Annotated in this window: 21 protein-coding genes; 20 read left to right on the top strand and 1 reads right to left on the bottom strand. The window is 76.7% G+C overall.

Annotated elements, in window-relative coordinates:
• Positions 1-466 precede the first annotated feature (466 nt).
• On the bottom strand, positions 467-1,453 hold the full coding sequence (locus ACZ6Y7_RS36730; RefSeq protein WP_465762316.1) for a helix-turn-helix transcriptional regulator: 987 nt from the start codon (positions 1,451-1,453) through the stop codon (positions 467-469).
• 343 nt (positions 1,454-1,796) lie between these two features.
• Between ACZ6Y7_RS36730 and ACZ6Y7_RS36725 the strand changes: the two genes are divergently transcribed.
• The 20 genes from ACZ6Y7_RS36725 to ACZ6Y7_RS36630 form a co-directional block, all read left to right on the top strand.
• Positions 1,797-2,060 (top strand): hypothetical protein, encoded by a 264-nt coding sequence (locus ACZ6Y7_RS36725; RefSeq protein ID WP_465762315.1) that lies wholly within the window; start codon positions 1,797-1,799, stop codon positions 2,058-2,060.
• Between the two features lie 270 nt (positions 2,061-2,330).
• Positions 2,331-2,576 (top strand): hypothetical protein, encoded by a 246-nt coding sequence (locus tag ACZ6Y7_RS36720; protein ID WP_465762314.1) that lies wholly within the window; start codon positions 2,331-2,333, stop codon positions 2,574-2,576.
• 172 nt (positions 2,577-2,748) lie between these two features.
• The gene (locus ACZ6Y7_RS36715) at positions 2,749-3,804 is read left to right on the top strand and encodes an AfsR/SARP family transcriptional regulator (protein WP_465762313.1); all 1,056 of its coding nucleotides are present in this window, start codon (positions 2,749-2,751) and stop codon (positions 3,802-3,804) included.
• A 359-nt stretch (positions 3,805-4,163) separates the two neighbouring features.
• Entirely contained in the window at positions 4,164-6,959 is a 2,796-nt protein-coding gene (locus ACZ6Y7_RS36710) for a penicillin acylase family protein (protein WP_465762312.1), read from the top strand.
• 427 nt (positions 6,960-7,386) lie between these two features.
• The gene (locus tag ACZ6Y7_RS36705; protein ID WP_465762311.1) at positions 7,387-8,445 is read left to right on the top strand and encodes a ketoacyl-ACP synthase III family protein; all 1,059 of its coding nucleotides are present in this window, start codon (positions 7,387-7,389) and stop codon (positions 8,443-8,445) included.
• Between the two features lie 11 nt (positions 8,446-8,456).
• On the top strand, positions 8,457-10,016 hold the full coding sequence (locus ACZ6Y7_RS36700) for a class I adenylate-forming enzyme family protein (RefSeq protein WP_465762317.1): 1,560 nt from the start codon (positions 8,457-8,459) through the stop codon (positions 10,014-10,016).
• Positions 10,006-11,574, top strand: a complete 1,569-nt coding sequence (locus tag ACZ6Y7_RS36695) for a type III PLP-dependent enzyme domain-containing protein (protein WP_465762310.1) — start codon at positions 10,006-10,008, stop codon at positions 11,572-11,574. Before ACZ6Y7_RS36700 ends, ACZ6Y7_RS36695 begins: the two co-directional genes overlap by 11 nt.
• A complete protein-coding gene (locus ACZ6Y7_RS36690) occupies positions 11,571-11,867 on the top strand; it encodes a phosphopantetheine-binding protein (protein ID WP_465762309.1) in 297 nt (98 codons plus the stop codon). The genes ACZ6Y7_RS36695 and ACZ6Y7_RS36690 overlap by 4 nt, the downstream gene beginning before the upstream one ends.
• A gap of 55 nt (positions 11,868-11,922) precedes the next feature.
• On the top strand, positions 11,923-12,927 hold the full coding sequence (locus ACZ6Y7_RS36685) for a TauD/TfdA family dioxygenase (RefSeq protein ID WP_465762308.1): 1,005 nt from the start codon (positions 11,923-11,925) through the stop codon (positions 12,925-12,927).
• Positions 12,928-13,112: 185 nt separating this feature from the next.
• Positions 13,113-14,411, top strand: a complete 1,299-nt coding sequence (locus tag ACZ6Y7_RS36680) for a hypothetical protein (protein ID WP_465762307.1) — start codon at positions 13,113-13,115, stop codon at positions 14,409-14,411.
• A gap of 337 nt (positions 14,412-14,748) precedes the next feature.
• Entirely contained in the window at positions 14,749-14,976 is a 228-nt protein-coding gene (locus ACZ6Y7_RS36675; protein ID WP_465762306.1) for an MbtH family protein, read from the top strand.
• A gap of 79 nt (positions 14,977-15,055) precedes the next feature.
• Positions 15,056-20,710: an amino acid adenylation domain-containing protein gene (locus ACZ6Y7_RS36670; RefSeq protein WP_465762305.1), complete on the top strand. Its 5,655-nt coding sequence runs from the start codon at positions 15,056-15,058 to the stop codon at positions 20,708-20,710.
• Positions 20,707-22,062, top strand: a complete 1,356-nt coding sequence (locus tag ACZ6Y7_RS36665) for a cysteate synthase (protein ID WP_465762304.1) — start codon at positions 20,707-20,709, stop codon at positions 22,060-22,062. Before ACZ6Y7_RS36670 ends, ACZ6Y7_RS36665 begins: the two co-directional genes overlap by 4 nt.
• Complete coding sequence (locus tag ACZ6Y7_RS36660) at positions 22,059-25,574, top strand: non-ribosomal peptide synthetase (RefSeq protein WP_465762303.1); 3,516 nt, start codon at positions 22,059-22,061, stop codon at positions 25,572-25,574. Before ACZ6Y7_RS36665 ends, ACZ6Y7_RS36660 begins: the two co-directional genes overlap by 4 nt.
• A complete protein-coding gene (locus ACZ6Y7_RS36655) occupies positions 25,571-26,926 on the top strand; it encodes a serine hydroxymethyltransferase (RefSeq protein WP_465762302.1) in 1,356 nt (451 codons plus the stop codon). The genes ACZ6Y7_RS36660 and ACZ6Y7_RS36655 overlap by 4 nt, the downstream gene beginning before the upstream one ends.
• A gap of 28 nt (positions 26,927-26,954) precedes the next feature.
• Entirely contained in the window at positions 26,955-31,565 is a 4,611-nt protein-coding gene (locus ACZ6Y7_RS36650; RefSeq protein WP_465762301.1) for a non-ribosomal peptide synthetase, read from the top strand.
• Between the two features lie 68 nt (positions 31,566-31,633).
• The gene (locus ACZ6Y7_RS36645; RefSeq protein WP_465762300.1) at positions 31,634-38,110 is read left to right on the top strand and encodes an amino acid adenylation domain-containing protein; all 6,477 of its coding nucleotides are present in this window, start codon (positions 31,634-31,636) and stop codon (positions 38,108-38,110) included.
• A gap of 166 nt (positions 38,111-38,276) precedes the next feature.
• Positions 38,277-39,386 (top strand): capreomycidine synthase, encoded by a 1,110-nt coding sequence (gene vioD / locus ACZ6Y7_RS36640; RefSeq protein ID WP_465762299.1) that lies wholly within the window; start codon positions 38,277-38,279, stop codon positions 39,384-39,386.
• Between the two features lie 63 nt (positions 39,387-39,449).
• Entirely contained in the window at positions 39,450-40,481 is a 1,032-nt protein-coding gene (gene gntD, locus ACZ6Y7_RS36635) for a guanitoxin biosynthesis L-enduracididine beta-hydroxylase GntD (protein ID WP_465762298.1), read from the top strand.
• Between the two features lie 202 nt (positions 40,482-40,683).
• Positions 40,684-44,453, top strand: a 3,770-nt coding sequence (locus tag ACZ6Y7_RS36630; protein ID WP_465762297.1) for an amino acid adenylation domain-containing protein, incomplete at its 3' end; no start/stop codon positions are given.

Raw genomic sequence — 44,453 nt, 5'->3', positions numbered from 1 at the left:
CACGCTGTTGAGTTCTCAAGGAACGGACGCTTCCTTCAGGCCGCCTTCCAGCAGGCCCTCCGGGCTTCGTTCTTTCGTGTTTCCAGCTTATCAGATGTTTTCCGCTCCGTTTCCGGGGCTTCCTTCATCCAACTCACTGGCGCCTTCCAGGGTTTGACGCCCCGTCCGGCGTTTCAAACTCTAGCCGACCCTCGCTCCGAAAAGCGAATCCAGCCGCAATCCGATAAAACGAACACGCCAATTCAGCACCGAGCGCGACGCGCACAACGCGGACGCGACCGAGCACGGACCTGGGAAGTGGTGTTTCAAGGGATTGGCCGCCCCGGGACCGTCCGCGCCGATGCGTGTCCGGTGCTCCCTGCCGAGCGACTGGAGCACAGTACTCCTACTCGCCGTCGAAGAACAAACGGGCCTGCCACGGGCCTCGCGATCGGTCACGGGGGCAGGAGAACACGACGTCGGATCGTCAGAGCAGGCCGCGCTCCGTGACGCGCTGGCCGAGCTGGAAGCGGCTCTGGGCGTCGAACTGGTCCATCAGATCGGTGATCATCCGGCGCTCGGTGCGGAGCGAGACGCCGAGGCGGCGGGCGGCGGCCTCGTCGGTGAGCCCGGCGGAGAGCAGGCGGAGCAGTTCGCGCTGCTGCGGGGTGATCTCGCCGGCCGGGGTGACGGGCGCGGCGCCGAGCACCTCGGACTGCTCCCAGATCTGGTCGAACAGCGCGCACAGGCCGGTGACCGCGCCGGGTTCGCGGATCACGGCGACGCCCCGGGACGCGTCGTCCGGGTCGAGGGGGACCATCGCGACCTCGCGGTCCACGATCTGCATCCGCATCGGCAGCACGCTGGCGGTGCGGGTCTCGCCGCCCTGCGCGGCCAGCCAGTTGGCGTGCTCGACGCTGCCCGGGTCGTTGCGGATGCTGCTCAGGTAGACGGTCTTCACCTTGACCCCGCGGTCCAACAGCGCCTGCGTGATCGGGCGACTGGCCTCGCGGTTCTCCGGGGTCTGCTTGCCGCCGGGGGCGAAGGCCATGGTCTCGCGGCAGGCCTGGGCGCCCAATTCCTCCAGCCGGACCCGGATCTCGTCCAGTCCGGTGAGGTGTTCGACGCCGCCGCCGGCACCCTCGTCCGGGCGCAGCATGGAGTACTCGGCGACCAGCCCGGCGATCGCGGCGCGGCTCGACTCGACCTCGTGCTGCTTGCGCGCGATCTCGGCCTGCCGACGGGCGAGCAGCGCCTCGAAGGCGACCTTGGGGCTGACGGTGCGCATCGCGCCGCCGCCCTCCCAGGACGGGCGGATCAGCTCCTGGTCGGCCAGTTCGTCCATCGCGGCACGCACGGCCTTCTCGTCCCACCCGAGTTCCTCGGCGATGCGGACCACGCCCCAGTTCGGCTGGCCCAGCATCAGGCGGTAGACGGCTTCGGCCTGACGCGTGAGTCCCAGCGCGGTCAGCATTCGGTCGACTCCCTGGCAATGAGACAAACAGCGCAACTCCGACATTCGGTTCGCGCACGCACGGCACTGGACGCGAAGCCCTCTGATCACGTATGGGCAGGTCCGGGTCAGAAAATACCACCGCGCCGGAGGGCCTCCACACCCCCCGATCAGCGGAAATCCGCGCCGGAGGGGGAAACGGAAGCGGGCGGGAAAAGGTTCAACGGAAAGGACCGTGACCGACCGCCACACAACGGGAACCGCGGCAGGAATCCGGACTTTCGGACTGGCACAGGCAAGCCATGGCAAGAACGTGCCGACGCGAGCCCGCCCACCGGCGCTCCGCGTCCCCCATCGTGGCTGGGTGCATGTCGTCCACTTCACCATGACCCGCCCCCGCGGCACCCCGGTTCCGGCCGAGGGTGCGGTGAGCGGCGCGCTGCGCGCCGTCGCCCGGCTCCACCAGGGCCCGGAACACATCCGGGTGCACGGTTCGCGCGCCGGGGCGCGGGGCGTGATGTTCGTGATCGCACCGAACCAGGAGGCCGCCCGCGCCGTGTGCCTGATCGTCTGCATCCAGGCGATCGCCAGGACACCCGAGCTGGCCGGATGGTTCGTCCACGTCTGACCCCGGCGGCGGACCCGCGCGGTGCGGGCCCGAACGACCGGCGCAGCTCATCGCGCGGAGGCCGCCGACGCCACCCGCGAGGGCCCTGCCGAAGCCGCTGACACAGATATGCCAGCGACAAATTGTGTCACCGGAGAGCCGGGACAACCGGCTTGCGGGCGCGGCAGAATCGATCTCGTCGAAGCGCGGCGAGCAGCAGGACGGACCGCCGCCCGACCGTCATCCCATCCACACACCACCGGGCATCCCCATGCCCGGAGAGGAGTCACCATGGCCACCGAGTCCACCAAGAAGTTCCGTCTCGTCTCCGCGCTCGCCGCCGCCACGCTGGCCCTGGGCGGTGCCGCCGGGCTCGCCCCCGCCGGCGCGACCGCGTCGTCCGACCACGGCACCGTCACGGCCGCCGGCGAGCACCCGGCCACGCAGCGCACCGCCACCACCCCGACCCACTCCGCCACCGGCGGCGGCAACGGCCACGGCAACAACGACATCGACGACATGGGCTGGCAGTGGTGAACCGGAGCCGGCCCGCCCGGCACCGCCGTCCGGCCCGCCCGGACCCGCGCCACTCCTGACCCTCCCGGTCCGACCGGACGCGACCCCGGCTCCCCCCGAACCCGACCCCGCACCAGCTCCCACAACTGCGTCCGAGCCGCCACACCCCGGCACCGGCTCGGCGGAGGCAGCCATGACCACTCCTCTCCTTCCGACCACCCACCCGGACGGCCTCAGCTTCGAACTGCTGGGTGAAGTCCGGGGCTGGCGGGACGGCATCGAACTCCCGCTCGGAGCTCCCCGCCAGCGCGCCCTGCTCGCCGCCCTGCTGCTGCGCGCCGGATCGCCCGTCGGCCGCGACCACCTGATCGACGGGATCTGGGGCGACGCGACCGTGGCGGACGGCCCCAACCTGGTTCAGGCGTACGTCTCCAAGCTGCGCAGGCTCTTCGAGCCCGACCGCGCACCGCGCACCGCCGGCGGCGTGCTCACCCGGGTCGGCGCCTCCTACCGGCTCTCCATCGGCTCCCAGCAGTACGACCTCGGCCGGTTCGAGCAGTCGGTGGCCGAAGCCCGGGCCCTGCGCTCGGCCGGGCGGACCGACGCGGCCGAGCGGACCCTGGCCGCCGCCCTGGACTCCTGGACCGGACCGGCGCTCACCGGCGTCAGCGGCCCACTGCTCGACGTCGAACGCGCCCGGCTCGCCGAACTGCGGCTGGCGGTGGTCGAGGAGCACGCCGAGCTGGCGCTCCGACTCGGCGGCCACGCCTGGCTGGTGCCCCACCTGTTCGTCCTCACCACCGAGCACCCGTACCGCGAGCGGCTCTGGGCGCTGCTGATGGTCGCGCTCTACCGGGGCAGCCGGCAGGCCGACGCCCTGGCCGCGTACCAGAGGGCCCGGCACACCCTCATGGAGAACCTCGGCCTGGTGCCCGGGCCGGAACTGCGCGGGATCGAGGAGGCGATCCTCGCCGGACGCCCCGACCCGCTCGCAGTGGCGGCCCTCCCCTCGCCGACCCGGCCCGCGCCCGCGCCCGCGCCCGCGCCCGTCGACGCGGCCGATGTGCTCCCGGTCGAGCAGCCGGACGGGGCCGGCTCCGGCCGCGACGGCGTCCCGGCGTACCGCGCGGAACCGCGCCTCGGGCGCGCGCACCTGGCCCTGGTCGGCACGACGCCCGCCGCCGTGCCCGCCCCGCGTGCGGCCGCACGCGGCCCGTGGGCCGACGGCCCCACCCGACTGGCCCGCTGACCCGCTGACCCGCTGACCCGCTGACCCGGCCGACACAACCAGCACAGCCACACAGCCACTCAGCCGGCAGAGCTGACGCGGCCGAGGCAGCGGCCGATCCCACGCCGGTCGGCCGCCTCGGGCCGTCGAGCGCTCCGCGCCCGGTCCCCGGTCTGCCGTGCCGCCCTCACTCCCCGCGCGGCACCGCCCGGCCGCACCGCGTCCGCCGCCGTGCCCCCTTCCCCGGCGCTCGCCGCGCCGTCCCGCACCCGCCGCGTCCCCACCGCCGTCCCCCCGCCGCCGTGCGCCCGCGCCCACCCGCGCGCGCACGGCGGCACTGGCCATGGCCGGATCCCGTCGAGACAAGGAAGCACCGCACCGTGACAGTCCAGACCGACACCGCACCGCCGGACGATCCGCATCCGGCGGCCACCGGACCCACGCCGGAGGCCGAGCACCCACCCGCCCCGGTGACGCCCACCGAGACAGCCGTCGAGACGGCCACGAAGCCGTCCAGGGCGACGCCCACCGAGCCGTCCACCGAGACGGCCGCCGCCCCGGACACCTCCGGGGCCGCTCCACGCACCCGGCGCCGGCGCGTGCTGCGGATCCTCAAGCGCACCGCGATCGTCCTGACCGCCCTGGTCCTGCTGGCCGCCGGCAGCCTGGCCGGCTACGCGTACTGGACGGTCGGGCGCTCGCTGCCGCAGCTGTCCGGCAGCACCACCGTGCCGGGGCTGCACGGCGAGGCCCGGATCGTCCGGGACGCCTCGGGAATCCCGCAGATCTACGCCGACAACGCGCACGACCTGTTCCTCGCCGAGGGCTACGCACAGGCGCAGGACCGCTTCTGGCAGATGGACGTCCAGCGGCACGTCACCGCCGGCCGGCTCGCCGAGATGTTCGGCCCGGGTGAGGTCCAGACGGACAAGGTGGCCCGCACCTTCGGCTGGTACCGGGTGGCCGAGCAGGAGGTGACGATGCTGTCGCCGCAGACCCAGGAGTACCTGCGGGCCTTCTCCGAGGGCGTCAACGCCTACCTCGGCAAGCACCAGGGCGCCGAGCTCTCGGTGGAGTACCCGGTGCTCGGCTTCGTCGCGGGCGACTACCGCCCCGCGCCGTGGACCCCGGCCGACTCGGTCTCGTGGCTGAAGACCATGGCCTGGAACCTCAATACGGGCATGATCGACCAGTTCGACCACGCCATGCTGCCCGCCGACCTGCCGGACGGGGCGTCCGACGCGCTCTTCCCCGCGTACGACTACCAGCGCTGGACGCCGATCGTCCCCGACCGGACGGCCGCGGCGCAGCCGTCGGCCCCCGCCCAGCCCGTACCGTCGCCGGCCGCCGCGCCCGCCGCCGCGCCGGCCGTCCCCGCGCCCGCCGTCCCCGCGGCGGCCTCGGCCGCACTGGCCGACAGCGCGGGCGTCCGGACCGTCCTGGCCGCCGTCCTCGGCCCGCAGGGCACCGGCATCGGCTCCAACTCCTGGGTGGTGGCCGGCAGTCGCACCACCACCGGCAAGCCGCTGCTGGAGAACGACCCGCACCTGACCCCCTCGCTGCCGGGCATCTGGTACCAGGTCGGCCTGCACTGCACCCGGATCGGCCCGGACTGCGCCTACGACGTCAGCGGGTTCACCTTCGCCGGCATGCCGGGCGTGGTGATCGGCCACAACGCCGCCATCGCCTGGGGCTTCACCGACCTCGGCGCCGCCGACTCCGACCTGTTCGTGGAGCGGGTCAGCGGCTCCACGTACGAGCACGAGGGCAGCCGGCTGCCGCTGACCGTCCGCCAGGAGAGGATCGAGGTCGCCGGCGGACGCCCCGTCGACCTGACCGTCCGCTCGACCCTGCACGGCCCGCTGATCTCGGACGTGCTCAAGTCCGCCGACGAGGTGGCCGACCACGGCCGGGTCCCGGACGTGCCGGCGCACGGCGAGCAGGACGGCTACGCGGTGGCCATGCAGTGGACGGCCCTCGACCCGGCCCCCACCGTGGACGCCCTGTTCGCCCTGGACCGGGCCGAGGACTGGAACGACTTCCGCGCCGCCGCCGCGGTCTTCGCCTCGCCCGTGCAGAACATGATCTACGCGGACACCGCGGGCAACATCGGCTACCAGACGCCGGGCCGCATCCCCGTCCGCAAGGCGGGCGACGGCCGCCGCCCCGTCCCGGGCTGGACCGGGGCCTACGACTGGACCGGCTACCTGCCCTTCGACCGGCTGCCGACCAGCTTCAACCCGCCGGAGGGCTACATCGTCACCGCCAACAACGCGGTCGTCGGCCCGGACTACCCGTACCTGATCGGGAGTGACTGGGGTACCGGCCACCGCAGCCGGCGCATCGCCGAACTGATCGAGCAGGGCGGCAAGCTGGACGTCGCCGCGATGGAGCGGATCACCCAGGACACCTGGAACGGCAACGCCGCCGCCCTGGTGCCCAGCCTGCTGAAGGTGCCGGTCGACGCCCGGACCGGACCCGCCCAGGAGCTGCTGCGCGGCTGGGACTTCACCCAGGGCGCCGACTCCGCCCCGGCCGCCTACTTCAACGCCGTCTGGCGCGAACTGCTGAAGGAGGCGTTCACCGACCGGCTGAGCCGGGCCGGGGTCAAGAGCTACGCCTACCCGGACGGCGGCGGCCACTGGTTCGAGGTGGTGCGCGGTCTGCTCGACACGCCGGACAGCCTCTGGTGGACGAGCACCGCCGATCCCTCCGTCCAAGGCCGGGACGCGATGCTGCGGCACGCGATGGAACGGGCCGCCGACGAGCTGCGCGGGCGGCTCGGCGACGACCCGAAGACGTGGCGCTGGGGCGCCCTGCACACCCTGACCCTGCAGAACCCCACCCTGGGCACCGCCGGCCCCGCCCCGCTGCAGTGGCTGCTGAACGCCGACCCGATCGGCGTCGGCGGCGGCACCGACACGGTGCTGGCCAACGGCTGGGACCCGCAGAAGGGCTTCGAGGTGATCTGGGTCCCGTCGATGCGGATGGTGGTGGACCTGGCGGACTTCGAGCGCTCCCGCTGGATCAACCTGACCGGGGCCTCCGGCCACGCCACCGCCGACACCTACACCGACCAGACCGCGCTCTGGGCCAAGGGCGCCAGCCTCGGCTGGCCGTACGGCACGGCGGCGGTGGACGCGGCCGCCCGCGACCGCCTGCGCCTCACCCCCTGAGGCCCGGCCCTCCCCCCACCCGTCACTCCCCGGTGCCCGGTCCCGCCCACGCGGGGCCGGGCACCGGCGCGCGAACGGCCCTGCGGCGCGCCTCGGGCGGCCGCAGGCGGGCGGGCCGTCAGCCGGCGTTCAGTGAGCCGTCAGCCGGTCACCGGCGGGCCGTCGGCGCCGTCACCCCCGGCCGGTCAGTGCCCCGCCCGCGCGGTGTCAGGCGTCCTCCCGCACCGTGTCAGCCGCCCGCCCGCGCGGTGTCAGGCGCCCGCCCGCGCGGCGTCAGGCGCCCGCCCGCGCGGCGTCAGGCGGCCGCCAGCGGCGCACCGACCGGGCGCCAGTGGAGGGCAACCCGGCGGCAGGCGGCGGGCGGAAGCATCGTCACCGACAGTCGCCCCCGGCAGACCGCTGCCTCGGGGCCGGAGATCGGAGGGACATGCGCTGGGAGCAGGTGTACCTGGCCGGCACGGGTGTCTGGCTGGCCGACCGCGCGGACGCCGCGGCGGCGGTCGCGGCCGGTGCGTACGACGCCGGTGAACACGCCGTCAACCGGATCGACGCGGTCAGCGCGGCCACCGCCGGCGGGCCGGACGACCTGGCCGCGCCGGAGATGGCCGTCCGCGCCGCCCGTACCGCACTGCGCCGGGCGGGCCGCTCGGCGGAGCTGGTCGGCACCGTCTTCCACAGCTACCTGTGGTTCCAGGGCGCCGAGTTGTGGCCGGCCGCCGCCTACGTGGCGCAGCACACCGTCGGCCCGGCGGTGCCCGCCTTCGACCTGCTGCAGCAGTGCAACGCCGGGCTCGCCGGGATGGAACTGGCGGCCCGGCAGCTGCGGGCGCGCGAGCCCGGTCGGGACGAGGCGGTACTGCTGACCACGGCCGACCGCTTCGCGCCACCGGCCTTCGACCGCTGGCGGGCCGAGCGGGGCCTGGTCTACGGCGACGGCGGCACCGCGGTGGTGCTGAGCTCCTCCCCCGAGCACGCGGTCGCCCGGCTGCTGGCCACCGCGACCAGGGTGGACAACGCGCTGGAGGGCCTGCCCCGGGGCACCGGGTTCCGCCCCGGCCCGGAGGCGGCGGACCGGCCGGTGGACCTGGGGGCGCGCACCGAGGAGTACTTCCGCGCCCACCGCAACCTGCGGGCCGTGACGCAGCGGACGGCCGAGGTCGCGGCGGAGTCGATCCGGGCCGCGCTGGCCGAGGCCGACACCCCGATCGAGCGGATCGCCCGGGTGGTGCTGAACGCCACCGGGCAGCAGCGGATGCGGTGGCAGCTGGAGCAGCAGCTGGGCGTCGAGGAGAAGCGCTCCACCTGGGAGTTCTGCCGCGAGGTGGGCCACCTGGGCGCGGGGGACCACATCGCCGGGCTGAACGAGCTGCTGGAGACGGGCGAGCTGGGCGGCGGTGACCGGGTGCTGCTGGTCGGCGGCGGCACCGGCTACAGCTGCACCAGCGCGGTCGTCGAGATCACCGACCCGTCGGGCTGGTGCTCGTGAGCACCGCAGGGATGTCCGGGGCGCCGGCCGTGCCGCCGGCCGAGACCCCGTCGGGGGTGCCGGCCGTGGTGCCGGCCGGGGACGGTGCCGTCGTCGTCGACCTGCTGGACGCGGCCGCCGCCGCCCGCCCCGAGGCGCCGGCCGTCCGGGACGCCGGGGGTTGCCTCGGCTACGCCGAACTGGCCCGCGCCAGCCGGGCAGTGGCCGCCTGGCTGCGCGGGCCCGGCGGTGTCGCGCCGGGGGACCGGGTGGTCCTGCGGCTGGGCAACCGGCGGGAGTTCGCCCCCCTGTACTACGGGGTGCTGCGGGCGGGCGCCGTCGCCGTGCCGCTGAACCCGGAGCTGAAACCCTTCGTGCTGCGCGGGGTGCTGGCGGACGCCGAGCCCGCCGTGGTGGTGCTCGACCCGGCCGAGGCGGAGCCGGTCCGCGCTGCGGTCGCCGCCTGCGGCGCCCGGGCGGCCGCCCCCGCCGAACTGCTCGCCGGCGACGGCGCCGCGGACGAGGACACCGCAACCGGACGGCCCCGCGCCGACGACCTCGCCCAACTGATCTACACCTCGGGCAGCACCTCCGCGCCCAAGGGCGTGGCCTGTACCCACCGCCAGGTGGTCTTCGCCGCCCGGGCGATCGCCCGGCGGCTCGCCTACCGGCCCGAGGACGTGGTGCTCGCCGCGCTGCCGCTCTCCTTCGACTACGGCCTCTACCAGCTCCTGCTGGCCGCGATCGGCGGCTCCGAGCTGGTGCTGGCGGACGCCGCCGCGCCGGTACGGGTGCTGACCGCGCTGCGCGAGCACCGGGCCACCGTGGTGCCGGTGGTGCCCTCCCTGGCCGAGATGCTGTGCCGGCTCGCCGCCCGGGGCACCCCGCCGGATCACGTCCGGCTGTTCACCAACACCGGTGCGGCGCTCGCCGGTCCGACCATCGAGGCACTGCGGGCCGGCTTCCCGGGCTCGGCCGTGGTGGCGATGTACGGGATCACCGAGTGCAAGCGGGTGACGGTCGCGGAACCGGACATCGACCGGGAGCGCCCCGGCTCGGTGGGCCGCGCACTGGACGGCACCACCGTCGAGGTACTGGACGAGTCCGGGCGTCCGCTGCCGCCGGGCGAGGTGGGCGAGATCGTCGTCACCGGCCCGCACGTGATGGCCGGCTACTGGAACGCGCCCGAGTTGACCGCCCGCCGCTACCGGCCCGACCCGCGCACCGGACGGATCAGGCTGCACACCGGCGACCACGGACGGCTGGACGCGGACGGCCACCTCTACTTCGCCGGGCGCCTCGACGACCAGTTCAAACGGCGCGGCGTGCGGATGGGCACCCCGGAGATCGAGGCCGCCGCGCTGGACGTGCCCGGCGTCCGGGCCGCCGCCGCGCTGCCACCCCGGGACGGGCTCGACCTGCGCCTGGTGGTCACCGGCGAGGAGGGGCTGACCGGGCGCCGGGTGATCGAGGGCCTGGAGCAGCGGCTGGAGCCGGCCAAGGTGCCCGCCGACTGCCGGGTCCTCGACCGGATGCCACTCACCCCCAACGGCAAGATCGATCGGAAGGCGCTGGAGACCGATGCGCACTGACCACTCCCCCGCCGCCGAAGGCCCGTCGCCCGTCGGGGACGCGCCGGCCCTCGGGGACGCTCCGGCCCTCGGGGACGCTCCGGCCCTCGGGGACGCGCCGGCCCTCGGGGACGCTCCGGCCGTCGAGGACGCGCCGGTCGCCGAGGACGCGCTGGCCGCCGAGCTGGTGCGCCGCTACGGCAGCCCGCTCTACGTCTACGACCTGGACCGGGTCGCCCGGGCCGCCGCCGACCTGCGCGCGGCCCTGCCCGAACACTCCCGTCTCTACTACTCGCTCAAGGCCAACCCGCACCCCGCGCTGGTCCGCACCCTGCGGCTGGCCGGCTGCAGCCCGGAGATCTGCTCGACCGGCGAACTCGCCGCCGCGCTGGCCGCCGGCTTCGACGGCGCCGACTGCCTCTACGGCGGCCCGGGCAAGACCGCCGAGGAACTGCGCGCGGCGCTGACCGCAGGGGTCCGCACCTTCTCCGTGGAGTCGCCGGCCGACCTGCGCCGGGTCGGCGCCGAGGCCCGCGCCCTGGGCGTCACCGCCCGCTGCCTCCTGCGGATCAACGGCACCGGCGCGGGCGCGGGCGTGGGCCTGCGGATGACCGGCAGCGCCTCCCAGTTCGGCCACGACATCACCGACGGCCTTCCCGACCTCGCCGACCTCACCGTCGAGGGAACGGAGTTGTGCGGCCTGCACTTCTTCCCGCTGACCAACGCCGCCGACCCTCAGGGGCTGCTCGACGAGGCGGTCGCCTCGATCCGCACGGCCGCCGCACTGGAGGCCCACTGGGGCCTGCCGCTGCGGATGCTCGACCTCGGCGGCGGCTTCGCCTGCCCGTACGCGGCCCCGGGCGAGCGACCGCGCTACGACGGGTTGCGCGCGCCGCTGACCGCCGCGCTGGACGAGCACCTGCCCGACTGGCGCGAGCGGTTGGAACCGGCCTTCGAGTCCGGCCGCTACCTCGTCGGCGACAGCGGTCGGCTGATCTGCACCGTCACCGAGGTGAAGGAGAGCCGGGGCACCACGTACGGCGTGCTGGACAGCGGGATCAACCACCTCGGCGGGCTCTCCGGCGTCGGCCGGCTGCCCTCGCTGCGCGCCGAGCCGCTGCGCCTCGGCGGCACCGGGACCGGCACCACGAACGGCACCGGCAGCGGGCCCGCGAACGGCACCGGGCGCGGGCCCGGGCACGAGAGCGCCCCGACCCGCCGGGTGGCCCTGGTCGGGCCGCTCTGCACACCCGCCGACGTGATCAGCCGGGCCGCCGAGAGCGCCCCGCCGCAGGCCGGCGCGCTGCTCGCGGTGCCCAACGTCGGCGCGTACGGCGCCACCGCCAGCCTGCTCGGCTTCCTGAGCCGCCCTGCCCCCGCCGAGATCACCGTCCGGGACGGCCGGGTGGTCGGCGCCGACCGCCTCGCCCTCCGGCGCGAACCGCTGCCCGGCCACCACCCGGGCGGTCACGACCCCGACGACCACCGCCCCCTCGATGACCTCCCCCTCGACCACCACCCCGACAGCCACCACCCCGACGCCCACCACCCCATCGACACGAGGAGCACGACCCCATGACCACCGACAGCACCGACAGCACCGACAGCACCCCCGGCCCGTGGGACGAGCGCTACGAGGCCGTGCTGGCCGAGCTGCTGCCCCGGCTCGCCGAGGACGGGCCGCTGCCCGCCGACCGCGCCCTGCGCACCGCCGGACTGGACTCGATGGCCACCGTCGAGCTGCTGGTGCGGCTCGAAGAGGCCTACCGGGTGGCCATCCCCGACGAGGAGTTGGGCCCCGAGGCGTTCGAGACCGTCGGCAGCCTGTGGGCCGTCGTCGCGGCGCAGCTGGACGCGGTCGCCCGCCCCTGACCGACCGCGCGGGCCGACCGCCCGCCCGCGACGACTTCGAGAGAGGCTGATAGCTGTGCCGGTTTCACCGGACATCGAGATCTCGGCACCCGACCTGGTGCTGACCGGGGCCGAGACCGCCGCGACCGAACGGGTCGCCGCCCTCCTGTGCGGCCCGCCCGACGCCCTGGTCGACGAGCCCGCCTGGGTGGCCGCGGCCCGCGACCGCTGGGAGGAGCTGCCCGTCCGGCTGCGCCGCGCCCTGCGCGCCTTCCGCCGGGAGCCCGGTCCGGCCGGCGCGCTGCTGGTGCGCGGGCTGCCCGTCACCGCGCCCGCGCTCGGCCGCACCCCGCTGACCGGCGGATCGGTGCAGCGCACCGCCACCGTGCCGGCCGCGCTGCTGGTGCTCGCCGCGTGCGGCCTCGGCGACCCGGCCGCCTTCCGCCCGGAGAAGACCGGCGCGCTGGTGCAGGACGTCGTCCCGGTGCCCGGGCAGGAGGAGTTCCAGGGCAACGCCGGCTCGGTGCTGCTGACCTTCCACAACGAGAACGCCTTCCACCCGCACCGCCCTGACTTCGTCATGCTGCTCTGCCTGCGTGCCGACCCGGAGGGACTGGCCGGCCTGCGCACCGCCTGCGTGCGCGAGGTGCTGCCGCTGCTGGACGAGGGGACCCGGGCGGCCCTGCGGCAGCCCGAGTTCCGCACCGCGCCGCCGCCCTCCTTCGGCGCCGCCGACGGCCCCGCCGAGCCGCACCCGGTGCTCGGCGGCGCGCCCGAGGACCCGGACCTGCGGGTGGACATGGCCGCCACCGAGCCGCTGACCGAGCGGGCGGCGGCCGCCCTGGACGAGCTCCAGCGGCTCTTCGAGCGCACCGCCCGGACCGTCCGACTGGAACCGGGCGACCTGGCGATCGTCGACAACCGGATCGCCGTGCACGGGCGCACCGCGTTCAGCCCGCGCTTCGACGGCACCGACCGGTGGCTCCAGCGCACCTTCGTCCTCGCCGACCTGCGCCGCTCGCGCGCCCACCGGGCCGGCGACGGCTATGTGCTCGCCGACCCGGCCGGCCCGCAGGACTGAGCCCGGCCCGCCCCCCACCGCACCGCGTCCCTCACACCCCTCCTCCACGGCCTGGCCGGACACGGACCTCCCCGGTCCGCGACCGGCCGGGCTGTGCCGTCCTGCCCGCCGGCCGCCGGCCGCCGCCCGCGGCACCGCCCCGCCGGGCCGTCCCGGCCCGGCCGCCCACCGAACGGAGCGCCACCGTGACCACCGCCCTCTCGCCGGCCCCGACCACCGGCCCCGCCCCCGTGCCCGAGGTCGATCCCGCCGCCGCCCCCGGCGTCGGCGGCCCCAGCCTGGCCGCCGCCCGGCCCGACCCGGCCGACACCGAACCGCGCCGCGCGCTGCGCGAGCTGGCGCGCTGGCAGCTCGACGGCCGGTCCGCCGAGCGCTTCCCGTACGCGGCGGTGCTCGGCCACTACCGGGCCGTCGGCAAGAACGCGGTCGGCGAGGAGCTGCTGACCGCGCTGCGCGCCGTCGAACCGGTCGGCGGGGGGACCGCCGGTCCGGCGGCCCGGCTGCTCGCGGACTGGCTGCCGCAGGTGGTGGACGGTCGGCAGGGCGACTACGACAGCTACCTGGGCAGCCCGGTCTACGCCTCGCTGACCGCGGCCGGGGTGAGCGCGGAGCAGCTGATCACCGCCCTGCTCGCCGACATCGTGGCGACGGAGGCCGCCACCCTCGCCGACAGCCCGGCGGGCCTGCCCCGGACCAGGGCGGCGCTGCGCGCCCTGGCCGCCTCGGCCGGGCCGCTGACCGGGCGGCCGGCCGGATGGGCAGCCCTGGCGGAGCGGGCCGCCGGGGAGCCGGCGGACCTCGCGCGTGCCTGTGCCGAGGCGGTCGGCGCGGCCCGGGACGCCCTGCCGGCCGGGGTGCTGCGGGCGGTGGAGCTGACGCTGACGCCGACCACCCGCAGCCACGACGAGCAGATGTTCATCCGGGTCATCCAGATCTTCGAGGCGGTCTTCGGCGCGGTCGCCCGCGCGGTCGCCGGGGCCGCCGGCGAGGTCGCGGCCGGCCGGACGGAGGCGGCCCGGGAGCTGCTGGCGGACGCGGCCCGGCGGGTGGCCGGGACGTCCGGGGTGTTCCGCGTCCTGACCACCATGCCCAAGGACGCCTTCGCAGTGATCCGGGCCAACACCGACGGGCGCAGCGCCGTCCAGTCCCGGGCGTACCGGGCCGTCGAGCGGTCCGGCCCGACGCTGCACCTCGCGCTGGTGGAGAGCGGTCTGCCGCAGGACGGACTGCGGCCCGTCATGGCCGAGTTGGACGATGCCTGGGGAGCGATGAAGCGCACCCACTGGGGCATCACGATGAAGATCATCGGGATGGTCCGCGGCACCGGCGGCACCTCCGGCGCCTCCTACCTCCGCGAGGCCGCCGAGGCCCGCCTCTTCCCCGCCCTCGACCGGGCCCCGCAGCCCGACGCGCAGCCGGACGCGCCGGCGGGCGAGGCGGCCGACGCGCAGGCCGCCCGGCGGGCCGGCCTCGGGCTTCAGTGACCGTTCAGTGAGCCGTCAGTGAGCCGTCGGCCAGCCGCCGGTACGGCGTCGGGACGAGGTCAGGACGCCGCCGGTGCCCGGCCGGTGGCGCACCGGCGCGGCGCCGGAGCCCCGTCCGGCTCCGCCCAGGACGGACCCAGGGGCGGTCAGGACGCCGGTCAGGCCCTGGACAGGCCGAGCCCAGGCCGCGCTCAGGCCGCGCGCAGGCCGCAACCAGGGCGCGATCAGGGCGGAACGACAGCATCGATCACAGGTCGACCGGCCCGTGCGATCCCGCCCCCGGGCGGCGGCCGGGACCGCCATCACCAGAACCCATCCACCGGATCGGAGCGCAGTCATGAGCAACGAGGACACCACCGTCTACCAGGTCGTCGTCAACCACGAGGAGCAGTACTCGATCTGGCCCGCCGACCGGGAGCTGCCGGCCGGCTGGCGCGCCGAGGGCACCAGCGGTGAGAAGGCGCACTGCCTGGCCCACATCGACCAGGTGTGGACGGACATGCGGCCGCTGAGCCTGCGCCTGGCCATGGAGCAGCAGGCCGACGCCGTCCCGGCCGCGGGCTGAGCCCGGGGCGGCCGCACGGACCGGCCGACGACGACGGCAGACACAGGGCATCGGACACCGAACGGTGAGGAAAGAACGCGTGGACCCGCGACTTGAGCACGAGGACTGGATCTCGGTGATCGCCGCCACCGCGGCGGCGGATCCGGACCGCACGGCCTTCGAGTTCTCCGGCAAGGAGGACGCCCCGGCCGAGCGCCTGAGCTACGGACAGCTCGACCGGCGGGCCCGGGCCGTGGCCGCCCGGCTGCAGCGGCTCGGTCTGACCGACCGTCCGGTGCTGCTGCTCCAGCCGCCGGGCCTGGAGTACGTGGTCTCCTTCGTCGGCTGCCTGTACGCGCGGGCCGTCGCGGTGCCGGTGTACCCGCCCAACCGTCGGCCGCGCTCGCTGGAGCGGCTGGTCGACATCGTCGCGGACTGCGGGGCGACGGTGGCGCTGACCACCGCCGCCGTCCGGGACCGGCTGCTGCCCGACGACCCGGACGGCGCGGTGATGGACGTGCTGCGGCTGCTGGCGAGCGACCGGGTGCCCGAGGAGGAGTCGGCGCGGTGGGTGCGTCCGCGGGTCGGTGCCGACACCGTGGCGTTCCTGCAGTACACCTCCGGCTCCACCTCGGCCCCGCGCGGCGTGGTGCTGACCCACGGCAACCTGCTGCACAACTCGGCGCTGATCCAGCGGGCCTTCCGCACCACCGGCGGCACCCGCGGCATGTCCTGGCTGCCGCTCTTCCACGACATGGGACTGATCGGCGGCATGCTCCAGCCGCTGTACTACGCCGGCTCCTGCGCGCTGATGGCGCCCACCGCCTTCGCGCAGGACCCGCTGCGCTGGCTGCGCGAGATCAGCCGCACCCGGGCGACGGTCAGCGGCGGCCCCAATTTCGCCTACGACCTGTGCGCCGACCTGGCCACGCCGGAGGTGCTGGCCGGACTCGACCTGAGCAGCTGGGAGGTGGCCTTCAACGGCGCCGAGCCGGTGCGCGCCGAGACGTTCCGGCGGTTCGCCGCCGCCTACGCCCCGGCGGGCTTCCGGGCCGAGGCGTTCACCCCGTGCTACGGGCTGGCGGAGGCCACGCTGATCGTCTCCTGCAAGCCGCACGGCACCGCCCCGGCCCGCTACGCGGCCCCGAACGCCCTGCTCGCCGGTGCCTCCGACCGCGGCTCCGCCGCCGGCTCCGACGGCGCGGCCGGCGGTGTCACGGGGACCACCGAGCTGGTCAGCAGCGGGCGCCCGGACGCCTCCCAGCGGCTGGAGATCGTCGACCCGGTCACCCGCCTGCCGGTGCCGGCCGGCGCGATCGGCGAGATCTGGCTCTCCGGCCCGAGCGTGGCCCAGGGCTACTGGAACCGGCCGGAGCACAGCGCGGCCACCTTCGGCGCCCGCCTCGCGGACACCGACGCCGTCGAGGACGACGCCTTCCTGCGCACCGGGGACCTCGGCCTGCTGCACGACGGCGAGCTGTACGTCACCGGGCGGCTCAAGGACCTGGTCATCGTCCGCGGCCGCAACCACTACCCACAGGACATCGAGCAGACCGTCGCCGCCGTGCACCCCGCGCTGCGCGCCAACGGCGGCGCCGCCGTCCAGGTCGACCTGGACGGCGCGGCCGAGCTGGTGATCGTCCAGGAGGTCGCCCGCGACCACCAGGACGGCGACCTGCCGGCGCTGGCCCGCGCGGTGCGCGAGGCGGTCGCCGAGGCGCACGGGGTCCGGCCGGCGTCGGTGGTGCTGATCCGCGCCTCGACGCTGCCGCGCACCTCCAGCGGCAAGGTGCAGCGCCACGTGTGCGCCGCCTCCTACCGGGAGGGCGGCCTCACCGCGCTCGCCCACAGCGGCCGTCCGCAGGGCACCGCGGACGAGCGGCCCACGGCCCTGGACGCCGGCGCGCTGCGCACGGCCGACCGGGCCGAGCGCCCGGCGCTGCTGCTGGCCGCACTGCGCGAACTGCTCGCCGCCCGGCTCGGGTTGACCACCGAGGAGCTCACCCCGCGGCACCGGCTCGCCGAGCTGGGCCTGGACTCGCTCGGCGCCGTCCGGCTGCGCCACGACCTGCGTGCCGCCCTCGGCGTCGACCTGGCGCTGACCGAGGCGCTCGCCCTGGACCTCGCCGGCCTGGCCGGGCTGCTCACCGAGCGGCTCGACGAGGCCGCCGGGACGGCCGGGGCGGCCGGGGCGGCCGCCCCGGAGGCGATCGGCCCCGCCACCGAGCCCGGCGACCACCCCCTCTCGCCCAACCAGGCCGCGCTGCGCCTGCTGCACGACGTCGCCCCGGAGAGCCCGGCCTACCTGGTCTCCGCCGCCTTCCGGGTGCACGGCGCGCTCGACCCGGCCGCCCTGCGCACCGCCCTGGAGGGCCTCGCCCGGCGGCACGCCGTCCTGCGCAGCACCTTCCCCCGGACGGCCTCCGGCCCGGTGCAGCGGGTGCACGCCGAGCTCCCGCCCCTGGTCGAGCAGGTCGACGCCACCGGCTGGAGCGCCGCCGAGCTGACCGCGCGCTTGACCGAGGCCGCCGAGCAGCCCTTCGACCTGGCGGCCGGACCGCTGCTGCGGGCCCGGCTGTTCACCGGCGCCGAGGACGGCCACCGGCTGGTGCTGACGGCCCACCACCTGGTGGCCGACCTGTGGTCGCTGTCCCTGCTGCTGGACGAGCTGGCCGCCGACTACCCGGCGGCGCTGCGCGGCGAACCGGTCGGCGCCGCCGCCTCCGCGGCCTCCACCGACGGCGCAGCCTCCATCGACGCCGTAGCCTCCATCGGCTCCACCGCGCCGTTCGCCACCTTCGCCCGTCGGCAGGCCGAACTGCCCGGCACCCCCGCCGGCCGGCGGCAGCTGGAACGCTGGCGCACCGCGCTGGCCGGAGTGCGGAGCGGCAGCACGCTGCCCGCCGACCTGCCGCTGCCCGGGCGCCAGCGGCTGCGCGGCGCGAGCGTGCCGCTGACCGTGGACGCCGCCACCACCGAGGCCCTGACGGCGCTGGCCCGACGCGAGGGCAGCACCCTGTACACGGTGCTGCTGGCCGCCTTCCAGCTGCTGCTGGCCCGGCACACCGGCGCGACGGACGTGGTGGTCGGCACCCCGACCCACGGCCGCGCCGACGCCGCCTTCGCCGGTACGGTCGGCTGCCTGGTGAACACCGTGCCGCTGCGCGCCCGGATCGAGCCCGCCGAGCCGTTCACCGCGCTGCTGGCCCGGGTCCGGGACGACGCGGGCCGGGCCCTGGACGACGCCGAGGTGCCGTTCCCGGCCCTGGTCGAACTGGTCCGCCCGGACCGCGACCAGGGCGGCCGGCCGCTGGTGCGCAGCCTGTTCAGCCTCCAGCAGGCCCCGGGCGGCCACGCCGAGGCGCTGGTGGCGATGGCCACCGGGCGCGAGGGCGTCCCGTTCACCCTCGGCGCCCTGGAGTGCTCGACCCTGGCCCTGCCCGTCGGCGGCAGCCAGTTCGACCTCCAGCTGACCCTGGGCGCGGCCGACGGCGGCCTGGCCGGCTCCGTCCGCTACGACACCGACCGCTACCTGCCGGTGACCGCCGAGAGGTTCGCCGCCCGGTTCGCCACCCTGCTGGCCGGGATCGCGGCCGACGCCGCCCGGCCGGTCGGCGAACTGCCGCTGCTCACCGAGGCCGAGCAGCGGGACGTCCGCGCCGAGGGCGAGGCCGCCGTGCTCGGCTACGACCCCGCCGACGGCGTGGTGCGCCGCTTCGAGGCCCAGGCCGCCCGGACCCCGCTGGCGGTCGCGGTCCGCAGCGCCGGCCCCGGCGGCGAGGAGCTGGACTACCGCACCCTGGACCGGCTGGCCGACGGCGTCGCCGAACGGCTGCGCGCCCTGGGCATCGGCCCCGGCGGCACCGTCGCCGTGCTGCTGCCGCGCACCCCGCGGCTGCTCGCCGCGCTGCTCGGCGTGCTCAAGTCCGGCGCCGCCTACCTGCCGCTGGACCAGGGCCACCCGGCCGAGCGGCTGGCCCTGGTGCTGGCCGACGGCGCCGCCGCCGCGGTGCTGACCGACCTGCCCGCCGAGCGGGTGCCGGCCGGCGCCTGGACGGTGCTGCCGATCGACGGCATCGGCGAGGCGCACCGGACGGCCGACACCGTGATCGACCCGCGGGCGGCGGCCTACGTCCTGCACACCTCCGGATCGACCGGCCGCCCCAAGGGCGTCGTGGTGCCGCACCGGGCACTGGCCAACCTGCTGGCCTCCTTCGAGCGCGACCTCGCGCTCTCCCCCGCCTCCGGCTGGCTCTCGGTCACCACCCCGGCCTTCGACATCGCCGCGCTGGAGTACTTCCTGCCGCTGGCCGGCGGCGCGACCGTCCACCTGGCGGACCCGGCCACCGCCGGTGACGGCTCCCGGCTGCGGGCCTGCCTGGAGGCCGGCGGGATCAGCCACCTCCAGGCCACCCCGGTGACCTGGCAGCTGCTGCTGGACGCGGGCTGGTCGGGCACGCCCGGGCTGACGGCGCTGTGCGGCGGGGAGCGGCTGCCCGCCGAGCTGGCCGCCGACCTGCTGGCCCGCGGCGTACGGCTGTGGCAGGTCTACGGTCCGACCGAGACCACCGTCTGGTCCACCCGCGGCGAGCTGACCGCCGCCGACGGGGAGCTGCCGCTCGGCACGCCCGTCGCCAACACCCGCCTGCACCTGGTCGATCCGGCGCTGCGGCCGGTCCCGGCCGGGGTCACCGGCGAACTGCTGATCGGCGGCGACGGCCTGGCCCACGGCTACCTCGGCCGACCCGGCCTGACCGCCGAGCGCTTCGTGCCCGACCCCTTCGGCACCGAGCCGGGGGCCCGCCTCTACCGCACCGGCGACCTGGTGCGGCGCGGGCCGGACGGCGCCCTGCTCTTCGTCGGCCGCGCCGACGGCCAGGTCAAGCTGCACGGGCACCGGATCGAGCTGGGCGAGATCGAGACCGCGTTGGAACGGCTGCCGGCCGTCCGCCGGGCGGCGGTCGTGGTGGACGGCGAGGGCGCCCGCGCACGGCTGGTCGCCTTCCTCGAACAGCACGGCTCGGCGCGGGACGGTTCAGCGCAGGACGGTTCAGCGCAGGACGGTTCAGCGTGGGACGGTTCCGGCACGCACCGGCCTGAGCAGCCCGGCCCGGAGCGGCCCGGCGCTGCCACCCCACCCGGTGAGCTGCGCGAGCAGCTGCGGCGCACCCTGCCCGGCTACGCCGTCCCCTCGGTGCTGGTGACGCTGGACCGGCTGCCGCTGACCGCCAACGGCAAGGTCGACCGCCGGGCGCTGCCCGCGCCGGAGGACACGGACGCCCGCCCGGACGCCGCCGAGGCGCCCGTCGGGCCGACCGAGCGGCGGATCGCCGCGCTGCTGGCCGAGTTGCTCGGGACCGGGCCGATCGGCCGGCACGAGGACCTGTTCGACCGGGGGGCGCACTCGCTGCTGCTGGCCCGCTTCACCGAGCGCGCCCGGGCCGAGTTCGGCGCCGAGCTGCCGCTGCACCGGCTGTTCGAGCGGCCCACGGTGGCGGCCGTGGCCGCCCTGGTGGACACCGCGCCGGCCCGACCGGAGCGGGCGGCCGCCGCCGGGCGGCCGGGGCTGACCCGGGTGGACCGCTCCCGGTACGCCGTGAGCCGCGGCACCGACGGTGCGCTGCGCCGCCCGGTGCCCGCCCCCGCCGCCGCCACCGCCACGGCAGGCACAACCGCAGCCGCAGCCGCTGCCATTGCCGCCACCGCCACCGCCACCGCTGTGAACGGCCCGTCCCACACCGGGGAGTGTCGATGACCGCCGCCCCGTACGTCCCGTCCGCCCGGCCGGCCACCGCACCGGCGGCCCCCGCGGACCGCCCGTACCTGCTGCGCTGCCCGGTCTGCCACGAGGGCTACCAGGACGACGGGCTCCGGCTGGACTGCGCCGCGGCGCACCGGCCGGGCCTGCTGAGCACCGAGTACGCGACCGCCTTCGCCCCCGGCGCCGGCAGCGGCCCGTTCCGCTACGGCTGCTGGCTGCCGACCGCCGGCCGGCCGCTGCCCGAGGGCAGCGGCGGCGCCACCTACCGGGCCGAACGGCTGGGGCGCGAGCTGGGCCTGGACGAGCTGTGGGTCGCGTTCAGCGGCCACTGGCCCGAGCGCGGTGCCACCCTCGCCACCGGCAGCTTCAAGGAGCTGGAGGCGCAGGCGGTGCTGGCCCGGCTGCCCGAGCGCCCGCCGGTGCTGGTGGTCGCCTCCGCCGGGAACACCGCCGCCGCCTTCCTGCGGGCCTGCTCGCAGCAGCGGGTGGCGTGCGTGCTGGTCGTGCCGGACACGGCGCTGCCGGTGCTCGCCTCCGCCGGGGAACGGGCCGACTGCGTCCGGCTGGTGACGGTGGCCGGCGACTACACCGACGCGATCGAGCTGGCCGACGCGATCGCCGCCCGGCCCGGCCACCAGGCCGAGGGCGGCACCCGCAACGTGGCCCGGCGCGACGGTCTGGGCACCGCGCTGCTGGCGGCCGCCGAGACGATCGGCCGGCTGCCCGACCACTACGTCCAGGCGGTGGGCAGCGGAGCCGGGGCGATCGCCGCGCACCAGGCGGCCCGGCGGCTGCGGGCGGCCGGCTTCCCGGCCGCGCACGGCCGGGCCGGTGCCGGCCGCGGCGACCGCGGCCTGCCGCGGCTGACGCTCTGCCAGAACACCCCGTTCGCGCCGATGGTCCGTGCCTGGCAGGACGGGCTGGCCGAGCCGGTCATCGGCTCCGGCCCGGCCGTGCGGGAGGCGATCGCCTCCGCCCACGCCCAGGAGCTGACCACCCGCAAGCCGCCGTACGCGGTGGCCGGCGGGGTGCGCGAGATCCTCACCGAGAGCGGCGGGGAGCTGCTGGCGGCGGACAACGCCGAGGCGGTCGCCGCCGGGCGGCTGTTCGCCGAGGTCGAGGGCATCGACATCGCGCCCGCCGCGGCGGTGGCGCTGGCCGGTCTGCGGAAGGCCGCTGCCGCCGGGCGGATCCGGCCCCGGGAGACCGTGCTGCTGCACGTCACCGGTGGCGGCCGGGCCCGGCACGCGGCCGGTCGCCGGCCCGCCGCCCCGGTCCGGCCGGACCTGCGGATCCCGGCCGGGCTGAGCGCCGAGGCCGCCGCCTACCTGGTGACCGGCGCATGACGGCCCCCGCCTCCGGCCCCGCGCCCGTCCCCGCGCCCGCGCCCACCCCTGAACCCGAGTTCGCCCCCGAACCCGAACCCGAGCCCGTGCCGTCCGACCGGCAGAGAGCAGAGCAGACCATGCAGCAGTTCGCCTTCCCCGCCACCTCGGCGCAGCGCCGGATCTGGCTGGTGGAGCGGCTGACCCCGGGCACCAGCGCCTACCACCTGCCGTTCGCCCTGCAGCTGGAGGGCCCGCTCGACACCGCCGCGCTGACCGCCGCGCTGACCGGGCTGGTCGCCCGGCACGAGTCGCTGCGCACCTGCTTCGACCAGGTGGACGGCGAGCTGGTGCAACTGGTGGGCGAGGCGACGCCGTTCGCCCTGGAGACCCGGCAGACCGACCCCGCCGAGCTGGACGCCGTGCTGGCCGCCGACGCCGCCCGGCCCTTCGACCTCGCGAAGGGACCGCTGCTGCGCGCGGCTCTGCACCGGCTGGCGCCGCAGCGGCACGTGCTGGCCGTCACCGTCCACCACCTGGTCGCCGACATGTGGTCGATCGGCGTGCTGCTCGCCGAGCTGGCCCAGTACTACGCCGGCCGCGCCGCCGAGCTGCCCGAACTGCCCGTCCAGTACGGCGACTTCGCGGTCTGGGAGGCCGAGGCCCGGGCGGCCGGGGACAACGGGAACGGCGACGGCGACAGCGACGGGAGCGACGGCGACCGGGCGTACTGGCACCGGACGCTGGCCGGCGCACCCGAGCTGCTGGAGCTGCCCTGCGACCGCCCGCGCCCCGCCGTGCAGTCGCTGCGCGGCGCCGCGCTGCCGGTGGCGCTCCCGGCGGAGCTGTCCGCCGGTGTCCGGGCCGCCTGCCGCCGCGCCGGGGTGACGCCGTTCATGGCGCTGCTGGCCGCCTTCCAGGCGGTGCTGGCCCGGCACAGCGGGGGCGAGGACATCGTGGTCGGCACCGGCACCGGGGTGCGCCCGGCCGAGGCCGAGGGGCTGATCGGCTGCTTCGTCAACATCCTGCCGATCCGCACCTCGCTGGCCGGCGACCCGACCTTCACCGACCTGCTGGCCCGGGTCCGCACGGCCGCGCTGGGGGCCTTCGAGCACCAGGGGCTGCCGTTCGAGCAGATGCTCCCCGAGCGGTCGACCGGCCCGGCGCTCAGCCACAACCCGCTGGTCCAGTCGCTGCTGCTGGTGCAGAACGCGCCGCTGGCCGCCCCCGAGCTGCCCGGCCTCGCGGTGACCGTCCGGGAGGTGCCGCGCGGCGGCGCCCAGGTCGACCTCAACCTCCAACTGCGCGAGGTGGACGGCGCGTTCACCGGCACCGTCGAGTACGCGAGCGACCTCTTCGACCCGGCCACGGTGGAACGGCTGCTCGGGCACTGGCGCACCCTGCTGGCCGCCGCCGTCGCCGCCCCCGACACCCCGCTGTCCGCCCTGCCGATGCTGACGGCGGCCGAGCGGCACCGCGCCCTCGTGGAGTGGAACGACACCGCCCACGCCTATCCGCAGGCCGAGGCCTGCCTGCACGAGCTGTTCGCGACGCGGCTGGCCCGCCGCCCGGAGGCGCCGGCCGTCCTGCACGCCGGCGGCGAGCTGAGCTACGCCGCGCTGGACGAGCTCGCCGAGCGGATCGCCGGCCGGCTGGCCGAGCAGGGCGTCGGCCCGGACACCACCGTCGGCGTCTGCCTGGCCAAGGGACCCGCCCTGGTGGCCGCCGTCCTCGGGGTGCTCAAGGCCGGCGGCGCCTACCTGCCGCTGGACCCGGCCTACCCCGAACAGCGGCTGGCCTTCATGCTCCGGGACGCGGCCCCGCCGGTGGTGCTCACCGAGCGCGCCCTGGCCGGGCGGCTGCCCGCGGGCGGGGCCGCACTGCTGGAGGTGGAGGACGCCGGGCAGTGGCCCGCCGAGCGGCCCCGCACGGCCCGGCCGGCCCCGGACCACCTGGCGTACGTCATCTACACCTCCGGCTCCACCGGCGCGCCCAAGGGCATCGCCGTCCCGCACCGCGGCGCCGTCAACAACCTGCTGGACCTCAACGCCACCTACGGCGTCGGGCCGGACGACCGGGTGCTCGGCCTCTCCTCCCCCAGCTTCGACATGTTCGTCTACGAGACCCTCGGCATCCTGGCGGCCGGCGGCGCCGTGGTCATGCCACACCCGGACCGCGCCCGGGACCCGCAGCACTGGCTCGACCTGGTGCGCCGCCACCGGGTGACGGTGTGGAACTCGGCGCCCGCGCTGGCCGACGCCTTCGTCCGGGCCGGGGAGGAGCGCAACGTCCGGCTGCCGAGGCTGCGGGTCGCGTTCTTCGGCGGCGACTGGATCCCCGTCCCGCTGGTCGGGCGGTTCCGCCGACTGGCGCCGGAGCTGGCGTTCATCGCCCTCGGCGGCGCCACCGAGGCGTCCGTGCACTCGATCACCTACCCGGTGGGCGAGGTCGACCCGGCCTGGACCAGCATCCCGTACGGCCGCCCGATGGTGAACCAGCAGGCGGTGGTGCTCACCCCGGCGCTGGAGCCGGCCCCGGTCGGGGTGCCGGGCGAACTCTGCCTGGCCGGCACCGGGCTGACCCGCGGCTACCTCGGCCGCCCCGCCCTGACCGCGGACCGCTACCGCCCGCACCCGGGCGCCGGCACCGGGCCGGTGCCGCCCGGCGCGCGGCTGTACCGCACCGGCGACCTGGCCCGCAGCCGCGCGGACGGCGTGATCGAGCTGATCGGCCGGCTGGACCACCAGGTCAAGCTGCGCGGTCTGCGGATCGAGCTGGGCGAGATCGAGTCGGTGCTGCGCCGCCACCCCGGGATCGAGCGGGCCGTGGTCGCGGCCCGCGGCGAGGGCGAGGAGCGGCAGCTGGTCGGCTACCTGGTGCCCGCCGGGGGCCAGGCCGCGCCCCCGTCCGCCGCCGAGCTGCGCGCCCTGCTGCGGGCCGAACTGCCCGAGTACATGGTCCCGGCGGTCTTCGTGACGCTGGACGCGCTGCCGCTGTCGCCCAACGGCAAGGTGGACCGCACCGCCCTCCCGGAGCCGGACGCCGAGGCCGACCGGGCCACCGCCGCCTACGTGGCCCCGCGCGACGACACCGAGCTGGTGCTGTCCGTGCTCTGGGCCGAGCTGCTGGAGGTCGACCGGATCGGCGCCGAGGACGACTTCTTCGCCCTCGGCGGGCACTCGCTGCTCGCCACCCGGCTCGCCTCCGCGGTGCTGGAGACCTTCGGCGTCGAGCTGCCGCTGCGCGAGCTGTTCGAGGCGCCCACCCTCGCCGAGCAGGCGCGGCGGCTGACCGCCCGGGGCCGCGAGACGGGCACCGACGTCGCGGCGGTGGCCCGGATCGCCGCCGGACTGCTGGAGCTGACCGACGACGAGGCCCACGGGCTGCTCGCCCGGTACGACGCCCCGGACGACGCCCGGCAGGAGACCCGGCAGGCCGCCGAGCCCGACGCCTCCGGCCGGCCCCGCACCCCCCAGGGCCACGCCCACCACGCCCACCAGGACCACCAGGACCACCAGGAGAGCCACGCATGAGCACCGCCACCACGAGCCCCGGCGTCCTGGCCGCCTACGCCGGCCTCGGCGCCCACCGCCTGGCCGCCGCCGACCCGCTGCTGGCCGACCTGCTGGAGCGCGAGCACGCCCGGCAGAACGAGACGCTGGCCATGGTCGCCGCCTCCAGCAGCGCCGACCCCTCGGTGCTGGCCTGCGCCGGCGCCTCCATCTCCAACGTCACCACCGAGGGCTACCCCGGCGCCCGCTACCACGCGGGCTGCGAACTGGTCGACGAGGTCGAGCGGTTGGCGGTCGAACGGGCCCGCGCGCTGTTCGGCGCCCGGTACGCCAACGTGCAGCCGCACTCCGGCAGCACCGCCAACCAGATCGTGCTGTGCACCCTGATGAAGCCGGGCGACACCCTGCTCGGCATGGAGCTGAGCGCGGGCGGCCACCTCACCCACGGCTCGCCCGCCTCGGTGTCCGGGCAGTTCTTCCACGCCGTCGGCTACGGCACCGACGCCGACGGCCTGCTGGACTACGAGCAGGTCGCCGAACTGGCCCGGACGCACCGCCCCAAGGTGATCGTCTGCGGCGCCAGCGCCTACCCCCGCACCGTCGACTTCGCCCGGTTCCGGCGGATCGCCGACGAGGTCGGCGCCTTCCTGCTCGCCGACATCTCGCACATCGCCGGCCTGGTCGCGGCCGGGCTGCACCCCAGCCCGGTCGACCACGCGCACGCCACCACCACCAGCACCTACAAGCAGCTGTACGGCCCGCGCGGCGGGCTGATCCTGCTGGGCCGGGACGCCGACCAGCCGCTCCCCGGCACCCGCCGGACCCTCGCCCAGGCGATCTCGCACGGCACCTTCCCGTTCCTCCAGGGCACCCCCGACCTGGGCGCGGTGGCCGCCAAGGCGCGTGCCCTGGACATCGCCGCCCAGCCGGAGTTCCGCGCCCTGGCGCAGCGGGTGGTGAGCGGCGCCCGGGAGCTGGCGGAGGCCTTCGCCGGGCTCGGCCACACCCTGGTCACCGGCGGCACCGACAACCACATGGTGCTGCTGGACGTCGGCCGGCGCGGGCTGACCGGCGCGATCGCCGAGACCGCGCTGGCGAGCTGCGGGATCGTGGTCAACCGCAACCGGATCCCGGGCGACCCGCGCGGCCCGCGGATCACCAGCGGCGTCCGCTTCGGCACCAACACCCTCGCGCTGCGCGGCATGGGCCCGTCCGAACTGCGCCGCTGCGCCGCCCTGGTCGACCGGGTGCTCACCGCCGTGGTGCCGCACGGCGACGCCGGCTTCGCCCTCGACCCGGCCGTCCACGCCGAGGTGCGCGGTGAAGTCGCCCGGCTGTGCCGGGAGTTCCCGCTGCCGCACCACACCCCCTGACCGCTCCCTCGACCGCCCGGGACCATCCATGAGCCAGTCACCCCAGCGCGCCGCGCTCTCCTCCGACAAGCGCCGGCTGCTCGCCGAGCTGCTGCGCCGCCAGGGCCTCGCCCGCCCCGACGCCGCCGGCCTGATCGCCCCCCGCCCCGAGGGGGCCCGGCTGCCGCTGTCCTTCGCCCAGCAACGGCTGTGGTTCGTCGAGCAGTTCGCCGGTCCGAGCCCGCTCTACAGCATCGCCTGCACCGTCCGGCTGACCGGCCGGCTGGACGCCCCCGCGCTGGAGCGGGCCCTGGACCGGGTGGTCGAGCGGCACGAGGCGCTGCGCACCACCTTCCGCGCCGAGGACGGCCGGCCCGAGCAGGTCGTGCACCCCCGGCTGGAGGTCGCGCTGCCGCTGACCGACCTGTCCGCCCTGGCCGCCGACGCCCGGGAGGCCGCGCTCGCCGAGCTGACCGAGCAGGAGAGCCGCCGCCCGTTCGACCTGGTCGCCGGTCCGCTGCTGCGCGGCCGGCTGGTCCGGCTCGCCGACGAGGAGCACCTGCTGGTGCTCGCCGTGCACCACATCGTGGCGGACGGCTGGTCGCTGGACATCCTGGTCCGCGAGCTGGCCCACCACTACCGGCCCGCGGGCGCCGCGCTGCCCGAGGCCGCCGAGCTTCCCGAACTCCCGGTGCAGTACGCCGACTTCGCGCTCTGGCAGCACGAGCGGGTGTCCGGCGAGGCGCTGGACGCCCAACTCGCCCACTGGCGCGAGCGGCTGGCCGGCGCGCCCAGCACCGTCGACCTGCCGACCGACCGGCCGCGCACCGCCCGGCAGGGCTTCGCCGGCGCCTGCTTCCCCTGGCGGCTGGAGGGCGACCTCGCCACCCGGCTCACCGCCCTGGCCCGGGAGCACGACGCCACCCTGTACATGGCACTGCTGGCCGGCTTCACCGCCGTCGCCCAGCGCTGGAGCGGGCAGAGCGACCTGGTGGTCGGCTCGCCGGTGGCCAACCGCAACCACCCGCAGACCGAGGGCCTGATCGGCTTCTTCGTCAACATGCTGCCGCTGCGCACCGACCTGTCCGGCAACCCGACGTTCCGCGAACTGCTCGGCCGCGTCCGGGAGTCCGCGCTCGCCGCGTACGCCCACCAGGACGTGCCGTTCGAGCGGATCGTCGAGGAGGTCCGCCCGGACCGCGACGCGGGCGGGCGCACCCCCTTCGCCAACCTGCTGCTCGTCCTGCAGAACACCCCGGAGTCCAGGATCGAGCTGCCCGGGCTGCGGATGGACGTGGCGGCGGTGGACACCGGCACCGCCAAGTTCGACCTGCACCTGCAGGTCACCGAGACGCCGCAGGGCCTGACCGGCCTGGCCGACTACAGCACCGAGCTGTACGAGGAGGCCACCGTGCGCCGGTTCGTCGACCAGTGGCTGCACCTGCTGGCGGCGGCCGTCGCCGCCCCGGACACCCGGCTGGACGCGCTGCCGCTGCTCGGCGCGGCCGAGCGCGCGGCCGAGCTGGCGGCCGGCGCGGCCCGGGGCACCACCGCCCCGCGGGCGACCGGCCTGCCCGCCGCGTTCGCCGAGCAGGCCCGGCTGCGGCCCACCGCGATTGCGGTGAACTGCGGCGAGGAGGAGCTGAGTTACGCCGAGCTGGACCGCCGCTCGGACGCGCTGGCGCGCCGACTGCGAGAGCTGGGGGTCGGCCCGGAGAGCCGGGTGGCGATCTGCGTCGAGCCCTCGGTGCGGCTGGTCACCGGCATCCTCGGCATCCTGAAGAGCGGCGGCGCCTACGTCCCGCTCGACCCCCGCCACCCGGCCGACCGGCGGGCCTACACCCTGGCCGACTCCGGCGCGATCGCCCTGGTCGCCGATCCGGAGCATGCCGAAGCGGCCGGTGGGCTGCCCGTCCTGACGGTCGACCAGCCGGTGACGGAGGAGCCGCTGGAGCCGGCCCCGCTGGGCCCGGACCACCTGGCGTACGTCATCTACACCTCCGGCACCACCGGACGGCCCAAGGGAGCGCTGCTCACCCACGCCAATGTGCTGCGGCTGTTCGAGGCCTCCGCCCAGGAGGTGGCGTTCGGTCCGGACGACGTCTGGTCGCTCTCCCACTCGGCGGCCTTCGACTTCTCGGTCTGGGAGATCTGGGGCGCGCTGCTGCACGGCGGCCGGATCGCCGTGGTGCCGGAGGAGGCCCGGCGCAGCCCGGCCGCCCGCCACGCGCTGGTGCGCGCCGAGGGCGTCACGGTGCTCAGCCAGACGCCCACCGCCTTCCGCCAGTTCGCCGACGCCGACGCCGAGGCGGCGCGGGCCGGGGAGGCGGGCCCGCCGCTCGCGCTGCGGCACGTGGTCTTCGGCGGCGAGGCCCTGGAGCCGGGCACGCTGCGCGACTGGGCCGCCCGGCACCCCGACGGCCCGCGCCTGGTCAACATGTACGGGATCACCGAGACCACCGTGCACGTCACGGCGCACCCGCTCACCGCGGCCGACCTCGCCGCGCCCGGCAGCGTGATCGGCCGCCCGCTGGCCGACCTGGCGGTGCACCTGCTGGACGACCGCGGCGAGCCGGTACCGCCCGGGGTGCCCGGCGAACTGTGCGTCGGCGGACCGGGCCTGGCCCGCGGCTACCTGGGCCGCCCCGGCCTGACCGCCGAGCGCTTCGTCCCCTCCCCGCTGGGCGACGGCGAGCGGCTGTACCGCAGCGGCGACCTCGCCCGCCGGCTGCCGGACGGGAACCTGGAGTACCTGGGCCGGATCGACCAGCAGGTCAAGGTCCGCGGGCACCGCGTCGAACTCGGCGAGATCGAGACCGAGTTGGGTGCCCACCCGGGCGTGCGGCACGCGGCCGTGCTGCCCCGCGAGGCGCCGGGCGGCGGCCCCGGGCTGGTCGCCTACCTCGTCCCGGGCGAGCCGGCCGAGGACGCCCACGGAGCCGACGCCGACGCCGACGCGGAGCAGGTCGCGCAGTGGCGGACCGTCTTCGACACCGCCTACGAGCAGTACGAGCAGGTCGGCGGCGCCGACCCGACCTTCAACATCCGCGGGTGGACCAGCAGTTACACCGGCGAGCCGATCCCCGCCGAGGAGATGCGGCGCTGGGTCGAGGACACCGTCGCGCTGATCCGGCGCACCGGGCCGCGGAAGGTGCTGGAGATCGGCAGCGGCACCGGTCTGCTGCTGTTCCGGCTGGCCGGCGACTGCGAGCAGTACACCGCCCTCGACCTGTCGGACAGCGCGGTCGCGCACGTCCGCCGCCACCTCCCGGCGCGCTGGGGGCACGTCCGGGTGCTGCGCCGGGCCGGGCACGAGCTGGACGGCCTGCCGGCCGGCGAGTTCGACACCGTGGTCCTCAACTCGGTGGCCCAGTACCTGCCGAGCGCCGGCTACCTGGTCGAGGTCCTCACCGGGGCCGCGGCGCTGCTGGCCCCCGGCGGCCGGATCGTGGTCGGCGACGTCCGGCACCTGGCGCTGCTGGACGCCTTCCAGGTGTCGGTGCTGCGGCCGGGCTTGCCCGCCGGGTCGGACGACGCCGAGCTGGCCCGGCAGGTCCGCCAGGCCGTCCGGCAGGAGGACGAGCTGCTGCTCGACCCCCGCTTCTTCGCCGCGCTGCGCCGGGAGATCCCGCGGATCGGCCGGGTGGAGGTGCTGCCCAAGCCCGGGCGCGACCGCAACGAGATGACCCGCTACCGCTACGACGTGGTGCTGCACCTGGACGCCGAGCCGGCGCCCGCCCCGGCGCGCACGCTGCCGTGGACCGGCGGCGAACTGCGGGCGCTGCTGGACGGCTCCCCGCTGGTGGTCACCGGCATCCCCAACGCCCGGGTGCACGCCGACGCCAGGACCGCCGAGCGCCTCGCCGCCGGGGCTCCCGAGGGCGCGCCCACCGCTGGCACCGACAGCACCGGGCCCAGCACCGGCGAGCCCGCCGCGCTCGACCCGCAGGAGCTGCGCGAGCTGGCCGAAGACCTGGGCCACACCGTGGAACTCAGCTGGGCGACCGGCGACCCGACGGGCCGCTTCGACGCCGCGTTCCGCCCGGCCGGCAGCGAGCCGGAGACGGCCCTGCCGCCCGTCGGGGACGACGCCGGGCTGCCGTGGCCGCACTGGGCCAACGACCCGCACCGCGGCCGCGCCGCCCGCCGCCTGGTGCCGCAGCTCCGCTCCCACCTGCGGGAGCGGCTGCCGGAGTACATGGTCCCGGAGGCCTTCGTCGTCCTGGACGCGCTGCCGCTGACCGCCAACGGCAAGCTCGACCGGGCCGCGCTGCCGGCCCCCGACTGGTCGACCGGCTCGACCGCGCTGCTCGCCCCGCGCGACGACACCGAGCGGGCGCTCGCCGAGATCTGGAGCGCCGCCCTGGGCGTCGCCCGGATCGGCCTGGCCGACGACTTCTTCGACCTCGGCGGCCACTCCCTGCTGGCCGTCCAGGTGACCGCAGCCGTCCGCGAGACGCTCGGCCGCGCGCTGCCCGTCCGGGCGCTGTTCGAGGCGCCGGTGCTGGGCGAGTACGCCGAGGCGGTGCGCCGTGCCCCGGCCGCCGAGGCACCGGAGCAGGTGGCCGTCCCCGTGCGCGAGGCCGTGCCCGCGGAGGACGCCGGCTTCGACGACCTGTCCGCCGAGGAGCTGGCGGAGCTGATGGGCGGGGACCGGTGACCGCTCCCCGCACCCCGCGCCGCACTCCCGAGACCGACCCCGCCCCCGCCCCCGTGAAGGAGCACCCCGTGGCCCCCGCCCCCCGCACCGCCGAGGTGCTGCCGGCCTCCGCCGCCCAGCGCCGGTTCTGGCTGATCGACCGGCTGGAGGGCCCCAGCGGCGTCTACAACACCGCCGCCGCCCTGCGACTGCGCGGACCGCTGGCCGCCGACCACCTCCGGCAGGCCTTCCAGCTGCTGGTCGACCGGCACGAGGCGCTGCGCACCGTCTTCCCCGCTCGGGACGGCGTCCCGGTCCAGCTGGTGCTGCCGCGCCGCACCTTCGAGCTGGGCGTGACCGAGGCCGCCGGCGCCGGCGAGGCCGAGGTCCGTGAGCTGGCCGGCCGGCTCGCCGAGCAGCCGTTCGACCTCGCCAAGGGCCCGCTGCTGCGGGCCGAGCTGATCGCCCTCGGGCCGCAGGAGCACCTGCTGGTCGTGGTGCTCCACCACATCGTGGTGGACCGCTGGTCCTTCGGCCTGCTGATGTCCGAACTCTCCGAGTGCTACGCCGCCCTGGCGGAGCGGCGGCCCGTCCGGCTGCCCGCGCTGCCGCTGCGCTACGCCGACCACGTGGCCGCCCGGCAGGCCGCGCTGGACGGCGGCCTCGGCGACCGGCTGCTCGACCACTGGCGCGAGCGGCTGGCCGGTGCGCCGCAGGCCCTGGAGCTGCCCGGCGACCGGCCGCGCCCGGCGGTGCGCAGCTTCCGCGGCGCGACCGTGCCGGTGCGGTTGGACGCGGCCACCTCGCAGGCCGTGCGCGACCTCGCCCGGGCCGCCGGGGCGACCCCGTACATCGTCCTGCTCGCCGCCTTCCAGGCGGTGCTGGCCCGGCACGCGGGCACCGAGGAGGTCGTGGTGGCGACCGGGCCCGCCACCCGCGCCCCGGGGACGGAACTGCTGGTCGGCGCGCTGGTCAACACGGTGCTGCTGCGCACCTCGCTGGCCGGCGACCCGAGCTTCGCCGAACTGCTGGAGCGGGTGCGCGGCACCGCGCTGGACGCCTTCGAGCACCAGGAGCTGCCCTTCGACCGGTTGGTCGAGGCGCTGGCGCCCAGCCGGGACCTGTCCCGCAACCCGCTGGCCCAGGTCGGCTTCGTGCTGCAGAACGCGCCGGCCACCACGCCCGCGCTGACCGGCCTGGCGGTCGAGCCGGTGAGCGTCGCCCGGGACAGCGCGCACCTCGACCTCGACCTCCAACTCACCGAGGAGGCGGGCTGCTTCACCGGCTTCGCCGAGTTCGCCCGGGACCTCTTCGAGGAGCCGACGGTGGCCCGGCTGCTCGGCCACTGGACCACCCTGCTGGGCGCCGCCGTCCGCGCGCCGGGCACCCGCCTGTCGGCGCTGCCGCTGCTCACCCCCGAGGAGCTGGAGCAGGAGCTGCACGGCTGGAACGACACCGACGGTGAGCTCCCGGCCGGGCTGCGGGTGGACGAGCTGTTCGCCCGTCAGGCGGCCCGCACCCCGGAGGCGGTCGCGGTGGTCGACGCGTCCGGCTCCCTCGACTACCGGACGCTGGACGCCTGGGCGGCCCGGATCGCCCACCGGCTGCGCGAGCGCGGCGTCGGGCCCGAGGTGCCGGTGGCGCTCTGCCTGGAGCGCGGCGCGGGGCTCAGCGCGGCCATGCTGGGCACCCTGCGGGCGGGCGGCGCCTTCCTCGGGCTGGACCCGTCGTACCCGGCCGACCGCCTGGCCTTCATGATCGACGACGCCCGGCCGGCCGTGGTGCTGGCCCACCGCTCCACCGCGGGCGCGCTGCCGGCGGGCACCGAGGTGCTGCTGCTGGAGGAGATCGGCGAGGACGGCCCGGAGTTCGGCCGCGGCGGGGCCGGTGCCGGCTGCGGGGCCGGTGCCGGGGCCGAGGCGACCGGTCGCGCGTCCGGGGAGGCCAACCTGGCCTACCTGGTGTACACCTCGGGCTCCACCGGGCGCCCCAAGGGCGTGGCCGTCACCCACCGCGCCATCGTCAACACCTTCGCCGGGCTGGCCCGTTCGCACGGCTTCGGGCCGGGCGACCGGATGATCGCGCTGCACTCGCCGAGCTTCGACCCGGCCGTGCACGACTGCCTCGCCCCGCTGGTGGTCGGCGCCGCCGCCGTCTTCCCCGCGCCCGAGGCGGCCCGCGACCCCCGGCACTGGGCCGAGCTGGTCGCCCGCCACCGGGTCACCGTCTGGTCGATGGGGCCGGCCGGGACGGAGGCCATGCTGGCCGCCGCCGAGGAGCACGGCCTGGCCCTGGGCAGCCTGCGCACCGCGATGATCGGCGGGGACGTGCTGCCGCCGGCGCTGCCGCCCCGGCTGCGCGCCGCCGCGCCCGGCTGCCAGGTGGTCAACTCCGCCGGAGTCGCCGAGGCCGCCTTCTGCAACAACGAGTACCGGGTGCCCGAGGACGCCGACCCGACCGCGCCGGTCCCGTACGGGCACCCGCTGCCCAACCAGCGACTGCTGGTGCTGGACGCCCTGCTGCGCGCGGTGCCGGCCGGGGTGCCCGGCGAGCTGTGCGTGGCGGGCGAGGGACTGGCCCGCGGCTACCTCGGCCGGCCCGGTCTGACCGCCGAACGCTTCGTGCCGCACCCGTACGGCCGGGTGCCCGGCGAGCGCCTCTACCGCACCGGAGACCTGGCCCGCCGCCGGGCCGACGGCGGACTGGAGCTGCTCGGCCGGGCCGACCACCAGGTCAAGATCCGGGGCTTCCGGGTCGAGCCGGGCGAGGTGACCGGCGTGCTGCTGACCCACCCGGCGGTGGCCGAGGCGATCGTGGTGGCCCGCGACGTGGCCCCGGGCGACCGGCGGCTCGCCGCGTACTGGGTGCCCGCCACGGACACCCGGGTCTCCGCCGCCGAGCTGGCCGCCTGGCTGCGCGAGCGGCTGCCCGGCCACCTCGTCCCCGCGCTCTGGACGGAGCTGACGGCCCTGCCGCTCTCCCCCAACGGCAAGGTGGACCGCGCCGCGCTGCCCGCGCCGGCCGCCCAGGCCGGCCCCGCCGACCGGCTCGCCCCGCGCACCGCCGACGAGGCCGCGATCGCCGCGATCTGGCGGCGACTGCTGGAGCTGCCCGAGGTCGGCGTGCTGGACGACTTCTTCACCCTCGGCGGCCACTCGCTGCTCGCCAACCGCCTGGTCGGCGCGCTGCGCGCGGAGTTCGGCGTGGAGCTGCGGCTGCGCGAGGTGTTCGGCGCGGTCACCGTCGCCGCCCAGGCCGAGCTGGTCGGGCGGCTGCGCGCCGCGGCCGACGAGCCGCCGGCCGCCGCCCCGCTGCCGCCGGTCGTCCCGGTGGACCGCGCCGGGCCGCTGCCGCTCTCCTTCGCCCAGCAGCGGATGTGGCTGTTCGACCGGTTCGCCCCGGGCAACCCCGCCTACCACGTGCCCACCGCGGTGCGGATCGGGGGCGCGCTGGACCATGCCGCGCTGGCCGCCGCCCTGCGCGGGCTGACCGCCCGGCACGAGGTGCTGCGCACCGTCCTGCCGGAGGTCGACGGCGTGCCGACGCAGCGCGTGCTGCCGGTCGGCGAGCCGCCGCTGACCGTCCGCGACCTCGCCGCCGGCGAGCGGCCCGATGAACTCGTCGACGCCTTCGTCACCCGCCCCTTCGACCTGGCGGCCGAGCTGCCGCTGCGCGCCCTGCTGCTGCGGGTCGCCCCGGACGAGCACGTCCTGGTGCTGGTGATCCACCACATCGCGCTCGACGGCTGGTCGATGGCCGTGCTGGTGGAGGACCTGGGCGCGCTCTACGACGGCCGCGCACTGCCGCCGCTGCCGGTGCAGTACGCCGACTACGCCCGCTGGCAGGCCGACCGCGCCGCCGAGGGCCGCTGGACCGGGCAGCTGGAGCACTGGCGCGAGCGGCTGGCCGGCCCGCTGCCGGTGCTGGAGCTGCCCGCCGACCGGCCCCGCCCGGCCGTACCGAGCCTGGCCGGGGCGGTGCACGGCTTCGAGCTCCCCGCCGAGCTGACCGAGCGGCTGCGCGCGCTCGGCGCCCGGCACGGCGCCACCCTGTTCATGGTGCTGCTGGCCGGCTACCAGACCCTGCTGGGCCGCCTCTCCGGCGCCGAGGACGTCCTGGTCGGAACCCCCGTCGCGGGCCGCGGCCAGGACGAACTGGACGGCCTGGTGGGCTGCTTCGTCAACAGCCTGGCGCTGCGCGGCGACCTCTCCGGCGACCCGGCCTTCACCGAGCTGCTGGAGCGCACCCGCGACCGCGTCCTGGCCGACTTCGACTGCCAGGACGTGCCGTTCGAGCAGGTGCTGGACGCGGTGGGCGCGGAACGCGACCCGGCCCGGCACCCGGTGTTCCAGACCATGCTGACGCTGCAGAGCGCCCGACCGCCCCGGGCCGGCTTCGCGGGCCTGCGGGTCGAGCCGCTGGACGCCCTGACCGGCTCCTGCCTGATGGACCTGATGGTCACCGCCGTCGAGCAGGACGGCCGGCTCGCCCTCACCGTCGAGTACGCGACCGACCTGTTCGACGCCGGAACCATCGCCCGCCTGGCACACCGCTTCGGCGTGCTGCTGGCCGCCGCCGCCGACGCGCCGGACACCCGGCTGTCCGGGCTGCCGCTGCTCGACGCCGCGGAGCGCCGCACCGTGCTCACCACGTGGAACGACACCGCCCGCCCGGTGCCGGCCGGCGGCCTGCACGAGCTGGTCGCCGCGGCCGCGGCCCGCACGCCCGACGCCCCGGCGCTGGAGCACGAGGGCCGCACCACCCGCTACGCCGAACTGGAGGCCGCAGCCGAGCGCTGCGCCGCCCGGCTGCGCGCACGGGGCGTCGGGCCGGGCAGCGTGGTCGCGGTGCACGCGGCCCCGACCCCGCTGCTGGTCACCGCCCTGCTCGGGGTCATGAAGGCGGGCGCGGCGTTCACCACGCTGGACCCGGAGCTGCCCGAGGCACGCCTGCGCCTGCTGCTGGAGCTGTCCGGCGCCAGGCTGGTGCTCACCGACGGTCCCACCACGGCGCCGCTGCTGGACGGGCTGACGGTCGCGCCGATCGAAGCCCCGGACGCCCCGGACGACGCGCCGGGCGACGCGCCGGGCGACGCCGCGGCCAGCGCGCCGGACGGCTCCGCGACGGTGTCGGCCGCGGGCGCCGCGACCGAACCCGAGGCCCTGGCCTGCGTCTTCTTCACCTCCGGCACCACCGGCACCCCCAAGGGCTCGATGTTCACCCACCGGGGCCTGGTCAACTTCACCCTGGCGATGGCCGAGGAGTTCCGCCTCGCCCCCGGCGACCGCTTCCTGCAGCTGGCGTCCACCGGCTTCGACGTCCTGGTCGAGGAGCTGTTCCCGGCCCTGGCGGCCGGCGCCACCGTCGTGCTGCCCGGTGCCCGGCTGCTCACCCGCGGCGTCGACCTGACGGGCTACCTGGCCGAGCACCGGATCACCGGCCTCGAACTCACCACCGCCTACTGGCACGACTGGACCGCCGAACTGGAGCGCACCGGCGCCGCGCTGCCGCCGGACCTGCGGTTCGTCGCGATGGGCGGCGAGCGGGTGCGCCGGGACCGCCTCGCCGCCTGGCAGCGGCTCGGGGTCCCGCTGGTGCACGTGTACGGGCTCACCGAGGTGACCTGCACCTCGGCCACCCGGCGGGTGACCGCCGAGCCGGTGCCCGGCGACGCGCTGCCGATCGGCCGTCCGCTGCCCAACACCACCGTCCTCCTGCTGGACGGCGCCGGGCAACCGGTGCCGATCGGCTCCCCCGGCGAGCTGTTCCTCGGCGGTGCCGGCCTGGCCCGCGGCTACCTCGGCCGCCCCGGCCTGACCGCGGAACGCTTCGTCCCGGACCCGTACGGCGAGCCCGGCGCCCGGCTCTACCGCACCGGTGACCTGGCCCGCCACCGGGCCGACGGGGAAGTCGAGTTCATCGGCCGCGCGGACCAGCAGGTGAAGATCCGCGGCCACCGGATCGAGCCCGGCGAGGTGGAGGCCCGGCTCGCCGAACTGCCCGGGATCGCCGCCGCGGCGGTGATCGTCCGCGAGGACGAGCCCGGCGAACAGCGCCTGGTCGGCTACGCGGTGGCCGCCCCCGGCGCCGCGCCGGAGGCCGTCGAACTGCGCGCCGCGCTGCGCGAACGGCTGCCCGAGTACCTGGTGCCCTCGGCCGTGCTGCTGCTGCCCGCCCTCCCGCTGAACGGCAACGGCAAGCTCGACCGCGGCGCGCTGCCCCGGCCCGGCCGCGCCGAGCTGGCCGGCGGCACGGCGGTCGCCCCGCGCACCCCCGCCGAGCGGGAGATCGCCGAGCTGGCGGGCGAGTTGCTCGGCCTGCCGGCCGTCGGCGTCCACGACGACCTGTTCGACCTCGGCCTGCACTCGCTGCTGGCCGCCCGGTTCGCCGCCCGGGTCCGCGAGGCCTGCCGGGTCGAGGTGCCCCTGCGGGTCTTCTACGAGGCGCCCACCGTCGCCGAGCTGGCCCTGCGGGTGGTGCAGCTGCAGGCCGAGGACACCGACCCGGACGACCTCGCGCAGCTGCTCGCCGAACTGGAGGCCGAGGACGGCCTCGCCACCGCCTGACGCCCGACCGCCCACCCGACCCGCGGGCCCGACCGGCCCGCGGGCCCACCCGGCCCGGGCCGCAGATCCGGCCCGCCCGGCCCCCGCCATCCGGCCCACCCCACCCGGCCCGCCATCCGGCCCCGGCCCCGTGACGGGCCCCGTGACCGGCCCCTTGGAGGAACCCATGCCCATCGCCCCGGCCCTGCTGGAGGACTGGCTCCGCGAGCGGTACTTCACCACCACCTACGACATCAGCAGCAGCGGCGTCGAGAACTACACCGTCGACCAGGTCCTCGCCCTGGCCGGCACCGACGCCGCCTCGCTCGGCGGCATCGTGTTCCGCGACAGCCACTCCCTGGGCGGCGAGCCGCTGCGCGCCGCCCTCGCCGAGCGGCACGGCACCGACCCCGGCTCGATCATCGCCACCCAGGGCTCCAGCGAGGCGATCTACCTCGTCATGCAGGCCCTGCTGCAGCCCGGCGACGAGGTCGTGGTGCAGGCGCCCGCCTACCACGCGCTCGTCGAGGTGGCCGCCTCGCTGGGCTGCCGGATCGTCCCGTGGGCGATGCGCACCGAGCACGGCGTCGTCACCAACGAGGACGAGCTGCTGGCGCTGATCGGCCCGGCCACCGCCATGGTGGTGGTCAACTTCCCGCACAACCCGACCGGCGCCACCGTGACGGAGGGCCAGCAGGCCGCCATCGTCGACGCCTGCGCCCGGTACGGCACCTGGCTCGCCTGGGACAACGCCTTCCAGCACCTGGTCTACGACCGCGAGCCGCTGCCCGACCCCGCCCCCGGCTACCCCCGGGCGATCTCCTTCGGCACCCTCTCCAAGGCCTACGGCCTGCCGGGCCTGCGGGTGGGCTGGGCCCTGGCCGCGCCCGAGGTGCTGGCCGGCTGCGTGCGCCGCCGCGACTACACCAGCCTGGCGCTGTCCCCGCTGGTCGAGGCGGTGGCCACGCACGCCGTCCGGCACGCCGACGAACTGCTGCGCCCCCGGCTCGCCCAGGCCACAGCCAACCGCGCGGTGCTGGCCGACTGGCTGGCCGAGCACCACGACCGGGTGCGCGCCGACCTGCCGGCCGGCGGGGTCACCGCCTTCCCCGAGCTGACCACGGTCGCGGACGTGACCGCGTTCGCCGACCGGCTCGACCGCGAGCACGGCGTCCTGGTCGTGCCCGGCGCCTGCTTCGGCTCGCCCCGGCACATCCGGCTCGGCTTCGGCGGCGCCTCCGAGGAGCTGACCGCCGGCCTCGACCGGCTCGCCGCGCTCCTCCCGACGGCCGGCTGAGCCCCGGCCGGACGCCCGCCCGCGCCCCTCCCGATCCCGACCACCCCGAAGGTGACCCGCCCCATGCACACGCTCACGCTCGACCCCGCCGACGCCGACGCGATCGCCGCCCTGCTCGACGAGCTGGCCGACCGGCACCGCAGCGTCGAGGACCAGGCCCTCCAGGACGAACTGACCGTCCAGTCCCACCGGCTGCCGATGGCCCTGCGCCGCTTCCTGACCGACTTCCGGCTGCACGAGCCGGCCGGCGTCTGCGTCATCTCCGGCTACCGCGTCGACCAGGACCGGATCGGGCCCACCCCGGAGCACTGGCAGCACCGCACCGGCGTCTCGCCGTCGCTGCGCGAGGAGATCCTCCTGCTGCTCTGCGGCGCGCTGCTCGGCGAGCCGGTCGCCTGGGCCACCCAGCAGGACGGCTACCTGGTGCACGACGTCCTGCCGGTGAAGGGCCACGAGGACGAGCAGATCGGCACCGGCAGCAACCAGACCATCTTCTGGCACGTCGAGGACGCCTTCCACCCCTACCGCGGCGACTACGTCGGCCTGCTCTGCCTGCGCAACCCCGACCGGGTGCCCACCACCTTCGTCGGCGCGCAGGAGCTGGAGATCTCCGCCGAGGACCGGCGGGTGCTCGCCGAGCCGCGGTTCTCCATGCTGCCGGACAACTCCCACCTCCAGATGCTCGACCGCGGCCCCGGCCGACCGCTCGCCGGCGGCACCGAACTGCTCGACCAGGCCTACGAGCGGCTCAAGCGGATGCGGGACGACGCCGCACTCGTACCCGTCCTGTTCGGCTCGCCGTCCGACCCCTACCTCTGCCTGGACCCGTACTTCATGGACCTGGACCGGCTCGACCCCGAGGCCCGGGGCGCGCTCCAGCGGCTCTCCGAGGAGATCGACCGCCGGCTCGGCGGCGCCGCCCTGGCCCCCGGCGAGATCGTCTTCGTCGACAACTACCGGGCGGTGCACGGCCGCAACTCCTTCACCGCGCGCTTCGACGGCACCGACCGCTGGCTCAAGCGGGTCAACGTGACGCGCGACCTGCGCAAGTCCCGCGACGCCCGGGCCGCCGCCGGCTCCCGCGTCCTGTTCTGAGCGCCTCCCGTTCCGAGCGCGCCGCGTTCCGAGCGCGCCGTCGCCCTGAACACCGTAGGCCGGCCCGTCCGCCGCCCTGAACATCGCGGCCCCGAACGCCGCCGCCCCGAACGCCGCCGGCCGGCCCCGTCCGCCGCCGCACCGGCTCCGCCTTCCGCCCAGCGCCTTCGGGCCCCGCCCGACCTTCTCCGGGGAGAGCACCGTGAGCACCACCCAGTCCGTCACCACCGCCGCCGCCACCGGCACGGCCGCCGCGGCCGCCGACACCGCCCGCCGGATCGCCGAGCTGTCGCCCGAGCAGCGGGCCAAGCTCGAGGCCCGGCTGCGCGAGCGGCTGGCCCGGCGCCCGGCCGCCCCGACCGGGATTCCGGGCCGCGCCCCGGGGGCGCCGGTGCCGCTCTCCTACGCCCAGGAGCAGATCTGGCTGGCCCAGCAGCTCTCCCCCGGGTCGGCGGCGTACAACGTGCCGATGGCGGTGGCCTGCGACGGCCCGCTGGACGCCGAGCGGCTGGCCCGGGCGTTCCGTGCGGTGATCTCCCGGCACGAGGTGCTGCGCACCACCTTCGGCACCGGGGCGGACGGCACGCCGGTGCAACTCGTCCACGGGAGCATGGAGTTCACGCTGCCGGTGACCGACCTCCGGTCCACCCCCGGCGACGCCGCGGCGCTGGTCGAGGCACGGCTCACCGAGGAGGCGCACACCCCGTTCGACCTGGCGGCCGGGCCGCTGCTGCGCGCCGCACTGCTGCGCACCGGCGAGCAGCAGCACGTGCTGCTGCTGACGGTCCATCACATCGCCGTCGACGCCTGGTCGGTGAACGTCCTCCTCGGCGAGGTCGCGGCCGCCTACCGGCTGGCGGACGGCCCGGACGGCCCGGACGGCGCGGACGGCGCCGAGCTCCCGCCGCTGCCGGTGCAGTACGGCGACTTCGCCGCCTGGCAGCGCGGCCGGTCGGACGGCGCCGGCTACCAGGAGAGCCTGGACTACTGGCAGCGGCGGTTGTCCGGCCTGACCGACACCCCGCCGCCGGCCACCGCCACCGGCCGTCCCGCGGGCGGCCCCGCCGCCGGATCGCACGGCCTGGAGCTGCCCGCCGACGTGACGGCGGGCCTGCGCGCCCTGGCCGCCCGGCACCGGACCACCCTGTTCACCGTGGCGCTGGCCGCGCTGCAGGCCCTGCTGTACCGCTACGGCTGCGGCGAGGACCCGGTGGTCGCCACCCCGGTCGGCGGCCGCGAGCGCACCGAACTCGAAGGCCTGATCGGCTGCTTCGTCAACACCCTGCTGCTGCGCGGCGACCTGTCCGGCGAGCCGACCTTCGCCGAACTGCTGGACCGCACCGCCGCGGCGACCCAGCGCGACCTGCAGCACCAGCAGGTGCCGTTCGAGCAGCTGGCCGCCCGGCTGCGGGCCGGCTCCCCGGACGGCCTGGCCCGCACCATGCTGGTGCTCGACCAGGCCGCACCGGGCGGCGCCCCCGAGGCCGCGCCCGGTGAGCCGGCGCTGCGCCCCCTGGACGGGGCCGGGCCGGCCGACGCCAAGCGGGACCTCACCTTCACCGTCTCGGAGACCGGCGACACCCTCGCCCTCACCCTGGTCCACCGCACCGACCGCTACCAGGAGCGTTCCGCCGAGCGCCTGCTCGCCCACTACGCCACCCTGCTGCGCGAGGCCTGCGCCGACCCGCACCGCCCGGTCGGCCGGCTGCCGCTGCTGACCGCCGACGAGCGCGAGCAGGTGCTGGGCGCCTGGAACGACACCGCCCTGGACGTCCCGGCCGGCACCTTCCACGGCCGCTTCGCCGAGCAGGCCGCCCGGACCCCGCAGGCCGTCGCGGTGGTCGGCGCGGACGGCACCCACCGCTACGCCGAACTGGACGGGCTAGCCAACCGGTTGGCGCACCACCTGCGCGGGCTCGGCGTCGCCGCCGAGACCCCGGTCGGCATCTGCCTGGAGCGCGGCAGCTGGACGGTGGTGGCCCTGCTGGCCGTACTCAAGGCCGGCGGCTGCTACGTCCCGATCGACCCGGCCCAGCCGCAGGAGCGGATGGCGATGATGCTCGCCGACACCGCCGCGCCCGTGGTGATCACCCGCGCCGCCGCGGCCGACCGGCTGCCGGCCGGCGTGCGGGCGGTCGTGGTGGAGGAGGTGGCGCTGGACGGCCTGCCGGACACCGCCCCCGAGGTGGCCGTCGACCCGGGCCAGGCCGCCTACGTGCTGTTCACCTCCGGCTCCACCGGCCGGCCCAAGGGCGTGGTGGTCGAGCACCGCCAGGTGCTCAACTACCACACCGCCGTGGTGTCCGCGCTGGCCCTGGCGCCGCAGGCCCGGTACGCGATGGTGCAGCCCTTCACCTTCGACTCCTGCGTCACCGTGCTCTCCGCCGCGCTGCTCGGCGGCGGCACGCTGCACATGGTGGACGCCGACACCGCCTCGGACGGACGGCTGCTGGCCGCCTACGTCGCCGAGCACCCGATCGACTACCTGAAGATCAGCCCCTCGCACCTGGCGGCCCTGGAGGGCCCGGGCGCCGAGCACCGGGTGCTCCCCCGCCGCGGCCTGATCCTCGGCGGCGAGGGCTCCACCAGCGCCTACGTGCGCGAGCTGCTGGCCCGGGCCGACTGCGAGGTGCTCAACCACTACGGCCCCACCGAGACCACCGTCGGCGTCACCACCCACCACCCGAGGGCCGGGGAACTCGCCGCCACCTCCACCGTGCCGATCGGCCGACCGCTGGGCAACGTCCGCGCGTACGTGCTGGACGGTCGCGGCGAGCCGGTGCCGGTCGGGGTGCCGGGCGAGCTGCTGATCGGCGGCGCCCAGGTGACCCGCGGCTACCTGGGCCGCCCGGGCCTGACCGCCGAACGCTTCGTCCCGGACCCGTACGGCGAGCCCGGCGCCCGGCTCTACCGCACCGGCGACCTCACCCGCCGACGGCCGGACGGTGCGATCGAGTTCCTCGGCCGCCTGGACGACCAGGTGAAGATCCGCGGCTTCCGGATCGAACTGGGAGAAGTGGAGGCCGCGTTGGCCGCCCTGGAGGCCGTGGCCTCGGCCGCGGCGGTGGTCCGCGAGGACCGCCCGGGCGACCGGCAGCTGGTCGGCTACCTCGTCCCGGCCCCCGGGGCCGAGGTGGACCCGGCCGCGCTGCGGGCGGAGCTGTCCACGACGCTGCCCGGCTACATGGTGCCGTCCGCCCTGGTGGTGCTGGACGCGCTGCCGCTGACCGCGCACAACAAGCTGGACCGGCGGGCCCTGCCCGCCCCGCCCCGCCAGGAGTCCGCCGGCGGCCGCACCGCGCGGGACGAGCGGGAGGCCGCGCTGTGCCGGATCTTCGCCGAGGTGCTGGGCACCGACCGCGAGCCGGGCATCGACGAGAGCTTCTTCGAGCTGGGCGGCCACTCGCTCCTGGCGATGCGGCTGGTCGGGACCGTCCGCACGCAGTTGGACGTCGAGTTGGGCGTCCGGGACCTCTTCGAGGCGCCGACCGTCGCCCTGCTCGCCGAACGGCTCTCCTCGGGCCGCCCCGCCACCGCGCTGCCACCGCTGGAGCGCATCGAACCCCGCCCGGAGCGCATCCCGCTCTCCTACCCGCAGTCCCGGCTCTGGTTCCTCAACCGGATGGAGGGCGAGGCCAGCGCCTACGCCATGCCGGTGGTGCTACGGCTGACGGAGGCCGTGGACACGGCTGCCCTGCGGGCCGCGCTGGACGACGTGGTCGCGCGCCACGAGACCCTGCGCACCCTCTTCCCCGAGACCGCCGGCGAACCCCGCCAGCACATCCTGCCCGCCACCCCCGGCCTCATCCCGCTCCTGACCGTCGACACCGACGAGACGGACGCCCGCACCCGGATCGCCGCCCTGGCCGCCCGGCCGTTCGACCTCACCACCGAACTCCCCCTGCGCGCCGCCCTCTTCACTCTCGACGACACCCACCACCTGCTCGCCCTCGTCCTGCACCACATCGCCGG

This window comes from Kitasatospora sp. NPDC053308 (genome assembly GCF_055585785.1).
This window is presented reverse-complemented; position numbering and strand designations above follow the sequence as displayed.

Bases quoted from the DNA above. Each gene is read 5' to 3' on its own strand.
- ACZ6Y7_RS36730 (WP_465762316.1), bottom strand. From the start codon at position 1,453: ATGCTGACCGCGCTGGGACTCACGCGTCAGGCCGAAGCCGTCTACCGC.
- ACZ6Y7_RS36720 (WP_465762314.1), top strand. From the start codon at position 2,331: ATGGCCACCGAGTCCACCAAGAAGTTCCGTCTCGTCTCCGCGCTCGCC.
- ACZ6Y7_RS36715 (WP_465762313.1), top strand. From the start codon at position 2,749: ATGACCACTCCTCTCCTTCCGACCACCCACCCGGACGGCCTCAGCTTC.
- ACZ6Y7_RS36705 (WP_465762311.1), top strand. From the start codon at position 7,387: ATGCGCTGGGAGCAGGTGTACCTGGCCGGCACGGGTGTCTGGCTGGCC.
- ACZ6Y7_RS36700 (WP_465762317.1), top strand. From the start codon at position 8,457: ATGTCCGGGGCGCCGGCCGTGCCGCCGGCCGAGACCCCGTCGGGGGTG.
- ACZ6Y7_RS36695 (WP_465762310.1), top strand. From the start codon at position 10,006: ATGCGCACTGACCACTCCCCCGCCGCCGAAGGCCCGTCGCCCGTCGGG.
- ACZ6Y7_RS36690 (WP_465762309.1), top strand. From the start codon at position 11,571: ATGACCACCGACAGCACCGACAGCACCGACAGCACCCCCGGCCCGTGG.
- ACZ6Y7_RS36675 (WP_465762306.1), top strand. From the start codon at position 14,749: ATGAGCAACGAGGACACCACCGTCTACCAGGTCGTCGTCAACCACGAG.
- ACZ6Y7_RS36665 (WP_465762304.1), top strand. From the start codon at position 20,707: ATGACCGCCGCCCCGTACGTCCCGTCCGCCCGGCCGGCCACCGCACCG.
- ACZ6Y7_RS36660 (WP_465762303.1), top strand. From the start codon at position 22,059: ATGACGGCCCCCGCCTCCGGCCCCGCGCCCGTCCCCGCGCCCGCGCCC.
- ACZ6Y7_RS36655 (WP_465762302.1), top strand. From the start codon at position 25,571: ATGAGCACCGCCACCACGAGCCCCGGCGTCCTGGCCGCCTACGCCGGC.
- ACZ6Y7_RS36650 (WP_465762301.1), top strand. From the start codon at position 26,955: ATGAGCCAGTCACCCCAGCGCGCCGCGCTCTCCTCCGACAAGCGCCGG.
- vioD (WP_465762299.1), top strand. From the start codon at position 38,277: ATGCCCATCGCCCCGGCCCTGCTGGAGGACTGGCTCCGCGAGCGGTAC.
- gntD (WP_465762298.1), top strand. From the start codon at position 39,450: ATGCACACGCTCACGCTCGACCCCGCCGACGCCGACGCGATCGCCGCC.